Below are 54,436 nucleotides of genomic sequence, written 5' to 3'. Positions count from 1 at the left end.
CATTCTGGCAGTCGGCGCGGGCGAACAGCGTGCTGTCGTGAAGAACGGCGAGATCAAGATCGCCAATGTCATGACGGTTACGCTCTCTACCGACCACCGTTGCGTCGATGGCGCGCTCGGAGCCGAGCTGATCGGTGCCTTCAAGCGCTACATCGAAAACCCGATGGGCATGCTGGTTTGATCGGAGAGTGAGATGGTGAAGTCGGTCCTCTGCTTTGGCGATTCCCTGACATGGGGATCAGATGCGGAAACGGGTGGCCGGCACAGCCATGACGATCTTTGGCCGAGCGTCTTGCAAAAGGCGCTCGGGCCTGATGTGAAGGTGATCCACGAAGGGCTGGGTGGACGAACCACCGCCTATGATGACCATACCGCTGATTGCGATCGCAACGGCGCAAGGCTCTTGCCGACGCTTCTGCACAGCCACGCGCCGCTTGATCTGGTCATCATCATGCTCGGCACCAACGACTTGAAACCGTCGATTCATGGCTCGGCCATCGTCGCGATGAAGGGTGTGGAGCGGCTGGTCAAACTGGTGCGCAACCATGTCTGGCAGGTGCCGGACTGGGAAGCGCCGGATGTTCTGATCGTCGCGCCGCCGCAACTGTGCGAAACGGCCAACCCCGTGATGGGCGCTATCTTTCGCGATGCGATCGATGAATCGGCGATGCTCGCCCCGGTCTACCGGGATTTGGCCGACGATCTCGATTGCGGATTTTTCGATGCGGGGTCAGTTGCCCGCACGACGCCCGTAGACGGCGTTCATCTCGATGCTGAAAACACGCGGGCCATCGGGCGCGGGCTGGAGCCCGTCGTTCGCATGATGCTCGGACTTTGACAACAATTCTCGTTTCGGAACGGCATGCCGTGACCCGATAGGACAAGGCAGGATACCTATGGCTCAATCTTATGACGTCATCATCATCGGTTCGGGACCGGGCGGTTATATTGCCGCGATTCGCGCAGCCCAGCTCGGCATGAAGGTTGCCGTGGTCGAGCGCGAGCACCTTGCAGGCATCTGCTCCAACTGGGGCTGCATTCCCACCAAGGCGCTGCTGCGTACTGCCGATGTCTTGCATACGGCTCAGCACGCCAAGGATTACGGCCTGACGCTCGAAGGCTCGATCAAGCCTGATGTCAAGGCGATCGTTGATCGTTCGCGCGGCATCGCGCACCGCATGAACAACGGCGTCGGCTTCCTGTTCAAGAAGAACAAGGTCGATATCATCTGGGGCGAGGCCAAGATCACCAAGCCCGGTGAAATCGTAGTTTCCAAGACCCAGAAGAAGCCCGTCGAACCGATGGGCCCGGTTCCGAAGAACACGCTGGGCGAGGGCACCTATACCGCCAAGCACATCATCGTCGCCACAGGCGCCCGCCCGCGCGCGCTTCCAGGCATCGAACCGGATGGCAAGCTGATCTGGACCTATTTCGAGGCAATGAAGCCGGAAGAACTGCCGAAGTCGCTGCTCGTCATGGGTTCCGGCGCCATCGGCATCGAATTCGCCAGCTTCTACCGCACCATGGGTGTCGACGTTACCGTCGTTGAAATCATGAGCCAGGTGATGCCGGTCGAAGATGCGGAGATATCTGCCTTCGCCAAGAAGCAGCTGGAGAAGCAGGGCATCAAGTTCCATCTGGAAACCAAGGTTGCCAAGGTCGAGAAGGCTGCTAATTCGGTTACTGCGACGCTCGAGAAGAAGGACGGTTCGTCCGAGAAGATCACCGCTGACCGGATGATTTCGGCTGTCGGCGTCGTCGCCAACATCGAAGGCATCGGCCTTGAGGCCGTCGGCGTGAAGACCGATCGCGGCTTCATCGTCATCGACGGTTACGGCAAGACCAACGTGCCTGGCGTCTACGCCATCGGCGATGTCGCCGGCCCGCCGCTGCTCGCCCACAAGGCCGAGCATGAGGCCGTGATCTGCGTTGAAAAGATCGCCGGTCTGCCGAATGTTCACCCGATGGACAAGCTCAAGATCCCCGGCTGCACCTATTGCAACCCACAGGTCGCCTCTGTTGGTCTCACCGAAGCCAAGGCGAAGGAACTGGGCCGCGATATTCGCGTCGGCCGCTTCTCCTTTGCGGCCAACGGCAAGGCCGTGGCACTCGGTGAAGATCAGGGCATGGTCAAGACCATCTTCGACAAGAAGACAGGCGAGTTGATCGGCGCGCACATGGTTGGTGCGGAAGTCACCGAACTCATTCAGGGCTTCGTGGTCGCCATGAACCTCGAAACCACCGAAGAGGAACTGATGCACACGATCTTCCCGCATCCGACCATTTCCGAGTCGATGAAGGAAAGCGTGCTCGACGCCTACGGACGTGTGCTGAACGCATGAGTGCCCCGTGATGCCCGGCATTGTCTAACCATGCCGGGTGTCCCATATGTCTCAACGCTGGTTCTATAAGGGAGCGCGGGAATGGAAAATATTGGCTGGATTGCGGCAATCATCATCGGCGGTCTTGCCGGCTGGCTCGCCGGCAAACTCATGGATATGCGTTTCGGCATCTTCATGAATATCGTTCTCGGCATCGTCGGTTCGGTGGTTGCCGTTGCGGTGCTGAGAACCTTCGACGTTTTCGTGCAGGACAGCAGGCTCGGTTATTTCGTAACGTCCTTCATCGGCGCGAGCCTGTTGTTGTTCATGGCTAAGCTGGTACGGCGCTGACTAGGCTTCGTGCCCGGAAGGGGCTTACGCTTTTTCTGGAATTGTTCTAAAGCATCGCGTCAATAAATGTGATGATCGCGGCAAGCGATAGAAACAGGTTTCTTATGGTCACTATTCTCGACAGGACTTCGTCCGAAGAAAAGCGTATCCGCCACCCGGAAAAGGCCCATCGGCCTGATACCGAGGTTATGCGCAAGCCGGAATGGATCCGCGTCAAGGCGCCGACATCCAAGGGCTACCACGAGACGCGCGAACTGGTGCGCAGTCACAAGCTGGTGACGGTGTGCGAGGAAGCCGGCTGTCCAAATATCGGCGAATGCTGGGACAAGAAACACGCGACCTTCATGATCATGGGTGAGATCTGCACCCGCGCCTGCGCCTTCTGCAACGTCGCGACCGGCAAGCCCAATGCGCTTGACATGGACGAGCCGGAAAACGTCGCCAAGGCCGTCAAGCAGATGGGCCTCAGCCACGTCGTCATTACCTCGGTCGACCGCGATGATCTCGCCGATGGCGGCGCGGAGCACTTCGAAAAGGTGATCTGGGCGATCCGCGCTGCGTCTCCCAACACCACCATCGAAATTCTGACCCCGGACTTCCTGAAGAAGCCCGGCGCGCTGGAGCGTGTCGTCGCGGCGAAGCCCGATGTTTTCAACCACAATATGGAAACCGTTCCCGGCAATTACCTCACGGTTCGCCCCGGTGCGCGTTATTTCCATTCCGTGCGCCTGTTGCAGCGCGTCAAGGAACTGGACCCCACCATGTTCACCAAATCAGGTATCATGGTCGGCCTTGGCGAAGAGCGCAACGAAGTGCTGCAGTTGATGGACGATCTGCGCAGTGCTGACGTGGACTTCCTGACTATCGGCCAGTATCTGCAGCCGACCCGCAAGCACCACAAGGTCGAGGCTTACGTCACGCCGGAGGAATTCAAGTCCTATGAGACGGTCGCCTATACCAAGGGCTTCCTGATGGTCTCCTCCAGCCCGCTGACGCGTTCTTCCCACCATGCGGGCGACGATTTTGCACGCCTGCGCGCAGCCCGCGAGAAGAAGCTTCTGGCCGCTGCGGAGTAAGTGGGCGGGGCGGGCAATTTCTCTCACGCGTCATCCTTGGATTTGTCCCGAGGATGACGTTGCTGCTTTCACCTGAAGTCAAGCCACAACCTTCTCCGGCCGATGCGCGCGCATGCACAGGATGACGCTCAGCACGACTGAGCAAATCGCCAGGACTTCTACGATTGTTGGCCCACGACCTTCCCAGAGGAAACCATAGAGCAAGGCAAAGAGCGTCTCGAACAGGATCATCTGTCCAACCATGGTGAGCGGCAGCAGGCGGCTCATGCGGTTCCAGAGAGCATTTCCGAGAATGGATGCGGTGAACCCGAGACCGGCGGCGATGGCCGCAAAATGCAGCCAGTCCTTGGAGCTATGGCTTTCCCCGCCGAAAGCAAAGGCCGGTATGGCGAGCGCCAGCGCCAGCCCGCCGGTCACCACACCCGTCATCATGTTCCAGTCGTCGGCGCTGACATCGTGAAGGCGTGACAGCCAGCGGGCATTGCCAACCGCAAAGGCCGTCCATGAGGCGAGCGCGCCAAGCGCACAGGCCAGCCCGATCAGACGGGAGACATCCAGCCCCGCATCGCTTTCCGTCAGCGACTGCCAGGATATGCCGATAATGCCGATTGCGCCAAAGGCGAGCGACGGCCACAGACGCTTGAGCGATACCGCGCCATGATCGCGCGTGCCGATGATGGTGACGGCAACCGGCAGGAAGCCGATGATGATGGACGTGAAGGCAACGCCGCTCAGTTTTACCGCCGTTGATATGAAGACATAATAGGCGATGTTGCCGATCATGCTCAGCCAGCCGAGCGCGATCCATTCGCGCGCGCCGAAATGGGCCGATACCTGTTTCAGGCGCGGTCCGATGATGATGAGCGAAATCAGCCCGTAGGTCAGGTAACGGGCCGTCGACAGTTGCAGGGCGGAAAAATCCGGTACGAGTTTCGGGGCGAGAAAGATCGCACCCCAGAGAGCGCCCGCCATCATGCCGTAGATAACACCGAGGCTTGTCTTGTTCATGTCAGTCACATCCGCATTCACGATTGCCCGCGATGTGCCACAGCCACGTACGGCTGTCTTGACAAAAACTCCTGAGAGAAGAGGTGCTGTGCTTTCAGTGAATTCCGAAGGCCCGGCGATAAGCGGCAGGCGTTTTGCCCATCGCGTTGCGCATGGCGCGCGTCAGTGCCGTCTGGTCGGAAAAGCCGGCCCGCAGGGCAATTTCCGCAATCGGCAATGTGGAGTGGCGCAGCAATGCGCAGACCTTGTCCATGCGCAGCTCTGCAAGCCAGCGGTGAGGAGGGAGGTTGAACTCTTCCAGAAACAGCGCATGCAGGCGGCTATCGCTGATCGCGGCGCAGGATGCGAGCGTCTCGATGGTCCAGGGGAAAAATGGCTCCGCTCTGACGATCTTGCCCAGCGCATGCAGGCGGTGGCGGATATCGGTCTTTTCAGTCGCAAGGCTGTCGATCAGGAGCGGTGCCCAGAGGTTGGCAATATCCGCACGCGGCCCATCCGATCCGATGACGCCGCGCATGTAAGCGATCAGCTGCCGTGTATCCCGTGCGATATCGAGAAACGGCTTGTGGACAAATCTCTCCAGCACCTGTTCGGGAACAGCAGTTTCGTCGATATCGACCACCAGCGACCGGTTGATCGTCGTCGCTTCCTGTGTGTGCGATGTGTTGGGATGAATGAAGACCGCGCGCCCGGTGGACAATTCGTCCTGTAGCCCTGCTACATCGATCCGCAGACATCCCGAGACCGGAAGAACGATCTGCACGAAGCCGTGCCGTTCCTTCGGTCTTTCCTGCGTATAGGTCCTGATATCGGCGGATGCGGCGATCATGAGATTGTCATTTCCATCGTGAAAAGAAACGGCCGCCTCGAAAAGCGGCCGGTTTCAGTCCTGATTATGACATCGTCTTGAAGATTGGGCCAGCCGGCTTTATCGAGCCGGCGTCTAACATTCTTCCTTGGCGGTCGATTCGCCGCGTTTGCGCTTGCGCAAAACCGGCTTGTTCTCTCTCGCCTCGCATTTCGCAACGTCGATGAGATAGGCAAGCATCGGCATTTCGTTCATCGATGCAAGTTGCTTGGCGGATTCGAGAAGGTTGATGATGTTGGAAAAATCGTCCATCGGCTCACTCAGTGGCTCAAAGCGGGTTATGTGGGTGTGAACCCAGGGATGAATAAGCGCGGTGAAAATGGGAGGTTCCAGCGCCGTTGCATCCCATGGGTGTAATATTAGTCGCAAATAAATAGCAATCCCTGCGAGGGGGTTGCAATAGTTAAATTTCCGTAACATCGGACGCCGCGGCCATGCCGCCGCAGAATAATAGCCGCGCTATTTAAAAATGGCATGGTGGCGAAGACGAGGTTTATTCGATGCCGAACTATCTTGAAAAGGTGGAGGACGCGGCCGCGATTATCGCATCTGCGCAGCGTATTTCGGTCGTCGGTTGCTCCGGAGGCGGAAAATCGACGCTTTCCCGGAAGCTCGTAAGACGCTTTGGATTTGAATACATTTCCATGGATCGCGATATTTTCTGGTTGCCCGGCTGGCAGGCACGCCCGCGCCAAGAACAGCGGCAAAGGATCGCCGCCATCGTCACCAAAGACCGGTGGCTGATGGACGGCAGCAATCCATCGTCTTTCGACATGCGTCTGCCGAGATCCGACATCGTCCTTTGGGTGCGCATGCCGCGTTGGCTTTGCCTTTGGGGCGCCATCACCCGGATTGCCAAGGGGTATGGCAAGGCGCGTCCTGAAATGGCTGAAGGGTGCCCCGAAAGACTGGATCTCGATTTCCTGCGCTATATCTGGAATTTCGAACGCCGGCACGCCCCGATCTTCGAGCAGAATTTCGCGCTTTATGGTCCCAACGTGCCGGTATTCCAGCTTAAAAGCCGAAAACAGCTTCGCCGCCTTCTTGATCTTCTTGTTATCGAGGATTAACTCCCGCTCATGCCACAGTTCGAAACGCATCGCCTTGTAAAACACTCGCCCGACCGCATGTACGACCTCGTCGCCGATGTGGAGAAGTATCCGCAGTTTCTGCCGCTTTGCGAAGCGCTGGTCATCCGCTCGCGCAAGGAGCGGGACGGCAAGACTCTGCTGGTGGCTGATATGACGGTGGGCTACAAGGCCATTCGCGAGACCTTCACCACGCAGGTGCTGCTGAACCCGGCAGAGCGCGCCATCGACGTGAAATATATCGACGGCCCGTTCAAATATCTCGACAATCGCTGGCGTTTTGAAGCCTCCGCAGAGGGCGGCTCGGCCATTCATTTTTTCATCGAGTATGAATTCAAGAACAGGCTGCTCGGTGCGGTCATGGGATCGATGTTCGACAGGGCCTTCCGCATGTTCGCCGAAGCCTTCGAGACCCGCGCCGATAAAATCTACGCGGACCCAGCCTGATTGAGGGTAATCAGCATATCGAGCGCCGTCCTGACGGTCGCAAGACGGATTTCCGTGCGCCCGATCTCTCCGTAGTGCATTTCATGGTGCAGGATTTTACCGCTGCGTGCCATGGCGGCCAGATGCACCAGCCCCACCGGTTTTTCAGCCGAACCTCCGCCCGGACCGGCAATGCCGGTCACGGCTACGGCAAAATCCGCCCGGGAACGAAATAGCGCGCCGTGCGCCATTTGCAGCGCGGTCGGTCGGGATACGGCGCCGAAATTCGCCAGCGTCTCAGTTCCAACCCCAAGCATGTCCATCTTGGCCTGGTTCGTGTAGGTGACGAAGCCGCGATCGACGACGGCAGAAGAGCCGGCGATTTCCGTTAGCGAACCAGCAATCAGGCCGCCCGTACAGCTTTCCGCCGTCGAGACCATGAAGCCGCCGGCGGTAAAGTCAGAAATGATCCGCCGCGCCAGTTCTTCTATATCCGCAGGAAACAGGCTCATAGCGGTCTGCCCTTGTAGACCACAGTGGCAGTGGCAATCGCAGCAATACCTTCGCGGCGGCCGACGAAGCCGATCGTCTCGTTGGTGGTCGCCTTGACCGAGCAGCGCTCCAGCGCGATGCCGAGCATGTCGGAAAGCGCCTCACGCATGGCCTGCCGATGCGGTCCGATGCGCGGCGCTTCGGCAATCAGCGAGACATCGGCATTCATGATCGTGCCGCCATTGCCGCGGACTACTTTGGCCGCGTGTTCGAGGAAGATGCGCGAAGCGGCACCCTTCCATTGCGGATCGGAAGGCGGGAAGTGATCGCCTATGTCGCCAGCGCCGCAGGTGGCGAGCAGGGCATCCGTCAGCGCATGCAGCGCCACATCGGCATCCGAATGGCCTTTGAGTTTCTGGTCGTGTTCGATGAAGACGCCGCACAGTGTCACACCGTCTCCTGCTTCCAGCTGGTGCACGTCGTAACCATTGCCGGTGCGCACGTCAGGCAGTCCGTAGGAGAGCTTTTCATCGGCCATGGCGATATCCCGCTTGAGAGTGAGTTTCACATTGTCGACCGAGCCTTCGGTCAGCGTCACAGGCAGACTTGCCCACTCGGCGATCGAGGCGTCATCGGTAAAGTCGGTTTTTCCAGATGTGGCAGCAGCACGATGCGCGGCGAGGATTTCGCCATAGCCGAAGCTTTGCGGTGTCTGCGCCGCATAAAGACCCTGCCTTGAAACCGTTTCCGCGACAGAATCGCCTGCGCCACGCTTCAGCGTATCAGTGACGGGCAGGGCAGGCAGAACGCCGACAGCGCCCGCCTTGTGCAGCGCCACGATGCGTTCCAGCATGTCCACGGCGATGAAAGGCCGCACGGCATCGTGGATCATCACATGTGTCAGGTCTTGCGCGGCCAGCGCTTCCAGACCGGCGAGCACCGATTGCTGCCGGGTTGCGCCGCCCGTGACGGTGACGATCCGCTCCCCGGCATTCAGCCGTTCAAGGATTGGTGACAGGAGTGCCGCATCGTCGGCATGGATAACGACCACGATGGGAGATGTGCCTGCCCAGGCAAGAAAGGTCGACAATGTATGCTCGATCACGGCCTTGCCACCGATCGGGCGATATTGTTTCGGCCCTTCCTCGGGGGAGCCGGCTCTTTCTCCGCGTCCTGCGGCGACAACGACGATGCCGAGTTTCATAGTACTTTCCTGCATTGGTCTTATGCTTTGTGCGCAACCCTTAATGGTTGACAGTCCTGCTCTAGCGTTTCAAAACCCGAATGGCCAGCCCGATAAGCCGCCCACCCGCACCCACATGCCGCAGGATCGGTCATCCCGTTTGTTCAAACCTGCACAAATTGCCGCCGCCAGCAAAACAGGCAGGCAGGCCACGCGCAAATAAAAGGTGCAACCCTGTAAAAGTGCTTGGCAACTGCGCAAACACTGTCTAAAAATAATGCATATAACTCTTCTGCACGAAAGATCATCACTTGCCCCTTCCGGAGTTGTCAGTCCCGTTCAGCATCGGCTCAGTCGCGATCCGTAATCGCGCAGTGCTGGCGCCTATGTCGGGCGTGACAGATTTGCCTTTCCGTCAGCTCGCCTGGCGTTACGGCGCGGGCCTTGTGGTGACTGAAATGGTCGCAAGCCGGGAACTTGTCGCCAATCGTGGGGAATCTTGGGCGCGGCTGAAAAATGCCGGGATGGTTCCGCATATGGTGCAGCTCGCCGGACGCGAAGCGCATTTCATGGCGGAAGCGGCAAAAATTGCGGCTGATAATGGCGCTGGCATCATCGACATCAATATGGGTTGTCCGGCCAAGAAGGTGACGGGCGGGTACTCCGGTTCAGCCTTGATGCGGGATCCTGACCATGCGCTGTCGTTGATCGAGGCGACCGTCGGCGCGGTCGATGTGCCCGTGACGCTGAAGATGCGGCTTGGCTGGGATGAAAACACCATCAATGCACCTGAAATTGCTCGCCGCGCTCAAGCCGCTGGCGTCCAGCTCATCACCATTCACGGCCGCACCCGCATGCAGTTTTACGAAGGACGGGCGAACTGGGATGCCATTCGCGCCGTGCGCGAGGTGATTTCCGTGCCGCTGATCGCCAATGGCGATGTCGAGACCGCCGAAGATGCGCGTGAAATCCTCAGCCGTTCCGGCGCGGATGCCGTTATGGTCGGTCGCGGTGCACAGGGTCAACCCTGGCTGCCGGCGGTACTGGCCGGACATGCAGCGCCGCAACGCGCCGATATTGCCGATATCGCCGTCGAACATTACGACATGATGCTCGAATTTTATGGAAGGGAAGCCGGTCTTCGGCATGCCCGCAAACATCTGGGCTGGTATCTCGACCGTTTCGCGACGGAGATCGCCACCACCGACAAGGCTAAAATCATGACATCGCGTGATACGGGGGAAGTGGCTGATCTGCTGCGCTCCGCCCTTTGCGACAATGCGGGCGAAGAAGCCGCAAGGAAGGCCGCATGAGCGCTGATAAACACAGCCCGGCAGATGCGAACCCGCTCGCCATGGCGGTTCTGAACGCGGTGCAGAATCCCGTTATTCTGGTGGATGCCGAAGGTTTCATCGCTTTTGCCAATTGGGAAGCAGAAGCTTTTTTCGGGGCCAGCGCCTCCCATCTCGCCCGCTACCGCGTCTCCACCTTCATTCCCTTCGGCAGTCCGCTGCTTGCGCTGATCGATCAGGTGCGGGAACGCCGCGCGCCGGTAAATGAATATCGGGTCGATCTGAGCTCCCCCCGGCTTGGACAGGACAAGCTCGTCGATCTCTATGTCGCGCCTGTTGTCAGCGAGCCGGGGTCTGTTGTCGTCGTCTTCCAGGAACGGTCGATGGCTGACAAGATCGACCGGCAATTGACCCATCGGGCTGCTGCACGCTCTGTCACCGGCCTTGCCTCGATGCTGGCGCATGAGATTAAGAACCCGCTTTCGGGCATTCGTGGTGCCGCGCAGCTTCTCGAGACATCGGTTGCCGATGAGGACCGTGCGCTGACGCGGCTGATCTGCGACGAGACCGATCGTATCGTCTCGCTGGTTGACCGCATGGAAGTGTTTTCCGACGAGCGTCCGGTGGACCGCGTGCCGGTCAACATCCATTCGGTGCTCGACCATGTGAAGGCCATAGCCAAGGCTGGCTTTGCCCGTAACATCAAGATTTCCGAGAATTATGATCCATCGCTGCCGGCGGTCTATGCCAATCGCGACCAGCTGGTGCAGGTCTTTCTCAATCTGGTGAAAAACGCGGCGGAAGCCGTCGGGAATCAGTCGGAGGGCGAGATCGTGCTGACGACGGCATATCGTCCCGGCATGCGCATGTCCGTGGCGGGCAGCCGCGAACGCATCTCGCTGCCGCTTGAGTTTTGCGTGCATGACAATGGGCCGGGAGTGCCGGCCGATCTCCTGCCGCATCTCTTTGACCCCTTCATTACCACCAAGACGAATGGTTCGGGCCTGGGTCTGGCGCTTGTCGCCAAACTGATCGGCGCCCATGGCGGCATTGTCGAATGCGACAGCCAGAACCATCGCACGACTTTCCGCGTATTGATGCCCGTCTCGCCTGAAGTGGCGCTGGACGACCGCATCTTGCCGAACTCGACAGGAAATGACAGATGACAGCTACTATCCTCGTCGCCGATGATGATGCCGCGATCCGCACCGTGCTTAATCAGGCGCTCAGCCGTGCCGGTTACGATGTGCGCATCACGTCCAATGCCGCAACGCTCTGGCGCTGGGTTTCTGCCGGCGAGGGCGATCTGGTCGTTACCGATGTCGTGATGCCCGATGAAAACGCCTTCGATCTGCTTCCGCGCATCAAGAAGGCTCGCCCGGACCTGCCGGTTCTGGTGATGAGTGCCCAAAACACTTTCATGACCGCGATCAAGGCCTCGGAAAAGGGCGCTTACGATTACCTGCCCAAGCCGTTCGACCTGACAGAGCTGATTGCCATCATCGGCCGCGCCCTGTCGGAGCCGAAGCGCAAGCCCGCCAAACTGGACGACGATATGCAGGACGGCATGCCGCTCGTCGGCCGCTCGGCCGCCATGCAGGAAATCTACCGGGTTCTCGCCCGCCTTATGCAGACCGATCTGACGCTGATGATTACCGGCGAATCCGGCACTGGCAAGGAACTGGTGGCGCGCGCGCTGCATGATTACGGCAAGCGCCGCAACGGCCCCTTCGTCGCCATCAACATGGCGGCAATTCCGCGTGATCTGATCGAATCGGAACTGTTCGGCCATGAGAAGGGCGCCTTCACCGGCGCGCAGAACCGCTCGACCGGCCGTTTCGAACAGGCCGAGGGCGGCACGCTGTTTCTCGACGAAATCGGCGATATGCCAATGGACGCCCAGACGCGGTTGCTGCGCGTATTGCAGCAGGGCGAATATACGACGGTGGGCGGACGCACGCCGATCAGGACCGATGTTCGCATCGTCGCCGCCACCAACAAGGACCTGAAGCAGTCGATCAACCAGGGCCTTTTCCGCGAAGACCTCTATTACCGCCTGAACGTCGTGCCGCTGCGGCTACCGCCGCTGCGCGACCGCGCTGAGGATATTCCCGATCTTGTGCGCCATTTCATCCAGACGGGTGAAAAGGAGGGGCTGGAAGGAAAGCGCTTCGAGACCGAGGCGCTGGAAGTCATGAAGGCCTATGCCTGGCCCGGCAACGTGCGCGAACTCGAAAACCTGATCCGTCGCCTGATGGCGCTTTATCCGCAGGAAGTCATCACCCGCGAGATCATCGAGCAGGAATTGCAGTCGGATGTTCCAGACAGCCCGCTCGACAAGATGGCGGTCCGGACCGGCTCGTTGACCATTTCGCAGGCGGTCGAGGAAAACATGCGGGATTATTTCGCAAGTTTCGGCGAAGGCCTGCCGCCGCCAGGTCTCTACGACCGTGTTCTGCGCGAACTGGAATATCCGCTCATTCTCGCCGCCCTGACGGCGACGCGCGGTAACCAGATCAAGGCTGCCGATCTTCTTGGCCTCAACCGCAATACGCTGCGCAAGAAGATTCGCGAGCTTGGCGTTTCCGTGTATCGCAGCTCCCGCCCCAGCTGAGAATGTTGACAAGGCCGCGGTTGTCGTTGCATTTTCGCCACATTGTGTTGCTTGGAAAACACTAGGATGGAGAGAGATTCGCCGGCACGAGGCGGATTCGCCCATTTTCATGAATGTGGTGCTGGCTAGCCAGCGATTGGGAGAAATGCATGCGGAAACCCGCCGCCGAAAAAGCCGTTGCCGAAGACGCAGCGGGAATGGTGGTAGCCGATCGCAGGATGTCTTTCGCTCTGCCGGGGCTGGTGCTTGCCGGTGTCGCCCTTGTTTGCGCCATACTGACACTTTTCGTGCTTCTGGGCGTAACACCGATTGCGCCGACATCGAATGTCGTCATCGCCTCGGTCGTCATCAATTCGGTCTTCGTGATCGGACTGATCTTTCTCATCGGTCGGGAAATCAACCGCCTGCTGAAAGCGCGGAAAAAGGGCAGGGCGGCGGCACGATTGCATGTGCGCATCGTCGTGCTGTTTTCCATCGTTGCGATTACACCGGCCGTTCTTGTCGCCATCTTCGCCAGTCTGACGCTGAATGTCGGTCTCGACCGCTGGTTTGCGCTACGTACCCAGTCGATCGTCGATTCCTCCAGCAATATCGCCCAAGCCTATATGATGGAGAATGCCGGTTATCTTCAGGGGCAGACCCTGTCGATGGCCACTGACCTCGACCGCAATCGCGCGCTCTTTTATCTCGACCGCACCGGCTTCGTCGATCTCATGACCCGTCAGGCCAAGGGCCGTGGTCTTCTCGGCGCATTCCTGGTGCAGGAAGACGGCGACGCCGTCGCGCAAGCCGATATCAAGACGGAAAAGCCGCTTCCGGCCATTCCGCACGATGCGCTTGAAAAGGCCGCCGCTGGTCAGCCAACCCTTATTCCGCCTGGCATCACCAATCTCGTCGGCGCCATCATCAAGCTCGAGGGCATCAGCGGTACGTTCCTTTACACCGTGCGTGCCGTCGATCCCAAGGTAATGGGCGCGATGCGGCTAATGGAAGAGAACCGCGCCGAATACAAGGCGATGGAGGCCGGCCGTGCGCCGTTGCAGATTGCGTTTGCAATCCTCTATCTCGGTTTCGCGCTGATCGTACTTCTGGCGGCGATCTGGACCGCGATTGCGGTAGCCGACCGTATCGTGCGTCCTATCCGTCTCCTCATCAGCGCCGCAGACAGTGTCGCCACCGGAAACATGCATGTGCTGGTTCCCGTTCGCGCCATCGATGGCGACGTTGGCCGCCTGTCGCGCACCTTCAACAAGATGGTCTCGGAACTGCGCAGCCAACAGGAACAGATCATTGAAGCGAAAGACGACATCGATGATCGCCGCCGCTTCATCGAGGCCGTATTGTCGGGCGTTACCGCCGCCGTTATCGGCATTGATGAAAACCGCAGGATCACCATCGTCAATCCTTCGGCTGAAGAATTCGTGGCGCTTTCCTCCGACCAGCTGATCGGTGCGCAACTATCTGATATCGCGCCTGAAATCGAAGAGGTCGTGACCGAGGCCAACACCTGGTCGCGCGGCAATTTCCGCAAGCAGATCAACATCATGCGGCGCGGCACCGAACGGACGCTCAATGTGCAGGTGACCCGTGAAGATGCACGCGACAGCCGCGACAGCTACGTCATCACTCTCGACGATATCACCGATCTCGTCATTGCCCAGCGCTCGACCGCCTGGTCCGACGTCGCGCGGCGTATTGCGCATGAGATCAAGAATCCTCTGACACCTATCCAGCTTTCCGCCGAGCGCATCAAACGCCGCTTCGGCAAGCAGATCGACGAGAACGATCGCGCCATCTTTGACCAGTGTACGGACACCATCGTCCGGCAGGTTGGTGACATCGGCCGGATGGTGGATGAATTCTCGGCCTTTGCGCGCATGCCGAAGCCCACGAAGGAAAAGTCGGACCTGCGTTCGATCTTGAAGGACGCGGCATTCCTGCGCGAAATAAGCGCCGCAGACACGAAATTCTCGACGGAATTTGGCGATGTCCCGCTGGAGGGCATGTTCGATGCCCGCATGCTGGGACAGGCGTTCGGCAATCTCATCAAGAATGCAACGGAAGCGATCGAAGCGGTGGAAGGCGAAAAGCGGCCAGGTAAAATCCTGGTGCGCGCATCCTTTGACGAGGCCAATTCGCGGTTCGTGGCTGACATCATCGACAATGGCAGAGGCTTGCCCGTCGAGAACCGTCACCGCATTCTCGAACCCTATATGACGATGCGGGACAAGGGCACGGGCCTCGGCCTCGCCATCGTCAAGAAAATCATCGAAGAGCATGGCGGGTATCTGGAACTCCACGATGCCCCGCCGGAGTTCGACCATGGCCACGGTGCCATGATCAGAGTGCTGCTGCCCTATATCGAGGCGGTCGGCGGCAAAAATAACAAGGAAGCAGCATATGGCGTCTGATATTCTGGTCGTGGATGACGAGGCGGACATTCGCGAAATCGTAGCGGGTATTCTTTCCGATGAAGGCCACGAGACGCGCATGGCGTTCGACAGCGACAGCGCGCTGGCCGCCATTTCCGAACGCGTTCCGCGTCTCATCTTTCTCGACATCTGGATGCAGGGGTCGAAGCTCGACGGTCTGGCCCTGCTGGACGAGATCAAGAGCCGCCATCCCGATATCCCTGTTGTGATGATTTCCGGTCACGGCAACATCGAAACCGCCGTCAACGCCATCAAGCGCGGCGCGTTCGATTTCATTGAGAAGCCGTTCAAGGCAGACCGCCTGATCCTGATTGCCGAACGCGCGCTGGAGAACTCCAAGCTGAAGCGGGAGGTGCAGGAACTCAAGAAGCGCACTGGCGATGCGGTTGAACTCGTCGGCGCGTCGCTTGCGGTTTCCCAACTTCGCCAGACCATTGACCGCGTGGCGCCCACCAACAGCCGCATCATGATTCTCGGCCCCTCCGGTTCCGGAAAGGAGCTGGTGGCGCGCATGGTGCACAAGAAATCCTCGCGTGCTACAGGACCTTTCGTTGCGCTGAACGCTGCGACCATCACGCCGGACCGCATGGAAATCGCCTTGTTCGGCACGGAAGGCCTGCCCGGGCAGCCGCGCAAGGTGGGCGCTCTGGAAGAGGCCCATCGCGGTGTTCTCTATCTCGATGAAGTCGGCGAGATGCCGCGCGAAACCCAGAACAAGATCCTGCGCGTGCTGGTCGATCAGCAGTTCGAGCGTGTCGGTGGCGGCAAGCGGGTAAAGGTGGATGTGCGCATCATCTCCTCAACCGCCCATCACCTCGAAAGCCTGATCGCCGAAGGCCAGTTCCGCGAAGATCTCTACCATCGCCTCGCCGTGGTGCCGGTGAAGGTGCCGGCGCTGTCCGAGCGGCGTGAGGATATTCCTTTCCTCGTAGACATGTTCATGCGGCAGATTTCCGAACAGGCCGGCATCCGCCCGCGCAAGATCGGCGATGACGCCATGGCCGTTCTCCAGACGCATGACTGGCCGGGTAACATTCGCCAGCTCCGCAACAATATCGAGCGGCTGATGATTCTGGCACGCCCCGAAGGCGGTGAGGCACCAATCTCGGCAGACATGTTGCCGGCGGATATTGGCGACATGCTGCCGAAGATTTCGGCGCAAGGCGATCAGCACATCATGACCCTGCCGCTGCGCGAAGCACGTGAAATGTTCGAGCGGGACTATCTGGTCGCCCAGATCAACCGCTTCGGCGGCAATATTTCACGAACGGCGGAATTTGTCGGCATGGAAAGATCGGCACTGCATCGCAAACTGAAATCTCTCGGCGTATAAGAGACGAAGGCCCAAGTCGTCGTAATCGATTATTCCGTCAGAGAGACAGCATGAAAGTCATCATTTGCGGCGCAGGGCAGGTGGGTTACGGCATTGCCGAACAACTGTCGCGCGAGGATAATGAGGTATCGGTCATCGATACCTCCGCGACCCTCATTACCGCCATTACAGAGACGCTGGATGTGCGCGGTTATGTCGGCCATGGCGCCCATCCCGACATGCTGGCAAAGGCGGGTGCGGACCAGGCCGACATGATCATCGCCGTGACCCTGCATGACGAGATCAATATCGTCGCCTGCGAGGTTGCGCATGCGCTGTTCAGCGTTCCGACCAAGATCGCCCGCATCCGCGACCAAAGCTATCTGAAACCGGAATATGCCGATCTGTTCAGCCGCGAAAACATGTCGATCGACGTGACGATTTCGCCTGAAGTCGAAGTCGGCAAGATGGTACTCAGGCGCATCGCCTTTCCGGGTGCCACCGATGTCGTGCGTTTCGCCGACGACACGGTCTTCATGCTGGCAATCGAGTGCATGGAGGACTGCCCGGTCATCAATACGCCGCTCCAGCAGCTTTCCAACCTCTTTCCGGACCTTATCGCAACCGTGGTGGGTGTCTACCGGAACGGCATCCTCAAGGTCGCGCACTCCTCCGAGCAGCTGCGCGTCGGCGACCTCGCTTATGTCATCTGTCAGCGCCAGCACGCACGCCGCACCCTTGGCCTCTTCGGCCATGAGGAGCAGGAGGCGCAGCGCATCGTCATTGCGGGCGCCGGCAATATTGGCCACTTCGTCGCGCAGAAGATCGAGGAGTTGCAGCCTAAGACGCGGGTAAAGATCATCGAGGCGGATCGCGACAGGGCTATTGCCGCATCGGAACAGCTCAGCAACACCATTGTCATGCATGGTTCGGCGCTGGACCAGAAGATTTTGCTGCAGGCCGATATTCAGGATGCGGATCTGATCGTGACGCTGACCAACAGCGATCAGACCAATATACTGGCGGCGGTGATGGCCAAGCAGCTCGGCTGCAAATCCAACCTTGCATTGTTGAACAGCTCGTCCTTTCACGAGGTTGCGGATTCACTCGGTCTCGACGCCTATATTAATCCCCGGGCCGTTACCATTTCGCGCGTTCTCCAGCATGTGCGCAAGGGCCGTATCCGGTCGGTTTATGCCGTTCAGCGCGGCTCGGCGGAGGTAATCGAGGCAGAGGCGCTGGAGACTTCGCCGCTGGTCGGCCAGTCCTTCCGTGACATCGATATGCCTGATGGCGTGCGCATCGGCGCGATCTATCGCGACGGTGTGGTGATCCGCCCGGACGGCAGCACGAAGATCAAGGCGAAGGACCGCGTCGTGCTGTTTGCATCTGCCGATGCGGTGCGCGACGTGGAACAGCTTTTCCGGGTTTCGATACAATATTTCTGACTGTTTCGAATCGAAAAAGCAGGTCAATACTCGTACTCATTCGGCTGTTTTCGCCGTTGCGGAACAGGACACGATTTGATACCAGAGTTGCAGGTCGGCCAAGCGGGGGACTAGACTCGGCCGGCTTATTATTGATTGATTATTTTCCGGTATCCCTGCCGGCAAAAAAGAAAGAAGCGGCGCCATGGCGGAACGTTCTCAAAACCTTCAGGATCTTTTCCTCAATACCGTTCGTAAGCAAAAGATTTCGCTCACGATTTTCCTGATCAACGGCGTCAAGCTGACGGGCGTTGTCACTTCCTTCGATAATTTCTGCGTGCTTCTGCGCCGTGACGGTCACTCGCAGCTTGTTTACAAGCATGCGATCTCCACCATCATGCCCGGCCAGCCGATGCAGATGTTCGAGAGCGAAGAAGGCGCAGCCTGATCAGGCTCCCTCAACGGTATCTTCGATATAAGCTGACCTGAACCGGGAACATTTCCGGTTCAATCAGGTTAATCCACATAGTCGTCCGCACGGATGCGGTCGGCTGCAAATTCATTTCTTGATAAGGCTGAACCCATTACGACGCGCGACACCTCGAACGAATCGATGATCCCCGAACAGGAAAAGCACCGCGACGACATGCGTGCGGTGGTCATCGTGCCTGTCCTCAAGCAGCAGCGCGAAAGCCGTGATGCGGTGGCGGGTCCGGTTTCTCCTGTACGGTCTGTTGAGGCCAAGCTTGAGGAAGCAAAGGGGCTGGCGCTCGCCATTGATCTTGAGGTGACGCAAGGTCTTGTCGTGCCGGTCAACCAGCCGCGTCCGGCGACTTTGTTTGGAACCGGCAAGATCGAGGAAATCGGCCATCTTCTGGATGAAACCAATTCCGGTCTGGTGATCGTCGATCATCCTTTGACCCCGGTGCAGCAGCGCAATCTTGAAAAGCAGTGGAATGCCAAGGTCATCGACAGGACGGGCCTGATCCTCGAAATCTTCGGCCGCCGTGCCTCCACCAAGGAAGGCACGTTGCAGGTCGATCTTGCGCATCTGAACTATCAGAAGGGCCGCCTCGTCAGAAGCTGGACCCACCTTGAACGCCAGCGCGGTGGCGCGGGCTTCATGGGCGGTCCGGGTGAAACGCAGATCGAGGCCGACCGTCGGCTGCTGCAGGATCGCATCGTCAAGCTCGAGCGCGAGCTGGAGCAGGTCGTGCGCACCCGCCAGCTTCACCGCGCCAAGCGCCGAAAGGTGCCGCATCCGATCGTGGCGCTGGTCGGTTATACCAATGCCGGCAAGTCCACCCTGTTCAATCGTATTACCGGCGCTGGCGTTCTGGCGGAAGACATGCTGTTCGCAACGCTCGATCCAACCTTGCGCCGCATGAAGCTGCCGCATGGCCGCACGGTTATCCTGTCCGATACCGTCGGTTTCATCTCCGATCTGCCGACACATCTCGTCGCCGCTTTCCGCGCAACGCTGGAAGAGGTGCTGGAAGCCGATCTTATTTTGCACGTGCGCGACATGTCCGATCCGGATAATGCCGCCCAGTCGGCCGATGTGCTGCGCATTCTTGGCGATCTCGGCATCGACGAAAAGGAAGCCGAAAAGCGCATCATCGAGGTCTGGAACAAGGTCGATCGTCTCGAACCCGAAGCGCATGACGCCATCATTGAACGTGCCGAGGGCCGCTCCGATATTCGTGCCGTTTCGGCGGTCACGGGCGAGGGCGTCGATGCCCTGATGGACGAGATTTCCGGCCGTCTGTCAGGTGTCCTGACGGAAACGACTGTAGTCCTCTCCGTCGAGCAATTGCCGCTGATCTCATGGGTCTATAGCAACTCCATCGTGGATAGCCGCGAAGACAATGAGGACGGTTCGGTTTCCCTTGATGTACGCCTGTCGGAAGCGCAGGCCACCGAGCTGGAACGGAAGCTTGGAAAGGCAACCATCCGCGAGCGGGAAGACTGGGAGCAGTAAGCGCTCCGAGAACGATTGCGGTATGTTCCCTTATACTCAACGTCATCCTTGGGCTTGTCCCAAGGATCTAGACACACAAGATACAATCAGGACGTCGCATATGCTCGGGGCAGGCCCGAGCGTGACGCAGGAGAGGTTCTAGGTTTTCGTCACCACTGTCGAAAGCACCGGGCGCTCTGAGTTTTTCAGCATATCCGGGTGATCAGGACGAAATCATATCCAGCGAGCGTTCTATGCGTTTTGCCGCCTGCCACAGGTCTTCCATTCTCTCAAGGCTCGCTTCCTGAAGCGTTTCGCCATTTTCGGTGAGCGACGTCTCGATGTGATTGAAACGTCTGCGGAATTTCGTATTGGTGCCGCGCAGCGCGTCTTCCGGATCGGCTTTGACATGGCGGCCGATATTGACCAGCGCGAAGATGAGATCGCCAAGTTCATCAGAGACCTTCTCCGGCTTTCCCTCCGCCAGCGCTTCACGCAGTTCGGCGATTTCCTCCTCGATCTTGTCGAGAATGGGGGCTGGATCCGACCAATCGAAACCGACGCGCGCAGCCTGTTCCTGCAACTTGAGAGCCTCGGTCAGAGCCGGCTGGCTACGCTGCACACCGCCTAAAAAGCCGGCCTTGAAATCCTCGGTGATACCGCGGCGGGCGCGGCGTTCCGCACGCTCGCGCTTTTCCTCGGCCTTGATCTGGTCCCATTGCAGCTTGACGCTGTCAGGCGTATTGGCGGCGGAAACGGCAAAGACGTGCGGATGGCGGCGGATCATTTTGGACGTCACGGCCTCAACCACGTCGCCAAAGGCGAATTCGCCCCGTTCCTCGGCGATGCGGGCATGGAAAACCACCTGCAGCAACAGGTCGCCCAGTTCTTCGCAAAGATCGTCCATATCCTTGCGCTCGATGGCGTCGGCAACCTCATAAGCCTCTTCGATGGTGTAAGGCTTGATCGTCTCGAAGGTCTGGACGACATCCCAGGGGCAGCCGGTTTCCGGCTGGCGCAGGGCTTCCATGATCTCGATCAGGCGGGAAATATCCTTCGAGGCTTCCATAGTCTTTCAAACCTTCGTTCTTTATTTTCATACATATCCAGGCGGAAAACCGTCTAGAAATGCTCTAGTTCAGCGGAATATCGTTGCCACTCTTCGATGACTGATAGCTGGTGGAAAGCTCGTCATAGGCAGCCTTGATGCGGGCCGTCTGCGCCTTCAGCTCGGTCTTCAGCGGATCGTCTTCGCTCTCCACCAGATCGGCAATGAAGAAAGAGTTCCAGAAGGCGTTGCTGCGGCGATACCCGCCCGGCTCCAGCCCGAAAACTTCCTTGAGGATTTTCAGGTCGTGCGGAATGGCGAAAGCGTCGCGCGAATCCTCGTGGCTGAAAAAGGAGTAGAAATTGTCGAAGCCGGCCCAGGTGATGGCGGACATGCACATGGTGCAGGGTTCATGGGTGGAAAGGAAAATCAATTCCTTGGTGTTCGGTTTCTCACCCAGCTCGTAAAACCGCTTCAGCGCGTGCACTTCGCCATGCCAGAGCGGGTTTTCCAGCTCGTTATTCGTCTCCGCGATCACCAGCGACAAGTCGGATTTGCGCAGGATCGCCGCACCGAAAACCTTGTTGCCGAGGCTGACGCCGCGCGCCGTCAGGGGCAGGATATCGTGTTCGATAACATCGAGAAGACGGGCGGCAATTGTCGAGCTGGTCAAGGGTCTGATCCTTCGTACCGCCTCAGAGTGAAGCGGTTTTTGCATGGAGAAATCGACGAAAATAGTCCCTTCTTGTTCGGCGCGAGGGCCTGGTTTGTCAAGGGATTCTCAGGGGATTTCGAGGCGTTCGACAGGGTTGATAAAGGTGCGCCGGTTAGTTTTCCTCAAAAACAGGGGTGTTCGAGAAATAAAAATCCAGGTGTCGGAAAGGCTTGAATTTCTGTTTCTTCAATCTTGCGCCGCAATGCGGGATAAATGCCCGATGCACAACGAACACGATTTTTCCGCTTCTGGCGATCGCCTTTCGACCTTCCCCGCGTTCTTCCGGGTTGAGGGACGGCAGGTCGCTGTTTTCGGCAATGGCGACGAGGCCTTTGCGAAGGTAAGGCTGCTTGCCAATACCAATGCACATATCATTGCTTATGCCGACCAGCCGGAAGCGGATTTTGCGCGCTATATCAGCGAAAACGGCATCGATCATCGGGCTTTGGGTTTCGCAAGCCAGCTGATTGAAGGCGCGACGCTGGTTTTTGCCGCGACTGGAGACGAGGCACTGGACCGTGAGATCGTTTTGGCTGCGCGCGCCAAGAAAATCCCTGCCAATGCGGTGGATCAGCCGGAGTTCTGCGATTTCTTCACGCCGGCACTCGTCGCCCGCGCACCCGTCGCCATCGCCATTGGCACCGAAGGCGCAGGCCCGGTTCTTGCCCAGATGATCCGCGCACGTATCGATCAGATGCTGTCTCCGTCGCTGGGCAAGCTTGCGCGTCTCGCCGTGCAATATCGTGACGCCGCCGAGCAGAATGTTCCCAAGGGCGCGTTGCGGCGCAATTTCTGGCGCCGGTTCTTTTCCGGTGCTGTCGCAGATGCCGTCGCTCTCGGCGATACATCATCCGCCCGCCATGCCGCTGACCGTTTGCTGCAATCGCCCGAGCGCAGCGAAGGCCGCGTCTGGCTTGTGGGCGCTGGTCCCGGTGCTGAAGATTTGTTGACGCTGCGCGCGCAGCGCGTGCTGATGGAAGCGGATGTGATCGTCTACGATGCGCTAGTGCCGCAGGCAATCGTTGACATGGGGCGCCGCGACGCCGAGCGGCTTTCCGTCGGCAAACGCAAGGGCTGCCACAGCAAGTCGCAGGATGAGATCAACCGCCTGCTGGTGCGTCTTGGTAAAGACGGCAAGCGCGTCGTGCGCCTCAAATCCGGTGATCCGCTGGTCTATGGCCGAGCGGGAGAGGAAATGGCGGCGCTGCGCGATGCCGGTATCGGTTACGAGATCGTTCCGGGCATTACCTCCGCCTTCGCCGCTGCTGCGGATTTCGAATTGCCCTTGACGCTGCGCGGTGTCGCTTCGTCGCTGATTTTCACCACCGGCCACGATCTGACTGGCGATGTCCTGCCGGACTGGGCGCGGCTTGCCGTCTCCGGCGCTACCATTGCTGTCTATATGGGCCGCAGCGTTGCCGCGTCGGTCGCGACGAGGCTGATAGAGGCGGGTCTCGGCGTGGAAACGACCGTAGCCGTCATCGAAAATGCCAGCCGCGCGGATCGCCGCCTGCTGCATGGCACTTTGAAAGATTTGCCCGACCTCGAACATCGCGACGAACTGACCGGTCCGGTCATGGTCATCATCGGCGATGCGGTGGCGGGCGCCAATTTTGACAGGTCCGAGGCGCTCGCGCTTGTTGCGCGGCCAGCGAACCTTAAAAGGGAGTATGCAAATGGCTGACAAGGTTTTGACCGCCAACCGCCTGGGCGATGGGATCGCTGTATGGCTCGATGCCAATGGCGAATGGACGGAGAACCTGCAGGACGCAATCGTCGCCCGCCACGCAGAGGCCGTCGCTTCGTTCGAGGAAATCGGCAAGCGGGATTTTTCCGCCAACAAGGTCGTTGACGTGAATGTCATCGACGTGGTGGAGGAGAATGGCAAGCTTTGGCCGACGCGGCTTCGTGAGCGAATTCGCGCCGCTGGCCCGACCATGCACTATGCCAACGGCTTCAAGCCGGCCGATGCAGCATTCATCGCAGTCTGAGGAAGAATATGTACCGTTACGACGAGTTCGATCATGCATTTGTTGAAGGCCGCGTGGCACAGTTTCGCGATCAGGTCGAGCGCCGGTTGTCCGGCGAGCTTGCCGAGGACGCGTTCAAGCCGCTGCGCCTTATGAACGGTGTCTATCTCCAGCTCCATGCCTATATGCTGCGCGTCGCCATTCCCTACGGCACGCTGAATTCGCAGCAGATGCGGATGCTGGCCCATATCGCCCGCAAATATGACCGGGGTTACGGCCACTTCACCACCCGCCAGAACATTCAGTACAACTGGCCGCGCCTGTCCGACACGCCCGATATCCTCTCCGAACTGGCAAGCGTGGAAATGCATGCGCTGCAGACCTCGGGTAACTGCATTCGCAACGTGACCGCCGACCATTTCGCGGGCGCCGCCGCAGACGAGGTCGCCGATCCGCGTCCTTATGCGGAAATCCTGCGTCAATGGTCTTCCGTGCATCCGGAGTTCTCGTTCCTGCCGCGCAAGTTCAAGATCGCTGTAACGGGCGCCGAGCGCGACCGCGCCGCGATTCAGGTTCACGATATCGGCCTGCATCTGAAAAAGAACGACAAGGGCGAGATCGGTTTTGCCGTCTATGTCGGCGGCGGGCAGGGCCGTACGCCGATGATCGCCAAGAAGATCCGCGACTTCCTGCCGGAAGAAGACCTGCTGTCCTATACCACGGCCGTCATGCGCGTTTACAACCTGCACGGCCGCCGCGACAACAAGTACAAGGCGCGTATCAAGATCCTCGTGCATGAAACCGGCGCAGAAGAACTGGCCCGCCAGGTCGAGGTTGAATTCGCGGAGCTGAAAAACACCGAATTGAAGCTGCCGGATGCCGATATTGCGGCCATTACCGCGTATTTCGCACCGCCAGCATTGAAGGACCGTCCTGAAGGCTGGGAGAGCCTGGCGCGCTGGAAGCGGGCGGATCAGGGTTTTGCCCGTTTTGTCGAGCAGAACGTCCAGCCGCATAAGCATCCGGACTACGGCATGGTGACGATTTCCCTGAAGCCGATTGGCGGCATTCCCGGCGATGCGACTGACGAGCAGATGGAACTCGTCGCCGATATCGCCGCCGAATACGCGTTTGACGAAATCCGCATCAGCCACGAGCAGAACATCATCCTGCCGCATGTGGCACTGGCCGATCTCGAGCCGGTCTATCGCGCACTTGTAGGAGCTGGACTGGCGACTGCCAATGCCGGGCTGATCACCGATATCATTGCCTGTCCCGGGCTGGACTATTGCGCGCTTGCCAATGCGCGCTCCATTCCGGTGGCGCAGGAAATCTCCACCCGTTTTGGCGCGCCGGAACGTCAGGCGGAAATCGGCGAGCTTAAGATCAAGATTTCCGGCTGCATCAATGCCTGCGGCCACCACCATGTCGGCCATATCGGTCTTCTGGGTGTTGAGAAGAAGGGTGCGGAACTCTACCAGATCACGCTTGGCGGATCGGGTGATGAAAACACCTCGATTGGTGAGATTATTGGCCGCGGTTTCGAGCCGGAAAAAGTCACCGACGCGGTGGAAACCATCGTCGACACCTATCTGGGCTTGCGTCTTTCGAAGGAAGAAACCTTCCTCGAAGCCTATCGCCGCGTCGGACCGCAGCCGTTCAAGGATGCGCTCTACGGTTCCGCCGCTGAAGCCGCCTGAGGAGATTGCCATGACGAAAATCTGGAACCGCGACGGCTTCGTGGAAAACGATCCCTGGGTGATCGAAACGGAAGAGGTGAAGGCAACTGCCGAGCAGAAACCGGTGCTGTCGCTCGCTGATTTCCTTGTCCGTGCGGCTGAAAGCAATGATGTCGGCCTCGGCGTTCTGATTGCACCTTCCGACGATGTCACCCGGCTCGAGCCCTATCTCGACCGCATCGACCTTGTCGCCGTCAGCTTCCCGGCCTTCAATGACGGGCGGGGTTTCAGCCATGCCTCGTTGCTGCGCAGCCGTCTTGATTTTGCCGGTGAGGTGAGGGCGGTTGGCGATGTTTTGATCGACCAGGTGCCGCTGATGCTGCGCACCGGCTTTACCAGCTTTGCGGTGACGAACGAGACGGCGATCCGCCGCCTGTCCGAAAATCGCCTGCCGGAAATCCCGGTCTATTACCAGCCGACGGCCCTTCCGGCCAACGGTGGAGAGGCCTATAGCTGGCGCCGCCGTGCGGCCCAATGACGCGCTGTGCGGAAATATGAGTTTTAGATGCATATTTTCTGCGCGCATGGCAGTATTGATATTCTCATGCCTTCAAACCGCGGCAAAAATGGTATAATTGCCCGGTCGAAGAATGTCGCTTATCGAATGAATGGACGGAACCTGAAATGAACGCGCCAGCCAAGACGGAAGATTTCGCGATCAAGATACCTGATGGTGTTTACGCCGAGACAGTTTTGTCGGTGGAGCACTATACGGATCACCTGTTCCGTTTCCGCATGACGCGTCCGGCCGGCTTCCGCTTCCGCTCCGGCGAATTCGCCATGATCGGCCTGATGGTCGGCGAAAAGCCGATCTACCGCGCTTATTCCATCGCCAGCCCTGCCTGGGACGAGGAACTCGAATTCTTCTCGATCAAGGTTCCGGATGGCCCGTTGACCTCGCATCTTCAGGCGATCAAGCCCGGTGATACCGTGCTTATGCGCAAGAAGCCGACAGGAACTCTGGTTCTGGATGCCCTGACACCAGGCAGACGGCTCTATATGTTCTCGACCGGCACCGGCATTGCACCTTTCGCAAGCCTGATCCGCGATCCAGAGACCTATGAAAAGTTCGAAGAGGTCATCCTCACCCATACCTGCCGCGATGTGGCCGAACTGAAATACGGTTTCGATCTGGTCGAGGAAATCAGGAACCATGAATTCCTGAACGAGATCGTCGGCGACAAGCTCAAGCACTATGCGACTGTCACGCGCGAGGATTATCCCTTCAAGGGCCGCATCACCTCGCTGATTGAGAACGGCAAGCTGTTTGCGGATCTGGGTGTTCCCGCACTCGATCCCGCTATCGATCGCGGCATGATCTGCGGTTCTTCGGCCATGCTGAAGGACACGAAGGAGCTTCTTGAAAAGGCCGGCCTTAACGAAGGTGCGAACAACAAGCCTGCCGAGTTCGTCATCGAGCGTGCTTTCGTCGGATAACCGACACTTGCGCAAGTTGGATGAAGGAGGCCGTGAGGCCTCCTTTTTTATTTGTACGGTTTACTGAGGCAGTACTTCGTCGGCCTGCTTCGGGGCGATCTCGTTTCGGTAGATGAAGAAGAGAGCGATGGCGATTGCCGATATGCCGCCGCCGACCAAGTGCGAAAGGGCGTAACCGCCTTTGGTTACCAGCCAGCCGGCAACGACGTTGCTGAGGGACGCACCAATGCCTTGCACCATCATGACGCTTGCAAGGCCGACATTGAACCGGCCGGTTCCCTTGAGAATGCGTTCGGCGGCCACAGGCGTCACGATGCCCAGAAGGCCGGCACCGATACCGTCAAGCAGCTGCACCGGAAAGATTACCCAGAAATCGGTGAAGGCGGAAGCCAGCAGACCGCGGATCGGAAGGGCGGCAAGCGCGATCAGGAATACCGTCGCAAGACCGAAGCGACGGATCAGCCACGGCGCCAGGGCCGCAACGAAGATCATGGCAAATTGCGCGACGCCAGTAATGATCGCTGTTGTGCGAAATGGTGTCTGCAGTTCGATGGCGAAATTCTGCGCGATAAGCCGCCCCATCGGCGCGTTGCCGAAGTGGAATATAAGAAGAATGATCGCGAGGAATATCAGACCGCGTTCGTGAAGCAGCACGTTGATGCCTGAAGGCCCCGGTTCGCCCTTGTCTTCGCCAAGGCCTCGCGCCACCTTGTGGTCGATCCTGTCGGGGTCGATGGCGGCGGCGGCAACAAGTGCGCCGGCAGCCGTCAAAAGCATCAGCCCGATGACGCCATGCAAGCCGAAGAAGGAAACAGCAACGTAAGTGGCGAAGAGCGATGCGAAATTGCCGCCATGATTCCAGAATTCGTTTCGCGATATCTGACGGGAGAACAGGCGTTCACCGACCAGACCAAGCGTCAGTCCGGCCAGAGCCGGTCCCACGACGGCGCCGACAACCGCAGTCATGATCTGGCCGGTCCAGACGATCCACGCATCGGGAAAAATCAGCGTAATCAGCGCACCGACGGTCACGAGAACGACGGGGATGGCAATCAACGTTCTTTTCCACGTCGTGCCGTCCACCAAGGCGCCGCAGAACGGTGTGGCAAGCAGACCGACGAGGCCGCCGACCGTGGCAATCATCCCCAGCGAAAGCGATGACCAGCCCTGTGTCGCCAGAAATGCATCCAGAAAAGGCCCTAGCCCGTCACGGGCATCAGCCAGAAAGAAATTAAGCGCCGCAAGGGCAAAAAGCGTGCGGTCTGACATACCACCGCTGCGAGGCAGACCGCCGGAGGGGAGGCTGCCGCGCGGTGCCAAAACGCCGATCGTCGTCATGAAATATGCTCCGAAAAATATGCGGTAGTGATCAGAAATTGATCGACGCTGGCGAGAAACATCTATGCCTGCATTTGGTTGCATCGGCGCGATAGAAACATGAGCCTCTCGAATTTTTTGACAGTTGCTAAATAAACCGGAGGAACGTTTGACGGTGCAAGCGAGTTAGTCTTCGTGAAAAATTGGATACGCGCCATGAAAACGACGGCTATCACGAGTTTATTTTTTGCAGGGCTGCTCGGTGTGCAGCCGGCATTAGCGGACGAACGCGAATTCCTCTCGTCGCTGAAAGGCACATGGGCGGGGAAGGGAACCGTGATCACCCGCATTGGCACGCCGCCAATCAACGTCAATTGTACGCTGAATTCCAAAACGGGGACCTCGTCGCTTAATATGTCCGGCACATGCCGTGGCCTTCTGGTGGTCAGGCGCGCAATTGCAGCCGACCTGTCAGAGAAAGGCGGACGTTACAGCGGCGCTTACACCGGACCCTCCGGCCGACCGTCTGCCCTTTCCGGTACGCGACAGGGAAATGCAATCAATCTGACGGTTCGCTGGAACCGCGACATCAACGGCGACCGCGTCGCAGCCATGACAATCGAAAAAGTCGGGCAAAACGGCCTGCGGCTTCGCACCACCGACAAGGACGGCAGGACCGGCAAGACGGTGGTGACGAGCGATATCCGGCTCGTGCGCTGACCAAACCGTGAGATGAAGACAACGACCTATAAGGCGGCTTAAGCCTCTAGCTGAATTCGAGCAGCAAGGGGCAATGATCCGAGACTTCTGGCTGTCTCACCACATCAAAGTGATCGACCTGCACAACCGGGTTGACCAGCATGTAATCTGCAAAACGGTTTTGTTTGGCATAGTGCGAGGTGCGCGTGTCTGTGAAACCACGTGTTGTGACGAGTTCGATGAGATCCAGTTCCTTCAATACCGTGAAGGTGTCGCTCTCAGGCAGAACATTAAAATCGCCGCAGACGATGATCCGGTCACCATCCTCCGCGATGTCTTTGACGAGTTTCACGAGGCGTTTTGCTTGCACCAGACGGGCGGGAATATCGTGTTTACCGTTGGGGTCACGCAGCCCATGCATATGGGCGATGACGGCTGGCTGACCGGTCGTGAAGTCGAAAACCCTGACAGCATGGCCCGTGCGCGAACGCGGGTGATCTCCGTATCCATTCGCAGAAAAGCAGCCGTGCACGAAACCTTGAGCCTGCGCAACAATCGCGATGGATTTACGCACGAAAGTCGCCAGCCCCCATTGTGAGGGATATCGTGTCTCCCCGTGCCAGAGGTCACCCTGTGACGCAGGGCAAAAGATTGCCAGATGATCGGGTAGGGCTTCTTCGACATCGCGAAGGAAGTTCGCCCTTTGTGGCAGGTCCCTACCGTCATCGCGATAGCTCAGCCAGTCCTCTTCGGCTGCCGGTGTGTGCACCACTTCCTGCAAACATAGAATGTCGGGATCGGACGCGGAGATATAGGGAACAAGCTCGTCATGGAGCTTTCCGCCCCAACCATTCAGGCAAATCAAACGCATTCAAACTCCATCACCGCTTAAATTGCAGCATCCGGTTTAGCATGGAACGGGTTACGATCAATCGCATGTGACGTGGTAGCGCAGTCTTGGGGCTTGTGTCCGGAACGAAAGAGGCCCGGATCGCTCCGGGCCTTCATAAGTTCGTTCGTACCGATGCCTTTATTCGGCGGCCTCGGCATAAGCCTCCATCGGCGGGCAGGTGCAGATAAGGTTGCGGTCGCCATAGACATTGTCAATGCGGTTTACCGGCGACCAGTATTTGTCGATGCGGAAGGCGCCGGGCGGGAAGCAACCCTGTTCGCGGCTGTAGGGACGATCCCACTCGCCGACGAGATCTTCCACCGTGTGCGGCGCGTTCTTCAGCGGATTGTTGGTCTTGTCCGCACGGCCTTCCTCGATGTCGCGGGCTTCCTCGCGGATCGCCAGCATGGCATCGCAGAAACGGTCGATTTCCGCCTTGGTCTCGGATTCCGTCGGCTCGATCATCAGCGTGCCGGCAACAGGCCAGCTCATGGTCGGCGCATGGAAACCGCAGTCGACGAGGCGCTTTGCAACGTCGTCCACCGTCACGCCGCAGCTGTCTGCCAGCGGTCGGGTGTCGATGATGCACTCATGCGCCACTCGTCCCGTTTCGGACTTGTAGAGCACGTCGTAAGCGCCCTTCAGCCGTTCGGCGATGTAGTTGGCGTTGAGGATCGCAACCTTGGTCGCCTGCGTCAGCCCTTCGCCGCCCATCATCAGGCAGTAGCTCCAGGAAATCGGCAGGATCGACGGCGAGCCGAAGGGGGCAGCCGAAACCGCACCTTCACGACCGTCCGTCGTCGGATGGCCGGGAAGATAGGGAGCAAGATGCGCCTTGACGCCGATCGGCCCCATGCCCGGACCGCCGCCGCCATGCGGGATGCAAAAGGTCTTGTGCAGGTTGAGGTGGCTGACGTCGGAACCGATATCGCCGGGACGGGCAAGACCAACCATGGCGTTCATGTTGGCGCCGTCAAGATAGACCTGACCACCGTGTTTATGGGTGATATCGCAAATCTCGCGAACCGTCTCCTCAAACACGCCATGGGTGGACGGATAGGTGATCATGCAGCACGAGAGGTTTTCCGCATACTGCTCTGCTTTTGCTCGAAAATCGTCGATATCGATGTCGCCATTTTCCCGCACTTTCACCGGCACCACTTTCATGCCGACCATCTGCGCGGAGGCTGGATTGGTGCCGTGCGCCGAGGTTGGAATGAGGCAAACGTCGCGATGTGCGCCGCCATTGGCGATGTGGTAGTTGCGGATGGTCAGGAGCCCCGCATATTCCCCTTGAGCGCCGGAATTCGGCTGCATGGAGAAGGCGTCGTAACCGGTGACCGAGCACAGCTTTTCCGAGAGGTCATCGATCATCTCCTTGTAGCCGAGCGCCTGATTGGCCGGCACGAAGGGATGGATGTCGGAAAATTCCGGCCATGTTATGGGCAGCATTTCCGCAGTTGCGTTCAGTTTCATGGTGCAGGAACCGAGCGGGATCATCGAGCGGTCGAGCGCGAGATCACGGTCCGAAAGACGGCGGATGTAACGGGTCATCTCGCTTTCGGCACGGTTCATGTGGAAGATCGGATGCGTCATGTACTGGCTGGTGCGCAGCAGTTCCTTCGGCAGGCGATATTCCAACTCGAAATCCGAGATCGAGAAATTGCCGCCGAATGCGCGCCAGACCGCCTCAAGCGTCGCGGGACGCGTGCGCTCGTCAAGGCTCATGCCGATCTTGGTCGCGCCGACCTTGCGCAGGTTCACACCTTCCGCAACGGCCGAGCGCAGGATGACGCCCTGCATATGGCCGACTTCGACGGTGATGGTGTCGAAGAAGGTTTCCGGCTCGATGACGTAGCCTAGTTTCTCCAGGCCCTTGGCCATCAAAACGGCCTTCTGGTGGGTCTGCTGGGCAATTGCCTTGATGCCCTGCGGGCCATGGAAAACGCCATACATCGACGCCATGACTGCAAGCAGCACCTGCGCGGTGCAGATGTTGGAGGTAGCCTTCTCGCGGCGGATATGCTGCTCGCGGGTCTGCAGCGACAGACGATAGGCGCGATTGCCGCGCGCATCGACTGAGACGCCGACCAGGCGGCCAGGCATGGAGCGCTTATGTGCGTCCTTGACGGACATGTAAGCCGCATGCGGACCACCATAGCCGACCGGAACGCCGAAACGCTGCGAGGTGCCGATGGCGATATCCGCACCCATTTCACCGGGTGACTTCAACAGCGTCAGCGCCAGAAGATCGGCGGCAACGGCAGCGATGGCACCCGTCTGGTGCAGGCGGGAAATCAGGCCCGAGAAATCGCTGACGTGACCGTGGGTGCCCGGATACTGGAAGATCGCGCCGAACACGTCGACAGGATCGAGATCGGTAAATGGATTGCCAACGATAACCTTCCAGCCGAGTGGCGCCGCGCGTGTCTCGATCAGCGCGATGGTCTGCGGATGGCAATTGGCATCGACGAAGAAGGCGGTCGCCTTGGACTTCGCGACGCGCTGGCACATCGCCATGGCTTCGGCAGCAGCAGTCGCTTCATCGAGCAGCGATGCATTGGCGACATCAAGGCCGGTCAGATCGCAGACCATGGTCTGGTAGTTCAGCAGCGCCTCAAGACGGCCCTGGCTGATTTCTGGCTGGTAAGGCGTATAGGCTGTGTACCAGGCCGGGTTTTCCAGAATGTTACGCTGGATCACCGGCGGCGTGATTGTGCCGTAATAGCCCTGGCCGATCAGCGAGGTCAGCACCTGGTTCTTGTTGGCCGTCTCGCGCAGGCGGTCGAGCGCCTCGCGTTCGGTCAGCGCTGCACCCCAGGTCAGCGGCACCTTCTGGCGGATGGAGGAGGGAACGGTGGCGTCGATCAGGGCATCGAGGCTCTTGTAGCCAATGACCTTCAGCATCTCCGCCATTTCCGACGGCGACGGCCCGATGTGACGCCGGTTGGCGAAATCATAGGGCTGATAGTCGGTGAAATGGAATTCCGTGGGCGTCGTCATTACGCGATCAGCTCCTTGTAGGCTGCCTCGTCGAGCAGCGTATCGGCATCCGCGGCGTTGGAGAGCTTCAGCTTGAAGAACCAGCCAGCACCCTGCGGATCGGAATTGACCAGCGAGGGATCGTCGACGATGGCCTGGTTGATTTCCACCACTTCGCCATCCAGCGGACAATAGACATCGGAAGCCGCCTTGACGGATTCAACGGTCGCCGCGTCGCCATTCTTGGAGAAGGTGGCGCCCACTTCCGGCAATTCGACGAAGACGAGGTCGCCAAGCTGTTCAGCGGCGTGGCTGGTAATGCCAACGGTGGCGATATCGCCTTCGAACTTCAGCCATTCGTGTTCTGCGGTAAATTTCAGCATCGTATTCTCTCCGGAGATGGGATGAAGATTATCGTTTGTAGGTGGGCTTGATGAAGGGCAGGGCAGCGACGGTGACGGGCAGATATTTGCCGCGCACTTCCGCAAAGATCGCCGTGCCGGGAGCAGTATGGGCCGCCGGGACGTAACCCATGGCAACGGGACCTTCGACAGACGGACCGAAGCCGCCGGAAGTCACTTCGCCGATTTCCGTCTTGCCTTCGGCATCCGCGAAAAGCTTGGAATGACCGCGCACCGGTGCCTTGCCCTCTGGCTTCAGGCCGACGCGACGACGCGATGTGCCGTCCTTGAGTTCACCGAGAATACGCTCTGCCCCAGGGAAACCGCCTTCGCGATCACCACCGGCGCGGCGCGCCTTCTGGATCGCCCATTCAAGCGAGGCTTCGATCGGGGAGGTCGTTGTATCGATATCGTTGCCGTAGAGACAAAGGCCAGCTTCAAGACGCAGGCTGTCGCGCGCTCCAAGCCCGATCGGCTCGCAATCAGGGTGCTCAAGCAGGGCCTTTGCGATCTCTTCCGCCTTTTCGGCAGGCACGGAGATTTCAAAACCATCCTCGCCGGAATAACCGGAACGGGAAACGATGCAGGGAACGTCGTGCAGCGGAACTTCCAGCACGTCCATGAACTTCATTTCGGAAACACCGGCCCAAAGCTCGGCCAGAACCGCTTCAGCGCGTGGTCCCTGAAGCGCAATCAGCGCCCGATCATCGAGAAGGGTAATGTCGCAAGTGTCAGAAAGATGCGCCTTCATATGGGCGACATCGGCGTCCTTGCACGCCGCGTTGACGACGACGAAAAGGTGATCGCCGCGATTGGTGATCATCAGATCATCGAGGATACAGCCGTTTTCATCGGTGAAGAAACCGTAACGCTGGCGGCCCTCCTTTAGGCCGAGAATGTCAACCGGCACCAGTTTTTCAAGCGCGATTGCAGCGTCGGCATTGTTGCCCGACTTCGCCTTCACGATAACCTGGCCCATGTGGGACACGTCGAAGAGGCCAGCAGAGGTACGGGTCTGAAGATGTTCCTTCAGCACGCCCGCTGGATATTGCACCGGCATGTCGTAACCGGCGAAAGGCACCATGCGGGCGCCGAGGGAAACATGTAGGGAACGGAGCGGCGTGATTTTAAGCTCGGCGGTATCGTCCAAGGACGCCTCCAGGGTTGCGCGAAAGATCGCGCGGGCTCAGGTCATGACGCGAAAAACGCGCCGGGTTCAAGAGCCCCCTCTGTCCTTGTCGCCTGAGATTGTTATCCCTTCGGCGAGCCGTCCTTATGAAAGGTGGCTTCTCTCCAGAGTTCCGTCGTCACCGGTGGTCCTTTTGCCTGAGAGTTTCCGGGGCGGTTGCTCCTTCGGCACCGCAATGAAGCGGTTTCTCCCAACGATGATGCGAGGCTCATTATCTTCGAAGCCCGGTCATTGGCAAGGACGAAATGACGCATCTGAACAGATTTTTGCTCCATCTGCGCCATCGCTGACTAGATACACGGCGAGTTCCTTGTGTGAGGCGTGCCGTCAGTCTGATTTTTTCTCCGGCAGACCCTTGCGCTTTGTGGACGCCAGTTCATCAAGTTCCTTTTCTGTCATGGACTTCTCCATGCTTTTTGAAGCACCTTGTAAACTGGATTTCTTGACTTCACCGCGTTTGGCGGCCAGCGCCGCACCTGCGGCTTTCTGCTGGGCTTTCGATTTGGCTGGCATGTCGGTACTCCTTCCGAAACGATCCGTATTGGAAAGGAAATGCCGCCCTGTATCGATTGTTCCTTTGAGCGGTTGGGCCTGCGGCAAATTTCCCCTTTGAAATCGGAAAGAAAGAGGGGTATCGCCAGAAGATGGACGCAAATCGAAAACGACCGCTGACAAGGGTGGAGAAAATGCTTCGCATTTTCTGTGCGCTTTTGATGTTGTCGCTTGGTTTTGCCCACAAGCCCGCGCTCGCCGCGGCACCTGCCGTTCTTCTGGATGAGAGTTACCGGCTGCCGGACGGCACCTTTGCCGAAATCTGCCTAGGCCACAGCGGCGGGGTAAATGCCTCGCACCCCAATGACGGCCCCGCCCATTCAAGCGATGCGATCCTGTTTTGCGAGGCCTGCCTGCTGGCCTCGTCCATTCTCTTGCCGGTGCCCGATGCGGCCGGCTGGCTGAGGACGGAATTCGCCTGGCTCGACAATCGCCTGACCGCGGAATGGGGCTTTCACTCGGTCCAGACGATCCGCAAACCGTCCGCACGCGGCCCACCAACCCTGTCCGCCTGATCTCTTCGTTTCACAGGATCATCGCCGCCGGGTGGCGGCACGGAGCAGCTGCCCGGGCCAATGGCGCCGCAGTCGCAAGGACAAACAAATGAAAACCACCAAGATCATCACCTGCACCCTGTTCGTCGCCTCCGTCTCGACGGCGCAGGCCTTCGCCCATACGACCTTCGTTGACGGTTCGGCCGAACAGGAAAGCACCATCGTTGCCGCACTTCAGGTGCCGCATGGCTGCGATGGCGGACTTGCCACCACAGAAGTGCAGATCAAGCTGCCGGAAGGCTTCATCACTGCCAAGCCGCAGCCCAAGGCCGGTTGGGACCTTGAGGTCATCAAGGGCGACTATCAGAAAGCCTACAAGAACCACGGGAAGGACATCAAAAGCGGTGCGGTCGAAATCCGCTGGAAGGGCGGCAATCTGCCGGATGAATTCTATGACACCTTTGCCGTTCAGGGAAAAATCTCCGGCATAGAGGCCGGGCAGGACCTTCCCTTCAAGGTAACGCAGCTTTGCGGCGACAAAGGCAAGGTTTCCTGGGACGAGGTGGCGGCCGCAGGCGTCGATCCGCATTCGTTGAAAAGCCCGGCGCCGACCATCCGCGTTACCGCAAAAGCCCATGCCGGCGGGCATGACCATTCCGCTATGGCCATGGATATGGATATGGATATGGACGTGGTGAAGGCTGGCAGTCTCGAGCTCTCGGCTGGCGCGACAAAGGCCATGCTGCCCGGTCAGCCCGTGGGCGGCGGTTATGTGACGATCAAGAATACCGGTTCCAGCGACGACAAGCTGATCGGCGTCGAATCCTCCGCCGCCGGCCGCGCGGAAATTCACGAAATGGCCATGGTCAACGACGTCATGAAAATGCGCAAGCTGGATGACGGCATCGTCATTCCCGCCGGTGAGACAGTGGAACTGAAGCCCGGCGGCCTGCACATGATGTTCTTCAACGTGAAGAAGCCGTTTGCCGAAGGCGACAAGGTGCCGGTGACGCTGATCTTTGAAAAGGCTGGCAAGGTCGAGATTGTGCTTTCCGCAGGCTCGGCCAAGGGTGGTGACGACAAGAACGCTCACCAGCACAACTGACGCAAAAAAGAGGCTGCCGGAACGCAATACTCATCCGGCAGCCTCAGCTTGTTCGACCAATATTATTTTGTAACAGTCAGCTTGGCCTGCATACCCGCTTCGTAGTGACCTTTTATGTTGCATAAGAGGAGATATGTGCCGGGCGTAAGCTTTGCCTTGAGCTGACCATCGCCGCCGGGCTTCAGGTCGGCCACTTCGCCAAGACTTTTAAGCTGTTTTTCATCGACACGGTGTTTCGCGGTATTGAGCGGTATTTTTTCGTCTGCAGACTTCAGCTTGACGAGCACCATTTCGTGCTGCTCGCTCATGGCATCGTTATGCACATGAAACACGGCTTCACCGGCTTTGACCGTCGTCTGGTCCATAACGAGTGTCATTGGTCCGCCACCTTCACCGCCTTCGGTGACCTTGATGGTCGTGGCCGCGAAAGCCGGCGCCGAAACAAGGAGCGCGATCGTGGTGGCTGTGACGTGACGAGCAATAGAAATCATGATCTTCCTCCAGTTGGTACCGAAGGACTAAAATTTGAATCTGACAACAACCTGAACGGGCGAAATGCGCACTAAAAAACTTATAAATCGATTTAATAAGTATGGATATCAAATTGATATTATAAGTTTTTATTGGATTGGTTTTCCTCGTAGGCCTGCACGGCCTGATCGAGTGTTGTCTGGGGGGCGTTGCGATGGCTGGCGCTTGTCAGGAAATAGAGGGTCAAGGCCGGCGGCTTGATGGCGGTGAGCAAGGCTCTCAACTGGAAATCGTCTCCCTGTTCGGCCTTGCGCGCCAATTCGTGAATGGCTTCCTCAACCTCGCTTCTGCGCGATACACGCTGCGACGGCTTCACGGCCTCCAGTGCGTAGGCCGCAGTGTTTGCAGAAACGGAAAGAACCTGTGTCATCCAACCTCCGGCCATCCTTCGCCGACCTGTAAAACCGCAGATTAGCAGCTGCGTCTTGTTGGAAGCCTAAATCGCGGACGTGCAATTTAATCGAGTTTTAATCGAAAAAAGGTCGGGACGAGGGGGTTTCACCACCCGTGGCTATGTTCTAGAAAACGTCTTCAACAGACCCGTCGGGTATTTCTCCGGAGACATTCCCCAAATGCTGAATATCGCTCTTGTCGCAGCAGGCGGCGCAATCGGTTCGGTTTTCCGCTATCTCGTCGGTCTGTTGAGTGTGCGCCTTGTGGGTATGACTTTCCCTTGGGGAACGCTGGCGGTGAATGTGGTCGGATCCTTTCTCATCGGTTTCCTGGTTGAGCTTGTTGCAAGGCGGCTGAACGCGTCCATGGAGATGCGTCTGTTTCTGGTCACCGGCGTTCTCGGTGGCTTCACCACCTTTTCGTCCTTCTCGCTGGATGCGGTAGCGCTTTTCGAACGTGGCGCGCTCGGCCTTTCAGCGGTTTACATCACGGCAAGCCTGGTGGTTTCCATCGCGGCGGTTTTCGCCGGGCTGGCCTTGGGCCGCAGTTTGTTCTAAAGGCTTGCTCCAAACGGTGCGCCGGATAACAGGGCGCGCGATCAAGACAGAGAGACTGGAAATTTCATGGCAGGTATCGAGCATATCAAGGTCGAGGCCGACGAGGCCGGTATGCGCCTCGATCGCTGGTTCAAGATTCACTATCCGGGTCTGGGGTTCGGGCAGCTGCAAAAGCTTCTGCGCTCCGGACAGGTGCGTGTGGACGGCGGCCGGGTGAAGACGGACGCACGGGTGCAGCCGGGGCAGATGGTGCGTGTGCCGCCTGTTGATTCCGACCTCAAGGTCAAAAGCGGACCAATCGGATCCAGGGACCTCAAACATTCGGCAGACGGCGAACTTCTGGCGCGCATGCTGCTGCATGAGGACGACAAGGTTCTGGTGTTCAATAAGCCGGCCGGCATTGCCGTGCAGGGCGGCTCGGGCGTCAACCGTCACATCGACGGGCTTCTGGAAGCGTGGACCAGCCCGAAGGGCGAAAAGCCGCGTCTGGTGCACCGTCTGGACCGTGACACGTCGGGCGTGCTGGTGGTGGCCCGCACCCGAGGTGCTGCACAGAAGCTGACGGCCGCTTTCCGCGAGCGCGATACCAAGAAGACCTATTGGGCGCTGGTTCGCGGCGTGCCGCGCAAGCATCAGGACAAGATTTCCACCTGGCTGGTCAAGGAGCAGACCCCCGACGGCGACCGCATGCGCATTGCCAAGCACGGCGAGGAGGGGGCAGATCACGCCATTTCCTATTACCGTGTCATCGATACCGCCGCGCAGAACCTCGCCTGGCTGGAAATGGAGCCCTATACCGGCCGTACCCACCAGCTGCGCGTTCACGCACTGCATATGGGGCACCCGATCATCGGCGATCCGAAATATTACATCGATGATCCGAACTGGGATTTTCCGGGCGGCGTCCAGAAGCGTCTGCACCTGCATGCACGCCATATCGACATTCCGCACCCGAATGGCGGCCGGCTTCGCGTCAGCGCGCCTTTGCCACCGCATATGGTACAGACTTGGAACCTGCTCGGCCTCGACGTGGCCGATGGCGACAGGGAAGGCTGATATCAGATGAAACTCGTTCTTTTCGATTGTGACGGCACGCTGGTCGACAGCGCCGGCCTTATCCATGCCGTCATGGTCGATACCTTCGCCGATTTCGGAAAGCCACGGCCTGATATTGCACAGACCAAGGCAATTATCGGCCTGACGCTCGACATCGCCATCGCCCGCATGCTCGGTAAGGCGCATGTGGATGACGAGGCGCGCGCGATGACTGAGCGCTATCGGGAAATCTATCACCCGATCCGCGCCCGACCTGGCATGATCGAGCCGCTGTTCGACGGTATCGCGCCCTTGATCGACACGCTCGCCAGACGGGATGAGGTGCTGATCGGCGCGGTCACCGGCAAGGGCCGTCGCGGGTTGACCCATATTCTCGAAACGCATGGTTTTGCCGAGCATTTCATCGTGTCGCGCACGGCGGATGATTGCCCTTCCAAGCCGCATCCGGCCATGGTGATGGAATGTTGCCATGAAACCGGCATGGTTCCGGCCGACACTGTCGTCATCGGCGATGCTATCTATGACATGCAGATGGCAAAGGCCGCCGGCGCAAAGGCCATCGGCGTTGCCTGGGGCTACGCCTCGGTCGATGATCTCTGGAAGGCAGGCGCAGACGCCGTCGTCAGCCATCCGAGCGAAATTCCGGCCCATGTTCCCGCCGATATTCTTGAATGATCCTTTCTATTCGACTGATGAGGACGTGCCATGCGTGATCTCCTGAACGACCTTTCGGAAGGCCTCAGCCACCCCGATCCGATCCTTCGCGCCCAAATCCAGATGCAGCGGCCCCTGCCGAAACGTTTCTATAAGGACGTTACCGTTGCTGACGTGGAAGACGGCGGCTTCACCATCCATCTCGATGGCAAACCTTTGCGAACGCCCGCCAAGAAGCCGCTTGTCTTGCCAACGAAGGCGCTTGCGGACCTGCTTCGCGATGAATGGGATGCGCAGAAAGAAGTGGTGAACCCGGTCGTCATGCCGGTCTCGCGGCATGTGAACACCGCCATCGACGGCATCGCCAGCGACACCCAGGCGGTTTTCGAGGACATACTGCGCTTTTCCTCTTCCGATCTCCTGTGCTACCGCGCAGGTCAACCGGAAGCGCTTGTGGCGCGGCAGGCGGACCATTGGGATCCGGTGATCGACTGGGCGGCCAATGTTCTCGGCGCACGCTTCATTCTCGTCGAAGGTGTCATGCATCGCGATCAGCCTCGGGAAGCTGTTGCAGCCTTTGCCGTGACGCTCAAAAAATACGATACGCCGATCGCGCTTGCCGCCCTGCACACCATGACGTCGCTGACCGGCTCCGCCATTCTGGCGCTGGCACTGGCGGAAGGGCAGCTGACGCTGGAGGAAACCTGGGCGCTGGCCCATCTTGACGAGGACTGGACCGCCGAACATTGGGGCGAGGACGAGGAGGCGCTGGAGCGCCGCGCCACCAGGCTCATCGACATGCGTGCAGCACTCAACGTTCTGGAGGCGTTGAAGAGCGCGCCTTAACGCTTTTCTAACCCTGATGACCGAATATGCGGTTACCTCACGTTAGGGGAGCCGCAGATCATGAACACTCGATTGAAACGCCTTGGCATTGTTGTGCTGGCGTGTTTCACGCTCATGTCTTTCAGGCTGGAACCGGAGGCGACCAATGCCGACCGGCTGCTTTATGATGTGCGCGGCGCCTTTGTAGCGGCACGGCCGGATGTAGCGCCGGCATTGATGCAATCCATTCATGCGCAACTACAGAATGCCATCAAAACGACGGCACGCGGCGAAATCAGACCGCGCGTTGTGCTGACCATTCGCCTCGCATCCGTCACCCGCGGCCCCTTCCTGTTTGGAGAACGGGCATCGGCCCGTGTCATCGTTCGTGCGGCCGCCGTGGCGACGGGCGAGGTGATCGCCGAGGCCAAATTCACAGCCACCGTCGTCAGCTTCGACAATCAGTCGATCGAGCAGGATCTCGCTTACGGCGTCGCGGAGCGCGTGATCCGCGAGTTCCGGCTGAGCCGACCCGGACCGACAACGCTGGCGACGGCGTTGTTTCCGTGAACAAGTATGGTTTCCAGATAGAGTTTAAACTGGTTTCACAAGAAGGCCGGTGGCCATGGACTGGAAAGCCTCGACAGCCTTCGGCAGCACCTTCACGGGATCGTCACTGGCGGCGATCCATAGCGCAGCATTAAGTGCAGCGCCGCTTAGAAGCCGGGCAGCAGCTTCCGCATCGACTGACTTGATGATCCCCTGTTCGATGAGGCTCTGAACCGTTTGCTTGGTCGCCTGCAGACAACTGCTCTGGCTAGGCCACTGCGACGGATCACCCAACACCGCAGGCCCGTCGAGCAGAACGATACGTTGTACTTCCGGATCAAGCGCCATTTCGATATAGGCGGCGCCCTCGGCGAGTAAACCTTGCCAATTGTCCTCGGCCAATGCCCCGATCTCGTGAGCGCGAGACGCCATTTCAGAATCGATCTGATCGACCACCGCCGCCAGCAGCCCACGCTTATCTCCGAAATTGTGATAAAGCGCCCCACGCGTCAGACCAACCTCGGCAGTCAACTCGTCCATTGATGCGGAAGAGTATCCCTTTTCGGCGAAAATCTTTCGTGCAGCCGCGATCAGTTTTACGCGATTTTCCTCCATCGTTTCCGCGCGTCGTTTCGCCATACTCTCCTCAATTTTACATACGTGACGTATACGGGTTGACATACGGCACGTATGCCACCAAATTCAAATACGCACCGTATATCAAATAAGGCGTTGTGTGAAGCGCTCGAAGCGTAACGTTCCGCCCAGAGAATGCACTTGATTACAAAGAAGAGAGATTTAAAAATGGCGAAGCGCGAAGCAATCTATCCCGCAAACAGACATGCTCTTTACGAGGAGCACGGCTATTCGGCGGCTATCCGATCCGGTGACCTTCTGTTCGTTTCCGGGCAGGTGGGCAGCCGTTCCGATGGAACGCCAGAACCCGATTTTGAACGTCAGGTACAATTGGCTTTCGAAAATCTCAAAGCCACGCTGCATGCAGCGGGCTGTACATTTGATGATATTGTCGACGTGACGACATTCCATACGGACCCCGAAAAACAGTTCGGAACCATCATGGCCGTCAAGCAGCAGATTTTCAGCACGAAGCCTTACCCGAACTGGACTGCAATAGGCGTGAACTGGCTCGCGGGCTTCGATTTCGAGATTAAGGTCATCGCCCGCATTCCTTTGGATGCATAAATCTCCGAAAGCCATGCGAAGACGGCGTACTGAAAACGCCGTCACGTCGCTGTTCTAGATGTCGGACGAATCCAAACCGCGCAGGTTAAGCTTCCCCTTTCGCAGCCTTAGCCAAGTCGCTCGGCATGCCATTTCAGATGGTCATCCATGAAGCTGGAGATGAAATAATAGGAGTGGTCGTAACGCTCGTGCATGCGCAGCGTCAGGCCGATATCGGTTCCTTTGATCGCCTCTTCGAACAGCCAGGGACGCAGGCCTTTATCGAGGAAACTGTCGGCCTTGCCCTGGTCGATCAGGAATTCCGGAAAACGGGCGCCGTCTTCGACCAGCGAGCAGGCGTCGTATTGCCGCCATGCGGCACGATCCGTTCCGAGATACTTTTCCAGCGCCGGTTCGGACCAGTCGGCAGAGGAGGGGGCGACGATTGGGGCGAAGGCGGAGCAGCTCTTGAAGCGGTCTGGGTTCTTAAGCGCAATCGTCATGGCGCCATGGCCGCCCATCGAATGGCCGAAAATGCCCTGACGGCTCATATCCGCGCGGAAATGCTGGCCAATGAAGGCTGGCAGCTCTTCCGTCACGTAGCTGTACATATGGTAGTGCTCCGACCAAGGTTCCTGCGTGGCGTCGAGATAAAAGCCCGCGCCCTTGCCCATTTGCCAGTTGGTCACTTCATCAGGCACATCGTTGCCACGCGGGCTGGTATCCGGGCAGACGATGATCAGCCCGAGTTCGGACGCCATGCGGCGATATTCGCCTTTTTCCATGACATTGGCGTGGGTGCAGGTGAGGCCGGAAAGATACCACAGAACCGGGCACGGCTCGCTGATCGCCTTCGGCGGCACATAGACTGCAAAGGTCATCTCGCATTTCAGGGTTTCGGATGGGTGCGAAAATACGCCCTGCATGCCGCCAAAGGCCGTATTTTGCGAGATGATATTCATGAAGCCATTCCTTTATGAAGAGTTTTTTTCGGTTCAGCCCGCAAGCGCGACCGCAGCATTGACCGCCGCTGCTACCAGAACCGTGTTGAAGAAGAAGGAGACGATGGAGTGCAACAGCGTGACCTTGCGCATCGGTGTCGTGGTTACAGCAACATCCGAGGTCTGCGCCGTCATGCCGATGACAACAGCGAAATAGAGGAAGTCGTAACCGCAGGGTTCCTTCGTTGCCGGGAAATCCATGCCGCCGCGATGCTTGCGCTTGCCATCAACGGTTTCCGGACGCCAGTAAAGATGGGCGTAGTGCAAGGCGGTCATGGTGTGGATTGTCAACCACCCGAAAATCACGGAGCCGAAGGCGAGCAGCAGCGTCCAGACGGTTTCGCCGGAATGGTTGAGTGCCTGGAAAAGTGAAACGACGGCGACGGTGGCAGCGATCAGCGTAATGGCGATGATGGCCATTGCCGGCAGGTCATCACTATCGGCATGCGCTTTCAGGTGCTGGGCCGTTAATTTCGGAAGCCGAAAGGCCACCAGCCCGAGATAGGTCAGGAAAAACAGAATGGCTGCAATTTCGATGGCGAGCGGCCGTGCGAATGCCAGCGCCAAGCCAAGGCCGAAGGCGCCAACAAAAAGAGCGACGAAGAAAGGCTTATGGCGGCTGTAGGTGTTGCTCTGCGGATTGGCCGGGGTCATGGGCTGCGCCTTCGTGTTTACGCGGTCATTTTTTGACACGGCGGCAGAAACGGTCAAGCGTCTCCAGAAAAGCAGACCGGTCGCGCGGCGAGAAAGCCGCGTTATATCCTTTGCTCTCACCGGTTTCGCGCAGGTGTGCGCCAAGGTCGCGCATCGCAGTTGCCATGCCGATGTTGGTTTGGTCGAAAACGCGGCCGGTCGGTCCCGTCACCAGCGCGCCCCTGGCAACGCAACGCCCGGCGAGCGGCACATCGGCGGTAATGACGATATCGTTTTCGCCCGCACGCTCCGCAATCCAGTCATCCGCCGCATCGAAGCCGGCCGATACGATCACGTTTTTCACCATCGGATCGCGCGACGGGCGCAAACCGGAATTGGCAACGAAAGTCACCTCCAGCCCATGCCGTTCCGCCACCTTGAGAATCTCGGGTTTCACGGGGCAGGCGTCGGCATCGACATAGATTTGCGGCGGCTGCGACATGGGCACTCTTCGAGGATCATTTATGCATCGCTTTTAAGGGCAAACGCTGCGATTACCAAGCCCGCCATCTGTGAAAATATGGCGACAGGCAGGGTAAGGAATACGCTTGCGACCTTCACACAAGTCCAGTATGTTCACTTTATGTTCCTGATGTGAGGTATTCCCGATGCTGGAAGAATTCATCGTGCAGGCCAAGTCCGCCACTTATGTGGGCGGCGGCAACAAATCCTCGATACCCACCCGCATCGGCTCACACGACCTAGGTTTTCAAAGCGGCGACTGACACTATATCGATAGCTATTTCGGCGGAACCGACTTCATCGGTCAGGAGGTCGTCTGGCATCAGGGAATTCCACTTTGGGCCATGAATTATTACGGCCGCATCGTTCGCCCTGAGCTGATCGACGGCACGGTGGCGGGCAGGGTGATCCAGCGATCGCTTTCCACGCTATACAGGGAAGGGCGCTTCCTCGGCGGCTTCACCCACGAGGTCGAAGACATGATCTATGTCGATACCAATGAGGGCGAATTCCGGACTTTTACCGGCGTGGAGCGCATATATCGGGACAGCGTTGAGGTGTACCGGCTCGACTACCACGGCGGCGTGATAAAGCCGTAGCTGCGCCGCGAGTAAGATCAAACAGGGACGATGGAGATCCATCGCCCCTTTTATCGATTTCAAATCAGCCGGGCTGCTTCGTCTTGCGCAGGTATGGAAGAACTGTGTCATAGGAGCCGAAACGGGCAATCGCATCCTCGTTGGAGACGGCGGCGGTGATAATGACGTCTTCGCCCTGTTTCCAGTTTGCCGGTGTCGCCACCTGATGTTTAGAAGTCAGCTGGATGGAATCGATCGCGCGAAGAATTTCGTCGAAGTTGCGCCCGGTGGTCATCGGGTAGGTGAGGACCAGCTTGATCTTCTTGTCGGGACCGACAACGAAGACGGAGCGCACGGTGGCGTTGTCGGCCGGCGTGCGGCCTTCGGAACTGTCGCCCGCGCCCGCCGGCAGCATGTCATAGAGCTTCGCGACTTTCAGGTCCTTGTCGCCGATCAGCGGATAATCGACATTAAAGCCGGTCGCGGTGCGGATGTCGTTTTTCCATTTCTCATGGCTTTCGACCGGATCGACCGAAATGCCGATGATCTTGACGCCGCGCTTTTCGAATTCCGGCTGCAGGCCGCCCATCGCGCCGAGTTCCGTGGTGCAGACCGGCGTGAAATTCTTCGGATGCGAAAACAGGACCGCCCAGCCGTCGCCGATCCATTCGTGAAAGCTCACCGGACCGTGTGTGGTCTCGGCGGTGAAATCGGGTGCGATGTCGTTTATACGCAGGCTCATCTGATGGTTTCTCCCTAATGATTTAAATCGAAATCCTGAAGGTTTTGGCAATCCGTGTCCGGCGCAGGAGCTTAGAGTTTTTGCGTGAAATGGCCAGCCCTTTCCACGGCAAACGGCACGCTAATGACCTGTCATTGAAACGTACAAGGATTGTTTTCGTTCTGGCAAACGCCTATTCTGACGCGCTGCCTTTTCCGGCCGGTGCAAAAAGCTGATGCTCGACCACAATGAGCCAATAGTCTCCAAACAGACGCGATGGGGAACAGCAATGACGATCACGATTACCGCTTTTGAACGCTCGCCCGATGGCGGCAAGGGTCTGGCCCGCGACATGCGCGTCCGCTGGGCGCTGGAGGAAGCTGGACTGTCTTACGATGTTCGCCTTCTCTCCTTCAAGGCGATGCGGGAACCTGCGCATCTGGCACTTCAGCCGTTTGGACAAATCCCGACCTATGAGGAGGGCGACCTCGTACTGTTCGAATCCGGCGCGATCATTTTCCACATCGCGGAGCGCAATGCCGGCCTATTGCCGCGGGATGTGAATGCGCGGGCACGGGCGATAACCTGGATGTTCGCCGCGCTCAACACGGTGGAGCCGCCAATCGTTGACCGCTCGATTGCCCGGTTTCTGGAGGGCGACAAGAGCTGGTACGAAGAGCGCTTAGCGATGATCGATAAAAATATCAGCAAGCGGCTCGGCGAACTCTCCCGCTGCCTCGGTGACGACGACTGGCTCGACGGTGCGTTCAGCGCTGGAGATCTGTTGATGATATCGGTGCTGCAAAGGATAAAAAGCTCAGGCATCCTCGACGAATATCCAAACCTTTCAGCATATGTGGCTCGCGGTGAGGCACGTCCGGCCTATCAACGCGCCTTTGCCGACCAGCTTGCCGTCTTCAAGGCCGCTTCGACCGGCTGAACGTCGGTGAATAGCGAGGGCCTTAAGGTAAGAACAAACTACACGGTCTGTACAGGATTGCCCGCCCTCAAAGGCTCCCGCAGCCGTTTCGGTGATTGTTGTGCCTCTATCGGCGCCGGTTCTACTTCTTGATTGAAATTGAAATCTGCGATAGTGCTAATATTGAGGTACGTACCTCAAACTTAGAAGCAGCTCAAATGCGGACAGAGAAGAACAATCGATATGTCAGCAATATCCAGGCGTTTTCGTCTGGTGAAGCTGATGGGAACAACGGGGCAACGTCACAAGGGTGAGGATGATGACGGCGTTTGAACTTGATCCGGAATTTGCAATAACAGATGAGCCATCGCTTCGAGGATTGTTCGAGGCGACCCACGCGCTGGCGATATTGAAGTGTCAGGACACCATTGGCGAGCATGCGCGGGAATTTATCAGACGCTCTCCGTTCCTGTGCATAGGAACGCAGAATCTGGCGGGAAGTGCTGACGTAAGCCCTCGTGGCGACCCTGCGGGGTTCGTCAAGATTCTTGATGAACGCACACTCGCGATACCGGATCGGCCGGGTAACAATCGTCTGGATACGTTGACCAATATCATTGCCAATCCAAGCGTCGGGCTATTGTTTGTCATACCGGGATTTGACGACACGTTGCGTGTGAACGGGCAGGCAAAGCTCGCAACCGACCCGGAACTTCTGAGATGCATGAGTATCAATGATCGTGCGCCCAAACTCGCGATTGTCGTCAGGGTGAGTGAGGTTTTCATGCATTGCGCCAAGGCGTTTCGGCGGTCTCATTTGTGGAGCCCGGATCATTTTCAGGATCGCTCCGAGATGCCGTCGCTCATCAAAATCATCCTTGACGAAACGACGGGGGCGCCCAGCAACAAGGATGAGATGCGGAAATTGGATGACGATCTGGAAAAGGACTACCAGAGAACACTTTATTAGCTATTTTCGAGGGGAGGCGGTGCGGCTCCTGTTGTCTGCAGCAGCCCTGAAAGGGATCATGCGCCGAAGCGTTGGATCTTTGCGGACGAAATGGTGCCACAGCGCTGCCGCCACATGAAGAACGACGATAACTGCGGCAAGATAGGCCAGAGTGGCGTGAACCTCAGTCCAGAAAGCCTCGGCTTGGTCGGAGATCGCCATGGGTAGTCCTGGCATGACGACAAGATCGAAGACATAACTGGGGATCTGCAGAGGAGACGTCGACGCGACGGCCCAACCGGCAAGGGGAACGGCAAGAGTAAGGAACAGCAGTGCGGCGTGAGCCGCCCGTGCGGCCAACCTCGAAGCCATCCCTTCACCATCCAGAGCCCGCGGTTTCCTGCTGAAAACCGACCAGATGAAGCGGGGGGCGGCGAGGGCCAGAACCAGAAACCCAATCGACTTGTGATACTGAAAAAGATTGAACTGAAGCACCGGATCGATGTCGCGGCTCATAAAATATCCCAGCGCAAGCTGCGCGAGGAATAGGAGCGCGATTGTCCAATGGAAAACGATCGCCACCAAACCAAAGGAGGCGGACGTGTTTCGCCATCTCCTTACGCCTCTCGTCGCTCTATCGGAATGACCCTTGAGATATTGCATCGGCTAACTCAGCTGTTGATAGGTGTCTTTGGCAATAGCGTCCATGCGGTCGGACGGCAGGCTGCCGACCAGGGCGCAGCGGATTGTTTCGTCATCCCAGGACACTGTTTCCAGCGCGTCGACATTGGAGCGTCGCATGGCGGTATCGCTCGTTTCAGCCGCAGCCACGATGTAAAGAGTGACACGCTGCCCACTTTTGTCTTCATACATCAGTTGAGCTGCGGCGCCTTCGGAACTGGGCAGCACCCGGCCGCCGACAAGGGACAAGCCATGGCGGGTGAGGTCCGGCACGTTCAGTTTACGGTCGAGCCGTTTTGACAACCATTTCGGCAGACTGGAGGCGTTCTCGGCATCAGCCCGAACTTCGACAGGGTGCAGAACCTCGCTTGCAAACAACTTGTGCGCCTGCATCGCATCCGCCACGATGGAATGGGCAGGTGCCTCGACCTCCAACACAAGTCCGCGCCCGAACCAGCCACCTGTCAGTCCAACAGCCAGAACGAGAACGGATGCCGCTGCCAGATTGCGCCAATTTGCACGCTCCGATCGCAAGCGCCGCTCCATTCGATAAACATCGAGGCGCTCGGGTAAAACATCGACATCAGCAGGACGATAGAGAGCCATAAGTGTCGCATTCTGCCGCTGCCATATCTCGACCTTGCGCGCATCGGCCGGATTGGAGGCGAGGTGGGAACGAACGACATCACGTCGCTGGTCTTCGAGCTGCCCATCGACATAGGATATCAGATCGGCTTCGGTTATCTGCGGCTCGTTGCCAGTCATTTTATCACCTTGAGATTTGGCTGGTCTTCTTGGGTCATGCGGGCCAAGGCTGTTCGGGCACGCCCCAGACGGGACATCAAAGTGCCCAACGGAATTTCCAGAACCTTTGCCGCTTCCGCATAACTCAGACCTTCGACGACGACGAGGAGGAGGGCCTCACGGTGCTCGCCTGACAGCTTTTCGATGGCACGTGCCATTTCGGCAAGCGCGATCCGGCCCGTCTGCGGCGCCGGCACAAACATCTGTTCGGCAACATCATCAATCGGGATTTGCGAGGGCCGGCGGTTTCTGCCTCGCAGATTGTTGCGGTAAACGTTGACCAGCACACGGTACAACCATGGACGTAACGGCCCCTGCGGCCGCCATAGCGCCTTTTTGCGGATGGCTCTTTCCAGACAGTCCTGAACGAGATCGTCAGCCGTGTCACGGTCGTGCGTGAGCGCATTCGCGTAACGTCGAAGCGCCGGTATGCAACTTGTGATCTCGTCAAGAAAATCAGGCATGGGTGCTATTCCTTGGCAACGTGCCAGACGCCACCAACACCATCACCCGTGACATCGCCGGGCTTCTTGTCCATCTGCCAATGATACAGCGGCTTTCCATCATGCGACCACTGCATCGTGCCATCCCTGCGGGCGAGTGGTCTGTAGTCGCCATCCGCCTTGTCGGTTTTGGCAGCCGCAAGCGGCGGCCATTTCTTCGCGCAGCCGTCATAGCAGGCTGACGAGCCATCGCCATCATTGTCGAACGTATAAAGGGTCATGCCCTTGGCGTCAGTCAGGATCGTGCCCTTTGCCGTCGCCGTTTCAACCACCGCGCCACCGGCGTATGGTTCGGCAAGCGCGGCAGTGGAGGCGAGCGCGAGAGCGCCTGCCAGAATGAAATGATGTTCACGCATGAGATCGTCCTTTGAGAGGTAACGGTGTGGACACCATGTCCGATACAAGACAGAACACCGGCCAGCGACAATTAATCCCGTCCGCCGATTTTTTTGACGTTCCGTCGTTTTTATCTGACGCCCTTCAAATCTATGTCCAAGGCAACCGTGTTCGAATAGAGCGGCACGCCAACGCCCATGCCATAGGGCAGGCGGGGGATATTTCCGGTGACATGGAAGGTTACGGAACCCTTTTGCTGCTCAACGAATGTTGCGTGAAACGTCTCGGCTCTGGAGACGCCTCGGGCCGTGAGCACGCCTTCAACGACTGCGCTGCGCGGCCCGTCCTGCGTAACGCGGTTGGAGCGAAACACGATCTGCGGATAGACGGCGATGTTGAAAACTGCGCTGGACCGCAGGAAATTTTCCACCCGCTCCTGGCCTGTCTTCACGCTGGAAGGGTTCAAACTGATTTCCACATAGGACTTGGACGGTTGGTCCGGATCGATATCGAAGCGGCCGGATATATCGGGAATAGTGCCGTTGATGCCCGGACCGGCAACCTGCGCAATCGAAAACCCAATGTGCGAGGCGGGATCGATACGGTAACGTCCGGCGGCGGACGAAAACGGGCTTGCAGATACAGGCGTGCAGGCCAATGCCGCAATGACGAGAGTGATGGAGTAAGGGTACTTCATGGCGCAGGCTCCTTCATGAGTACGTGGTCGTACCCGTGAGAACACCGCTGGCTACTATTTAATCCCCATCAGTTCCGACAGATCATCAAAATCTTTGCCGCATCAGCCAATGCATGGGCATTTCGTCAGCAATGTCTTTCATGGGTTCAAAGCCCACTCAAGGCTAGGTGCTTTCTCTAAATCCTTTGCTCGCTATTGTGCTCAAGCGAGGTACAGAGTGTCTAGGCGGCGCTGATGAAGGTGAGGCGCTCGGGACCATAGAAAGCTTCATCAGCTTACCACATACGATGTGGCAGAGGAGTTGAAATGTCCGCCGGTGTGCAAAGTAGAAATGTCCAATTGAGGCGTCTCGGCTATTCAGACATGCCACACTGAGACCGCGGATCAGCCCCCGACCGAACCAGCTCTCCGATTGCAAGGAGAGGGCGGGGGCGGGTGATGAAACACCCATTCTGAGCTTTGAAACTCTTCACTCCGCCGCTTGCTGCCGCGACAATGCTTTCCGGCGCCGCGCAATAAGGGCCGGATCGTTTGTAAAGTCTTTCCGACGACCGGGTCCACGAGCGCGTTTGATGTAACCATTTTTATCGCTATTGCTCTTCACCTCAGGCGCGGGGGGCTCGTCCTGGCGCTCTTTGATATACGCCAGGACATCACCGAGCCGCTTGTTCTCGGTGATCGCCGCATGCGTGACCCGCTGATCCTTGTCGAATACCGTATAGGGCAGGGAGTACCCTCTCCAGCGCACGTCCAGTCGATCATCCGCATAGGCATAGGTCTCAACATATTTACCAACAAGGCCGCGCGTGACGTCGGTCTCCTCCAGCATGATGCGTTTGCGTTCATAGGAGAATGTCAGCTGTGATCCAACATAACGCTGTTCACGCTTGCAAAGGATATCGGATAACCGATCCGGTGCGAGATTCACCGGTCGGTGCAGGTCATCAGATCGGGCAGGGACGACCGCAAATCGTGCGTTATAATCCTCCATGAAGTCAGGCAAAAATGCATTACCGGCGTCCATCGTGTCGATGCCAGCCAATCGTAAGTCCTTGACCAGCCGATCCTGCAATGTTCGGTTCATCCGTTCCACACGGCCCTTCGCCTGGCTTGAATTTGCACAGAGAATCTCGATATTTAACTCACACAGCGCCCGCCCGAACTGGGTCATTCCCTGGCCACCTTTGGCGTCCTTCTTTGCCACCCGGAACACCGAATGCTTGTCGGAATAGAAGGCAATCGGCGCGCCGTGACGCTTGAGATAAAGCGCCAGCGCCTCGAAGTAGGTGAAGGCGCTCTCGGAACGCACAAAACGCAACTGCATCAACCTGCCGGTCGCGTCGTCGACGAACACCAGCAACGAACACGCTGGCCCGCGATCCTCAAACCAACGGTGCTCAGAACCATCAATCTGCACCAGCTCGCCATAGGCCTCACGTCGAAGTCGCGGCTGGTGAAACGTCCGCCGCTGCTTGCGCGACAACCAAAGTCCAGCATCGACCATCCAGTTGCGAACCGTCTCACGCGAGACCTGCAGGCCATCACGCTCGGCAAGCTTCTCGGTCGCCAGGGTCGGTCCGAAATCCGCATAACTCTCCCGAACGAGCGCCACAGCGTAGTCGCGAATACCATCATTGATCCGGTTGTTCGACGGTCGACCAATGGCCTTGTGCCGGATCGACGCCGCACCACCAGTTTGGATCCGATCCAGCAGCCGACGAACCTGACGCTCACTCAGGGCAAGTACATGTGCCGCTGATACCATCGTCATTCGACCTGCTATGACTTTCGACAAAACCTCGATCCGCCGCAAATCGCGCTCGCTCATCGTAATCAGTCCCATCTGCAATCTCCCAAGTGTCAATCAGACCCCGGGGAGTGTGACATTCCAACTTTGCAGAAACAGGACACTTTAACTTTGCGGCTACATACGATAATCGCATAAGATAGATTATGGAACTTCTTCTGGTTTAAATGTCTTGCGTTTTCAGTCCAAGTGACCCTTTAGGCAACCTTCAGAACTCGTTTTGAACCTTATCTGGTTGTCGCGTTATCGCGCTGAGTCGAAGCGTAACGCATCCTTTCGCTCTAAACAAAACACCACTCAATTTCCGTCTCACATTATTGCCTCAAGCGACACTGATGGAGGTCGCTCTTGCTGCCGAGTATGCCTTGTCAGTCGATAAGCAGGCTATGATCTTCAACCACATCTACATTGTGCGGTTGATCAGTCTTGAGCTTGCTGACGTCAATCGGCGCGGTGCACGTCGCCGTTTCCTTCAACAGCCAAAATGGCAACAGCAAAACCCATATCTATGACCCAGAACGCCAAGGCGGTCCGCTATTAGAAGAGCCGGTAAGGCGGCGTGACGACGCAACCATCTCTGAGAAGACGGCGTCACCCTCGCCCGTTTCTCGACCTTACACCGAGTGGCGTCAGACCCAACCCTTTACGGTGATATGCACGGCTGCAAACCCTAAGGCGTTTTCCAGGTCTTCAAGAGCATTTCTACGAATTTCTCCGCGGCGGGAGATAAGGCACTGCTTCTTCTTTGCACGATACCGATGGTTCGGGAGACCACGGGATTAACGATCGGCCTCGTGACGAGGAAAGGATGGTCATCCTGTGGGGTAGCCAGTCGCGGCAAGACGGAAATCCCCAACCCAGCCTCCACCAGGCCAAGCGACGTATTGAGATGGGTCACCTCATAAAACCAGTTCAGCTTTAGATTGTGCCGAGCGAGTGCGCCATCCAGAAGCGTTCTATTGCCGCTGGAGCGATCGACGACAACCAGCGGATAAGGCTCCAGTTGATTCCATTGGATAGTTTCGAAAGCCGCCAGAGGGTGGTCTTTTCGCATCGCCAGCACAAATGGGTCATCGATAAGAGGTTCGAATGCCAAGTCTGGATCAGAATTACCCATGAGGTTTATCCCGAACTCCACCTCTCCCCGCGCAACCGCCTGCAGCCCCTCGTTTGCCGTAAGGTCTCTGATACGCAGCCTAATATGCGGATATTTCTTGCTAAATGTTTTGATCACGGTGGGTAGAAAATAAAACGCTGCGGTTGGAACGCAGGCCATCGTGATGAGGCCGCGCCGATGTGCACCATCTTTCATCGCAAAAAGCGATCCGTCGAACTCCTCCAGCATGCGCCGGACAAGCGGCATTACCTCCTGACCCATCGCTGTCGGGGCAACGTGGCGTGTGGTCCTTTCTAGGAGTGGCGCGCCAATGGCCTGTTCCAGTTTCTGGATGCGCCGGGTAAGCGCCGGTTGCGAAATATGCAACGCGTCGGCAGCCCTATGAAAACTTTCAAGCTCAACTACTGCTTGAAATGCTCTTAAATCCAGAATTTCGCAATTGATGCTCATATCGCAATAATACCTCCGAACATTGCATTTAACAGATTAGATTCTTTTGCTCATATTGCAACAACAAGGCGGATTGATCCACCAAATGCAAGATTGAGGCGATAAATGAACGACCTGCTTAAGATACCCTGTGTGCTGATGCGCGGCGGAACATCTCGTGGACCGTTCTTCCTGGCGTCTGACCTTCCGCGTAATCGAGCGGAACGGGATGCGGCACTTTTGTCCATCATGGGTTCCGGTCATCCGCTGCAGATAGACGGGATAGGAGGCGGCAATCCGGTCACCTCGAAAGTTGCGATCATAGGTCCTTCCACCGTCGAAGGCGCAGACATCGACTATCTCTTCGCCCAGGTTCGTACCGACAGGCAGTATGTCGACTATTCGCCCAATTGCGGAAATATGCTGGCCGCGGTCGGTCCCTTTGCGATCGAAGCGGGACTTGTGGAGGCTCGGGGAAGCGATACCGTGGTTCGCATCCACAACGTGAACACCGGAAAATTGATCGAGGCAAAGGTGCCGACGCGTGGTCGCGAAGTAATTTATCTCGGAGACGCATCCATCGACGGCGTTCCGGGTCTGGC

The 54,436-nt window shown here is 58.2% G+C and carries 60 protein-coding genes, 1 pseudogene and 1 riboswitch (2 of these 62 running past the window's edge); of the genes and pseudogenes, 34 read left to right on the top strand and 27 right to left on the bottom strand.

Annotated features, from left to right (window positions below; all coding sequences use genetic code 11):
- From J5276_RS07730 to lipA, 5 genes are all read left to right on the top strand, one after another.
- On the top strand, positions 1-181 hold the final stretch of the coding sequence (locus tag J5276_RS07730) for a pyruvate dehydrogenase complex dihydrolipoamide acetyltransferase (protein ID WP_019565543.1). 1,190 nt of this gene lie to the left of the window's left edge; the window shows 181 of its 1,371 coding nt (coding positions 1,191-1,371); its start codon lies beyond the left edge, outside the window; the stop codon is at positions 179-181.
- A gap of 12 nt (positions 182-193) precedes the next feature.
- Positions 194-838, top strand: a complete 645-nt coding sequence (locus J5276_RS07725) for an SGNH/GDSL hydrolase family protein (RefSeq protein WP_003512881.1) — start codon at positions 194-196, stop codon at positions 836-838.
- A 58-nt stretch (positions 839-896) separates the two neighbouring features.
- Positions 897-2,342, top strand: a complete 1,446-nt coding sequence (lpdA, locus tag J5276_RS07720) for a dihydrolipoyl dehydrogenase (protein ID WP_013636031.1) — start codon at positions 897-899, stop codon at positions 2,340-2,342.
- A gap of 81 nt (positions 2,343-2,423) precedes the next feature.
- Complete coding sequence (locus J5276_RS07715; RefSeq protein WP_003512885.1) at positions 2,424-2,672, top strand: GlsB/YeaQ/YmgE family stress response membrane protein; 249 nt, start codon at positions 2,424-2,426, stop codon at positions 2,670-2,672.
- Between the two features lie 104 nt (positions 2,673-2,776).
- Positions 2,777-3,748 (top strand): lipoyl synthase, encoded by a 972-nt coding sequence (lipA, locus tag J5276_RS07710; protein WP_003512887.1) that lies wholly within the window; start codon positions 2,777-2,779, stop codon positions 3,746-3,748.
- 78 nt (positions 3,749-3,826) lie between these two features.
- Here the strand turns inward: lipA and J5276_RS07705 are convergent, their stop codons facing one another.
- The 3 genes from J5276_RS07705 to J5276_RS07695 form a co-directional block, all read right to left on the bottom strand.
- Positions 3,827-4,756, bottom strand: coding sequence for a DMT family transporter (locus tag J5276_RS07705; protein ID WP_112155098.1), 930 nt, complete (start codon positions 4,754-4,756; stop codon positions 3,827-3,829).
- Positions 4,757-4,850: 94 nt separating this feature from the next.
- Positions 4,851-5,585: an AraC family transcriptional regulator gene (locus J5276_RS07700; RefSeq protein WP_112155097.1), complete on the bottom strand. Its 735-nt coding sequence runs from the start codon at positions 5,583-5,585 to the stop codon at positions 4,851-4,853.
- A gap of 114 nt (positions 5,586-5,699) precedes the next feature.
- A complete protein-coding gene (locus J5276_RS07695; RefSeq protein ID WP_003512893.1) occupies positions 5,700-5,876 on the bottom strand; it encodes a hypothetical protein in 177 nt (58 codons plus the stop codon).
- A 248-nt stretch (positions 5,877-6,124) separates the two neighbouring features.
- Between J5276_RS07695 and J5276_RS07690 the strand changes: the two genes are divergently transcribed.
- Together J5276_RS07690 and J5276_RS07685 are read left to right on the top strand one after the other, a co-directional pair.
- Complete coding sequence (locus J5276_RS07690; protein ID WP_112155096.1) at positions 6,125-6,694, top strand: AAA family ATPase; 570 nt, start codon at positions 6,125-6,127, stop codon at positions 6,692-6,694.
- Positions 6,695-6,703: 9 nt separating this feature from the next.
- The gene (locus J5276_RS07685) at positions 6,704-7,159 is read left to right on the top strand and encodes a type II toxin-antitoxin system RatA family toxin (RefSeq protein ID WP_003512897.1); all 456 of its coding nucleotides are present in this window, start codon (positions 6,704-6,706) and stop codon (positions 7,157-7,159) included.
- Here the strand turns inward: J5276_RS07685 and J5276_RS07680 are convergent.
- Complete coding sequence (locus J5276_RS07680) at positions 7,141-7,650, bottom strand: CinA family protein (RefSeq protein WP_112178572.1); 510 nt, start codon at positions 7,648-7,650, stop codon at positions 7,141-7,143. The genes J5276_RS07685 and J5276_RS07680 overlap by 19 nt on opposite strands.
- The gene (locus J5276_RS07675; protein ID WP_112155094.1) at positions 7,647-8,834 is read right to left on the bottom strand and encodes a bifunctional 2-C-methyl-D-erythritol 4-phosphate cytidylyltransferase/2-C-methyl-D-erythritol 2,4-cyclodiphosphate synthase; all 1,188 of its coding nucleotides are present in this window, start codon (positions 8,832-8,834) and stop codon (positions 7,647-7,649) included. The genes J5276_RS07680 and J5276_RS07675 overlap by 4 nt, the downstream gene beginning before the upstream one ends.
- A 305-nt stretch (positions 8,835-9,139) precedes the next feature.
- On the opposite strand from J5276_RS07675, the gene dusB reads away from it, so the two are divergent.
- From dusB to hflX, 8 genes are all read left to right on the top strand, one after another.
- Entirely contained in the window at positions 9,140-10,126 is a 987-nt protein-coding gene (dusB, locus tag J5276_RS07670; protein WP_255610144.1) for a tRNA dihydrouridine synthase DusB, read from the top strand.
- Positions 10,123-11,271, top strand: a complete 1,149-nt coding sequence (locus tag J5276_RS07665) for a nitrogen regulation protein NR(II) (RefSeq protein ID WP_003512904.1) — start codon at positions 10,123-10,125, stop codon at positions 11,269-11,271. The genes dusB and J5276_RS07665 overlap by 4 nt, the downstream gene beginning before the upstream one ends.
- Complete coding sequence (gene ntrC, locus J5276_RS07660) at positions 11,268-12,719, top strand: nitrogen regulation protein NR(I) (RefSeq protein WP_003512914.1); 1,452 nt, start codon at positions 11,268-11,270, stop codon at positions 12,717-12,719. The genes J5276_RS07665 and ntrC overlap by 4 nt, the downstream gene beginning before the upstream one ends.
- A gap of 149 nt (positions 12,720-12,868) precedes the next feature.
- Complete coding sequence (locus tag J5276_RS07655; RefSeq protein WP_003512916.1) at positions 12,869-15,130, top strand: PAS domain-containing sensor histidine kinase; 2,262 nt, start codon at positions 12,869-12,871, stop codon at positions 15,128-15,130.
- Positions 15,120-16,484 carry a sigma-54 dependent transcriptional regulator gene (locus J5276_RS07650; RefSeq protein WP_003512918.1) on the top strand — a complete coding sequence of 455 codons (1,365 nt, stop codon included), beginning with the start codon at positions 15,120-15,122 and terminating at the stop codon, positions 16,482-16,484. Before J5276_RS07655 ends, J5276_RS07650 begins: the two co-directional genes overlap by 11 nt.
- Before the next feature lie 50 nt (positions 16,485-16,534).
- Positions 16,535-17,911 carry a Trk system potassium transporter TrkA gene (gene trkA, locus J5276_RS07645; protein ID WP_003512920.1) on the top strand — a complete coding sequence of 459 codons (1,377 nt, stop codon included), beginning with the start codon at positions 16,535-16,537 and terminating at the stop codon, positions 17,909-17,911.
- A 184-nt stretch (positions 17,912-18,095) separates the two neighbouring features.
- The gene (gene hfq / locus J5276_RS07640) at positions 18,096-18,338 is read left to right on the top strand and encodes an RNA chaperone Hfq (RefSeq protein WP_003496145.1); all 243 of its coding nucleotides are present in this window, start codon (positions 18,096-18,098) and stop codon (positions 18,336-18,338) included.
- A gap of 165 nt (positions 18,339-18,503) precedes the next feature.
- Positions 18,504-19,871, top strand: coding sequence for a GTPase HflX (gene hflX / locus J5276_RS07635; RefSeq protein WP_236761495.1), 1,368 nt, complete (start codon positions 18,504-18,506; stop codon positions 19,869-19,871).
- A gap of 202 nt (positions 19,872-20,073) precedes the next feature.
- Here the strand turns inward: hflX and mazG are convergent, their stop codons facing one another.
- Both mazG and J5276_RS07625 read right to left on the bottom strand, forming a co-directional pair.
- Positions 20,074-20,919 (bottom strand): nucleoside triphosphate pyrophosphohydrolase, encoded by an 846-nt coding sequence (gene mazG, locus J5276_RS07630; RefSeq protein WP_025593370.1) that lies wholly within the window; start codon positions 20,917-20,919, stop codon positions 20,074-20,076.
- 64 nt (positions 20,920-20,983) lie between these two features.
- The gene (locus J5276_RS07625; RefSeq protein WP_038490910.1) at positions 20,984-21,571 is read right to left on the bottom strand and encodes a deaminase; all 588 of its coding nucleotides are present in this window, start codon (positions 21,569-21,571) and stop codon (positions 20,984-20,986) included.
- Positions 21,572-21,833: 262 nt separating this feature from the next.
- On the opposite strand from J5276_RS07625, the gene cysG reads away from it, so the two are divergent.
- From cysG to J5276_RS07600, 5 genes are all read left to right on the top strand, one after another.
- Entirely contained in the window at positions 21,834-23,297 is a 1,464-nt protein-coding gene (cysG, locus tag J5276_RS07620; RefSeq protein ID WP_112155120.1) for a siroheme synthase CysG, read from the top strand.
- Positions 23,290-23,604 carry a DUF2849 domain-containing protein gene (locus tag J5276_RS07615; RefSeq protein ID WP_003512933.1) on the top strand — a complete coding sequence of 105 codons (315 nt, stop codon included), beginning with the start codon at positions 23,290-23,292 and terminating at the stop codon, positions 23,602-23,604. The genes cysG and J5276_RS07615 overlap by 8 nt, the downstream gene beginning before the upstream one ends.
- A gap of 8 nt (positions 23,605-23,612) precedes the next feature.
- On the top strand, positions 23,613-25,283 hold the full coding sequence (locus tag J5276_RS07610; RefSeq protein WP_112155093.1) for a nitrite/sulfite reductase: 1,671 nt from the start codon (positions 23,613-23,615) through the stop codon (positions 25,281-25,283).
- Between the two features lie 10 nt (positions 25,284-25,293).
- On the top strand, positions 25,294-25,800 hold the full coding sequence (locus J5276_RS07605) for a DUF934 domain-containing protein (protein ID WP_111783314.1): 507 nt from the start codon (positions 25,294-25,296) through the stop codon (positions 25,798-25,800).
- A 146-nt stretch (positions 25,801-25,946) separates the two neighbouring features.
- A complete protein-coding gene (locus J5276_RS07600; RefSeq protein ID WP_003512938.1) occupies positions 25,947-26,759 on the top strand; it encodes a ferredoxin--NADP reductase in 813 nt (270 codons plus the stop codon).
- Between the two features lie 60 nt (positions 26,760-26,819).
- On the opposite strand, the gene J5276_RS07595 is transcribed toward J5276_RS07600, so the two are convergent.
- Positions 26,820-28,097, bottom strand: a complete 1,278-nt coding sequence (locus J5276_RS07595; RefSeq protein WP_112155092.1) for an MFS transporter — start codon at positions 28,095-28,097, stop codon at positions 26,820-26,822.
- A 195-nt stretch (positions 28,098-28,292) separates the two neighbouring features.
- Between J5276_RS07595 and J5276_RS07590 the strand changes: the two genes are divergently transcribed.
- Positions 28,293-28,796, top strand: coding sequence for a hypothetical protein (locus J5276_RS07590; protein WP_003512942.1), 504 nt, complete (start codon positions 28,293-28,295; stop codon positions 28,794-28,796).
- A gap of 46 nt (positions 28,797-28,842) precedes the next feature.
- On the opposite strand, the gene J5276_RS07585 is transcribed toward J5276_RS07590, so the two are convergent.
- The 5 genes from J5276_RS07585 to J5276_RS07565 all read right to left on the bottom strand — a co-directional run bounded on the left by J5276_RS07585 (position 28,843) and on the right by J5276_RS07565 (position 34,752).
- Positions 28,843-29,646 carry an endonuclease/exonuclease/phosphatase family protein gene (locus J5276_RS07585; protein WP_065657935.1) on the bottom strand — a complete coding sequence of 268 codons (804 nt, stop codon included), beginning with the start codon at positions 29,644-29,646 and terminating at the stop codon, positions 28,843-28,845.
- Positions 29,647-29,805: 159 nt separating this feature from the next.
- Positions 29,806-32,670 carry an aminomethyl-transferring glycine dehydrogenase gene (gcvP, locus tag J5276_RS07580; RefSeq protein ID WP_112155091.1) on the bottom strand — a complete coding sequence of 955 codons (2,865 nt, stop codon included), beginning with the start codon at positions 32,668-32,670 and terminating at the stop codon, positions 29,806-29,808.
- On the bottom strand, positions 32,670-33,032 hold the full coding sequence (gcvH, locus tag J5276_RS07575) for a glycine cleavage system protein GcvH (RefSeq protein WP_003512948.1): 363 nt from the start codon (positions 33,030-33,032) through the stop codon (positions 32,670-32,672). The genes gcvP and gcvH overlap by 1 nt, the downstream gene beginning before the upstream one ends.
- 28 nt (positions 33,033-33,060) lie before the next feature.
- Positions 33,061-34,200, bottom strand: coding sequence for a glycine cleavage system aminomethyltransferase GcvT (gcvT, locus tag J5276_RS07570; protein WP_112155090.1), 1,140 nt, complete (start codon positions 34,198-34,200; stop codon positions 33,061-33,063).
- Between the two features lie 154 nt (positions 34,201-34,354).
- A riboswitch (glycine riboswitch) is annotated at positions 34,355-34,442 on the bottom strand.
- 124 nt (positions 34,443-34,566) lie between these two features.
- Positions 34,567-34,752: a DUF3008 family protein gene (locus J5276_RS07565; RefSeq protein WP_003496099.1), complete on the bottom strand. Its 186-nt coding sequence runs from the start codon at positions 34,750-34,752 to the stop codon at positions 34,567-34,569.
- 173 nt (positions 34,753-34,925) lie between these two features.
- Between J5276_RS07565 and J5276_RS07560 the strand changes: the two genes are divergently transcribed.
- On the top strand, positions 34,926-35,306 hold the full coding sequence (locus tag J5276_RS07560; RefSeq protein WP_081308534.1) for a hypothetical protein: 381 nt from the start codon (positions 34,926-34,928) through the stop codon (positions 35,304-35,306).
- Positions 35,307-35,394: 88 nt separating this feature from the next.
- Complete coding sequence (locus tag J5276_RS07555; protein ID WP_112155089.1) at positions 35,395-36,390, top strand: copper chaperone PCu(A)C; 996 nt, start codon at positions 35,395-35,397, stop codon at positions 36,388-36,390.
- 62 nt (positions 36,391-36,452) lie between these two features.
- Here J5276_RS07555 and J5276_RS07550 read toward each other — a convergent pair whose 3' ends face one another.
- Both J5276_RS07550 and J5276_RS07545 read right to left on the bottom strand, forming a co-directional pair.
- Entirely contained in the window at positions 36,453-36,881 is a 429-nt protein-coding gene (locus J5276_RS07550) for a plastocyanin/azurin family copper-binding protein (protein WP_003512955.1), read from the bottom strand.
- A gap of 119 nt (positions 36,882-37,000) precedes the next feature.
- Positions 37,001-37,291: a hypothetical protein gene (locus J5276_RS07545; RefSeq protein WP_065658277.1), complete on the bottom strand. Its 291-nt coding sequence runs from the start codon at positions 37,289-37,291 to the stop codon at positions 37,001-37,003.
- A gap of 202 nt (positions 37,292-37,493) precedes the next feature.
- Between J5276_RS07545 and crcB the strand changes: the two genes are divergently transcribed.
- The 5 genes from crcB to J5276_RS07520 all read left to right on the top strand — a co-directional run bounded on the left by crcB (position 37,494) and on the right by J5276_RS07520 (position 40,976).
- Positions 37,494-37,871, top strand: a complete 378-nt coding sequence (gene crcB, locus J5276_RS07540; RefSeq protein ID WP_013636055.1) for a fluoride efflux transporter CrcB — start codon at positions 37,494-37,496, stop codon at positions 37,869-37,871.
- A 66-nt stretch (positions 37,872-37,937) separates the two neighbouring features.
- Positions 37,938-38,927, top strand: a complete 990-nt coding sequence (locus J5276_RS07535) for an RluA family pseudouridine synthase (RefSeq protein ID WP_003512960.1) — start codon at positions 37,938-37,940, stop codon at positions 38,925-38,927.
- A 6-nt stretch (positions 38,928-38,933) separates the two neighbouring features.
- Complete coding sequence (locus tag J5276_RS07530) at positions 38,934-39,602, top strand: HAD family hydrolase (RefSeq protein ID WP_003512962.1); 669 nt, start codon at positions 38,934-38,936, stop codon at positions 39,600-39,602.
- Positions 39,603-39,632: 30 nt separating this feature from the next.
- Complete coding sequence (locus J5276_RS07525; protein ID WP_112155088.1) at positions 39,633-40,427, top strand: ATP12 family chaperone protein; 795 nt, start codon at positions 39,633-39,635, stop codon at positions 40,425-40,427.
- Between the two features lie 60 nt (positions 40,428-40,487).
- On the top strand, positions 40,488-40,976 hold the full coding sequence (locus tag J5276_RS07520; protein WP_013636057.1) for a hypothetical protein: 489 nt from the start codon (positions 40,488-40,490) through the stop codon (positions 40,974-40,976).
- Positions 40,977-41,000: 24 nt separating this feature from the next.
- Here J5276_RS07520 and J5276_RS07515 read toward each other — a convergent pair whose 3' ends face one another.
- Positions 41,001-41,594, bottom strand: a complete 594-nt coding sequence (locus tag J5276_RS07515) for a TetR/AcrR family transcriptional regulator (RefSeq protein ID WP_112155087.1) — start codon at positions 41,592-41,594, stop codon at positions 41,001-41,003.
- A 165-nt stretch (positions 41,595-41,759) separates the two neighbouring features.
- Here J5276_RS07515 and J5276_RS07510 point away from each other — a divergent pair, with 165 nt between their 5' ends.
- Complete coding sequence (locus tag J5276_RS07510; protein ID WP_112155086.1) at positions 41,760-42,158, top strand: RidA family protein; 399 nt, start codon at positions 41,760-41,762, stop codon at positions 42,156-42,158.
- A 107-nt stretch (positions 42,159-42,265) separates the two neighbouring features.
- Here the strand turns inward: J5276_RS07510 and fghA are convergent, their stop codons facing one another.
- The 3 genes from fghA to J5276_RS07495 are packed head-to-tail and all read right to left on the bottom strand — an operon-like array spanning position 42,266 to position 44,273.
- The gene (gene fghA, locus J5276_RS07505; protein WP_025593396.1) at positions 42,266-43,099 is read right to left on the bottom strand and encodes an S-formylglutathione hydrolase; all 834 of its coding nucleotides are present in this window, start codon (positions 43,097-43,099) and stop codon (positions 42,266-42,268) included.
- Positions 43,100-43,132: 33 nt separating this feature from the next.
- Positions 43,133-43,792, bottom strand: coding sequence for a DUF1345 domain-containing protein (locus J5276_RS07500; protein ID WP_013636061.1), 660 nt, complete (start codon positions 43,790-43,792; stop codon positions 43,133-43,135).
- A gap of 25 nt (positions 43,793-43,817) precedes the next feature.
- Positions 43,818-44,273 carry a YaiI/YqxD family protein gene (locus tag J5276_RS07495; RefSeq protein WP_111789239.1) on the bottom strand — a complete coding sequence of 152 codons (456 nt, stop codon included), beginning with the start codon at positions 44,271-44,273 and terminating at the stop codon, positions 43,818-43,820.
- 166 nt (positions 44,274-44,439) lie between these two features.
- Here J5276_RS07495 and J5276_RS07490 point away from each other — a divergent pair.
- Positions 44,440-44,892 (top strand): annotated as a pseudogene (locus tag J5276_RS07490) (DUF5680 domain-containing protein).
- Positions 44,893-44,956: 64 nt separating this feature from the next.
- On the opposite strand, the gene J5276_RS07485 reads toward J5276_RS07490, so the two are convergent.
- Positions 44,957-45,613 (bottom strand): peroxiredoxin, encoded by a 657-nt coding sequence (locus J5276_RS07485; protein WP_003512980.1) that lies wholly within the window; start codon positions 45,611-45,613, stop codon positions 44,957-44,959.
- Between the two features lie 268 nt (positions 45,614-45,881).
- Here J5276_RS07485 and J5276_RS07480 point away from each other — a divergent pair, with 268 nt between their 5' ends.
- Together J5276_RS07480 and J5276_RS07475 are read left to right on the top strand one after the other, a co-directional pair.
- Positions 45,882-46,532: a glutathione S-transferase family protein gene (locus J5276_RS07480; RefSeq protein ID WP_013636065.1), complete on the top strand. Its 651-nt coding sequence runs from the start codon at positions 45,882-45,884 to the stop codon at positions 46,530-46,532.
- A 298-nt stretch (positions 46,533-46,830) separates the two neighbouring features.
- Positions 46,831-47,481: a pyridoxamine 5'-phosphate oxidase family protein gene (locus J5276_RS07475; protein WP_025593402.1), complete on the top strand. Its 651-nt coding sequence runs from the start codon at positions 46,831-46,833 to the stop codon at positions 47,479-47,481.
- Here the strand turns inward: J5276_RS07475 and J5276_RS07470 are convergent, their stop codons facing one another.
- From J5276_RS07470 to J5276_RS07445, 6 genes are all read right to left on the bottom strand, one after another.
- The gene (locus J5276_RS07470; RefSeq protein ID WP_111789237.1) at positions 47,482-48,123 is read right to left on the bottom strand and encodes a cytochrome b; all 642 of its coding nucleotides are present in this window, start codon (positions 48,121-48,123) and stop codon (positions 47,482-47,484) included.
- Positions 48,124-48,126: 3 nt separating this feature from the next.
- Entirely contained in the window at positions 48,127-48,906 is a 780-nt protein-coding gene (locus J5276_RS07465) for an anti-sigma factor (protein WP_111803690.1), read from the bottom strand.
- Positions 48,903-49,409: a sigma-70 family RNA polymerase sigma factor gene (locus J5276_RS07460; RefSeq protein WP_003512998.1), complete on the bottom strand. Its 507-nt coding sequence runs from the start codon at positions 49,407-49,409 to the stop codon at positions 48,903-48,905. The genes J5276_RS07465 and J5276_RS07460 overlap by 4 nt, the downstream gene beginning before the upstream one ends.
- A 5-nt stretch (positions 49,410-49,414) precedes the next feature.
- Positions 49,415-49,804: a hypothetical protein gene (locus tag J5276_RS07455; protein ID WP_025593406.1), complete on the bottom strand. Its 390-nt coding sequence runs from the start codon at positions 49,802-49,804 to the stop codon at positions 49,415-49,417.
- Between the two features lie 110 nt (positions 49,805-49,914).
- On the bottom strand, positions 49,915-50,481 hold the full coding sequence (locus tag J5276_RS07450) for a YceI family protein (RefSeq protein WP_111789235.1): 567 nt from the start codon (positions 50,479-50,481) through the stop codon (positions 49,915-49,917).
- A 469-nt stretch (positions 50,482-50,950) separates the two neighbouring features.
- A complete protein-coding gene (locus J5276_RS07445) occupies positions 50,951-52,324 on the bottom strand; it encodes an ISNCY family transposase (protein ID WP_112948921.1) in 1,374 nt (457 codons plus the stop codon).
- A gap of 299 nt (positions 52,325-52,623) precedes the next feature.
- On the opposite strand from J5276_RS07445, the gene J5276_RS07440 reads away from it, so the two are divergent.
- Positions 52,624-52,800 carry a hypothetical protein gene (locus J5276_RS07440; protein ID WP_162632919.1) on the top strand — a complete coding sequence of 59 codons (177 nt, stop codon included), beginning with the start codon at positions 52,624-52,626 and terminating at the stop codon, positions 52,798-52,800.
- 158 nt (positions 52,801-52,958) lie between these two features.
- On the opposite strand, the gene J5276_RS07435 is transcribed toward J5276_RS07440, so the two are convergent.
- The gene (locus J5276_RS07435; RefSeq protein WP_111789233.1) at positions 52,959-53,855 is read right to left on the bottom strand and encodes a LysR family transcriptional regulator; all 897 of its coding nucleotides are present in this window, start codon (positions 53,853-53,855) and stop codon (positions 52,959-52,961) included.
- A gap of 105 nt (positions 53,856-53,960) precedes the next feature.
- Here J5276_RS07435 and J5276_RS07430 point away from each other — a divergent pair, with 105 nt between their 5' ends.
- Positions 53,961-54,436, top strand: partial view of a 4-oxalomesaconate tautomerase gene (locus tag J5276_RS07430; RefSeq protein WP_112155085.1) — the start only. The gene runs 607 nt beyond the window's last position; only the first 476 of its 1,083 coding nucleotides appear in the window; its start codon is at positions 53,961-53,963; the stop codon falls past the right edge of the window.

Origin of the sequence: Agrobacterium sp. S7/73 (assembly GCF_019355535.1) — a bacterium.
Taxonomy (GTDB): domain Bacteria; phylum Pseudomonadota; class Alphaproteobacteria; order Rhizobiales; family Rhizobiaceae; genus Agrobacterium; species Agrobacterium tumefaciens.
The sequence above is the reverse complement of the archived record's forward strand: the minus strand, read 5'-3'. Positions and strand labels throughout refer to the sequence as shown.

What these genes read in the sequence shown, in the direction of transcription:
- J5276_RS07725 (WP_003512881.1), top strand. Translation starts at nt 194, where the DNA reads ATGGTGAAGTCGGTCCTCTGCTTTGGCGATTCCCTGACATGGGGATCA.
- lpdA (WP_013636031.1), top strand. Translation starts at nt 897, where the DNA reads ATGGCTCAATCTTATGACGTCATCATCATCGGTTCGGGACCGGGCGGT.
- J5276_RS07715 (WP_003512885.1), top strand. Translation starts at nt 2,424, where the DNA reads ATGGAAAATATTGGCTGGATTGCGGCAATCATCATCGGCGGTCTTGCC.
- lipA (WP_003512887.1), top strand. Translation starts at nt 2,777, where the DNA reads ATGGTCACTATTCTCGACAGGACTTCGTCCGAAGAAAAGCGTATCCGC.
- J5276_RS07705 (WP_112155098.1), bottom strand. Translation starts at nt 4,756, where the DNA reads ATGAACAAGACAAGCCTCGGTGTTATCTACGGCATGATGGCGGGCGCT.
- J5276_RS07700 (WP_112155097.1), bottom strand. Translation starts at nt 5,585, where the DNA reads ATGATCGCCGCATCCGCCGATATCAGGACCTATACGCAGGAAAGACCG.
- J5276_RS07695 (WP_003512893.1), bottom strand. Translation starts at nt 5,876, where the DNA reads ATGGACGATTTTTCCAACATCATCAACCTTCTCGAATCCGCCAAGCAA.
- J5276_RS07690 (WP_112155096.1), top strand. Translation starts at nt 6,125, where the DNA reads ATGCCGAACTATCTTGAAAAGGTGGAGGACGCGGCCGCGATTATCGCA.
- J5276_RS07685 (WP_003512897.1), top strand. Translation starts at nt 6,704, where the DNA reads ATGCCACAGTTCGAAACGCATCGCCTTGTAAAACACTCGCCCGACCGC.
- J5276_RS07680 (WP_112178572.1), bottom strand. Translation starts at nt 7,650, where the DNA reads ATGAGCCTGTTTCCTGCGGATATAGAAGAACTGGCGCGGCGGATCATT.
- J5276_RS07675 (WP_112155094.1), bottom strand. Translation starts at nt 8,834, where the DNA reads ATGAAACTCGGCATCGTCGTTGTCGCCGCAGGACGCGGAGAAAGAGCC.
- J5276_RS07665 (WP_003512904.1), top strand. Translation starts at nt 10,123, where the DNA reads ATGAGCGCTGATAAACACAGCCCGGCAGATGCGAACCCGCTCGCCATG.
- ntrC (WP_003512914.1), top strand. Translation starts at nt 11,268, where the DNA reads ATGACAGCTACTATCCTCGTCGCCGATGATGATGCCGCGATCCGCACC.
- J5276_RS07655 (WP_003512916.1), top strand. Translation starts at nt 12,869, where the DNA reads ATGCGGAAACCCGCCGCCGAAAAAGCCGTTGCCGAAGACGCAGCGGGA.
- J5276_RS07650 (WP_003512918.1), top strand. Translation starts at nt 15,120, where the DNA reads ATGGCGTCTGATATTCTGGTCGTGGATGACGAGGCGGACATTCGCGAA.
- trkA (WP_003512920.1), top strand. Translation starts at nt 16,535, where the DNA reads ATGAAAGTCATCATTTGCGGCGCAGGGCAGGTGGGTTACGGCATTGCC.
- hfq (WP_003496145.1), top strand. Translation starts at nt 18,096, where the DNA reads ATGGCGGAACGTTCTCAAAACCTTCAGGATCTTTTCCTCAATACCGTT.
- hflX (WP_236761495.1), top strand. Translation starts at nt 18,504, where the DNA reads ATGATCCCCGAACAGGAAAAGCACCGCGACGACATGCGTGCGGTGGTC.
- mazG (WP_025593370.1), bottom strand. Translation starts at nt 20,919, where the DNA reads ATGGAAGCCTCGAAGGATATTTCCCGCCTGATCGAGATCATGGAAGCC.
- cysG (WP_112155120.1), top strand. Translation starts at nt 21,834, where the DNA reads ATGCACAACGAACACGATTTTTCCGCTTCTGGCGATCGCCTTTCGACC.
- J5276_RS07615 (WP_003512933.1), top strand. Translation starts at nt 23,290, where the DNA reads ATGGCTGACAAGGTTTTGACCGCCAACCGCCTGGGCGATGGGATCGCT.
- J5276_RS07610 (WP_112155093.1), top strand. Translation starts at nt 23,613, where the DNA reads ATGTACCGTTACGACGAGTTCGATCATGCATTTGTTGAAGGCCGCGTG.
- J5276_RS07605 (WP_111783314.1), top strand. Translation starts at nt 25,294, where the DNA reads ATGACGAAAATCTGGAACCGCGACGGCTTCGTGGAAAACGATCCCTGG.
- J5276_RS07600 (WP_003512938.1), top strand. Translation starts at nt 25,947, where the DNA reads ATGAACGCGCCAGCCAAGACGGAAGATTTCGCGATCAAGATACCTGAT.
- J5276_RS07595 (WP_112155092.1), bottom strand. Translation starts at nt 28,097, where the DNA reads ATGACGACGATCGGCGTTTTGGCACCGCGCGGCAGCCTCCCCTCCGGC.
- J5276_RS07590 (WP_003512942.1), top strand. Translation starts at nt 28,293, where the DNA reads ATGAAAACGACGGCTATCACGAGTTTATTTTTTGCAGGGCTGCTCGGT.
- J5276_RS07585 (WP_065657935.1), bottom strand. Translation starts at nt 29,646, where the DNA reads ATGCGTTTGATTTGCCTGAATGGTTGGGGCGGAAAGCTCCATGACGAG.
- gcvP (WP_112155091.1), bottom strand. Translation starts at nt 32,670, where the DNA reads ATGACGACGCCCACGGAATTCCATTTCACCGACTATCAGCCCTATGAT.
- gcvH (WP_003512948.1), bottom strand. Translation starts at nt 33,032, where the DNA reads ATGCTGAAATTTACCGCAGAACACGAATGGCTGAAGTTCGAAGGCGAT.
- J5276_RS07565 (WP_003496099.1), bottom strand. Translation starts at nt 34,752, where the DNA reads ATGCCAGCCAAATCGAAAGCCCAGCAGAAAGCCGCAGGTGCGGCGCTG.
- J5276_RS07560 (WP_081308534.1), top strand. Translation starts at nt 34,926, where the DNA reads ATGCTTCGCATTTTCTGTGCGCTTTTGATGTTGTCGCTTGGTTTTGCC.
- J5276_RS07555 (WP_112155089.1), top strand. Translation starts at nt 35,395, where the DNA reads ATGAAAACCACCAAGATCATCACCTGCACCCTGTTCGTCGCCTCCGTC.
- J5276_RS07550 (WP_003512955.1), bottom strand. Translation starts at nt 36,881, where the DNA reads ATGATTTCTATTGCTCGTCACGTCACAGCCACCACGATCGCGCTCCTT.
- J5276_RS07545 (WP_065658277.1), bottom strand. Translation starts at nt 37,291, where the DNA reads ATGACACAGGTTCTTTCCGTTTCTGCAAACACTGCGGCCTACGCACTG.
- crcB (WP_013636055.1), top strand. Translation starts at nt 37,494, where the DNA reads ATGCTGAATATCGCTCTTGTCGCAGCAGGCGGCGCAATCGGTTCGGTT.
- J5276_RS07535 (WP_003512960.1), top strand. Translation starts at nt 37,938, where the DNA reads ATGGCAGGTATCGAGCATATCAAGGTCGAGGCCGACGAGGCCGGTATG.
- J5276_RS07530 (WP_003512962.1), top strand. Translation starts at nt 38,934, where the DNA reads ATGAAACTCGTTCTTTTCGATTGTGACGGCACGCTGGTCGACAGCGCC.
- J5276_RS07525 (WP_112155088.1), top strand. Translation starts at nt 39,633, where the DNA reads ATGCGTGATCTCCTGAACGACCTTTCGGAAGGCCTCAGCCACCCCGAT.
- J5276_RS07520 (WP_013636057.1), top strand. Translation starts at nt 40,488, where the DNA reads ATGAACACTCGATTGAAACGCCTTGGCATTGTTGTGCTGGCGTGTTTC.
- J5276_RS07515 (WP_112155087.1), bottom strand. Translation starts at nt 41,594, where the DNA reads ATGGCGAAACGACGCGCGGAAACGATGGAGGAAAATCGCGTAAAACTG.
- J5276_RS07510 (WP_112155086.1), top strand. Translation starts at nt 41,760, where the DNA reads ATGGCGAAGCGCGAAGCAATCTATCCCGCAAACAGACATGCTCTTTAC.
- fghA (WP_025593396.1), bottom strand. Translation starts at nt 43,099, where the DNA reads ATGAATATCATCTCGCAAAATACGGCCTTTGGCGGCATGCAGGGCGTA.
- J5276_RS07500 (WP_013636061.1), bottom strand. Translation starts at nt 43,792, where the DNA reads ATGACCCCGGCCAATCCGCAGAGCAACACCTACAGCCGCCATAAGCCT.
- J5276_RS07495 (WP_111789239.1), bottom strand. Translation starts at nt 44,273, where the DNA reads ATGTCGCAGCCGCCGCAAATCTATGTCGATGCCGACGCCTGCCCCGTG.
- J5276_RS07485 (WP_003512980.1), bottom strand. Translation starts at nt 45,613, where the DNA reads ATGAGCCTGCGTATAAACGACATCGCACCCGATTTCACCGCCGAGACC.
- J5276_RS07480 (WP_013636065.1), top strand. Translation starts at nt 45,882, where the DNA reads ATGACGATCACGATTACCGCTTTTGAACGCTCGCCCGATGGCGGCAAG.
- J5276_RS07475 (WP_025593402.1), top strand. Translation starts at nt 46,831, where the DNA reads ATGACGGCGTTTGAACTTGATCCGGAATTTGCAATAACAGATGAGCCA.
- J5276_RS07470 (WP_111789237.1), bottom strand. Translation starts at nt 48,123, where the DNA reads ATGCAATATCTCAAGGGTCATTCCGATAGAGCGACGAGAGGCGTAAGG.
- J5276_RS07465 (WP_111803690.1), bottom strand. Translation starts at nt 48,906, where the DNA reads ATGACTGGCAACGAGCCGCAGATAACCGAAGCCGATCTGATATCCTAT.
- J5276_RS07460 (WP_003512998.1), bottom strand. Translation starts at nt 49,409, where the DNA reads ATGCCTGATTTTCTTGACGAGATCACAAGTTGCATACCGGCGCTTCGA.
- J5276_RS07455 (WP_025593406.1), bottom strand. Translation starts at nt 49,804, where the DNA reads ATGCGTGAACATCATTTCATTCTGGCAGGCGCTCTCGCGCTCGCCTCC.
- J5276_RS07450 (WP_111789235.1), bottom strand. Translation starts at nt 50,481, where the DNA reads ATGAAGTACCCTTACTCCATCACTCTCGTCATTGCGGCATTGGCCTGC.
- J5276_RS07445 (WP_112948921.1), bottom strand. Translation starts at nt 52,324, where the DNA reads ATGGGACTGATTACGATGAGCGAGCGCGATTTGCGGCGGATCGAGGTT.
- J5276_RS07440 (WP_162632919.1), top strand. Translation starts at nt 52,624, where the DNA reads ATGGAGGTCGCTCTTGCTGCCGAGTATGCCTTGTCAGTCGATAAGCAG.
- J5276_RS07435 (WP_111789233.1), bottom strand. Translation starts at nt 53,855, where the DNA reads ATGAGCATCAATTGCGAAATTCTGGATTTAAGAGCATTTCAAGCAGTA.